Source organism: Nonomuraea sp. NPDC049309, from assembly GCF_043196965.1.
In the GTDB taxonomy this organism is placed as follows: Bacteria; Actinomycetota; Actinomycetes; order Streptosporangiales; family Streptosporangiaceae; genus Nonomuraea; species Nonomuraea fastidiosa.
In genome coordinates this window covers 228,374-285,448 of sequence record NZ_JBICSH010000007.1, presented here as the reverse complement: position 1 = coordinate 285,448, position 57,075 = coordinate 228,374, and the positions used below count along the sequence as shown (strand labels likewise).

Sequence of the window (57,075 nt, the reverse complement as noted above, 5' to 3'; positions counted from 1 at the left end):
GTGCCGGCTGGATTCCGGCGCTCGGGCACGGTCCTGCGGCAGGTTCCGGGCATGCGGGGCGGCGGAGCGGGCGGTGGTGGTTGCGGGACACCGAGCCAGAGCGCAGACCTCCGATGTACGGTTCCTTGGCGCCCGGTCGCGGCTCCGCTCGCGCCGAGGCTGCACCGAGCGTGATCGGAGGCCCGGTTCTACATCACTCGCCGGGACGTAACCCCGCAGCGGCCTGAGCCGCCGTAGCTCGCTGGCTCCGGGGGTAGTGCTGCTGCGGGACTGTTGCAGTGGTGGCGGTGGTGGAGCGGGGCTGGCTCAGCTGTGGCCCTGTCGGCTCCGGGGGTAGTCCCGCTGCGGGGCTGCTGCAGTGGTGGTGGTGGAGCGGGGCGGGGGCTCAGCCGTAGCTCTGCCGGCTCCGGGAGCAGCGTCGCTACCTGGCCCTGCAACGATGGCGTCGGCGGGAGCGGGGCGGGGGCTCAGCCGTAGCTCTGCCGGCTCCGGGAGCAGTGCGCTGTGGGGCCGTTGCAACGGCGGTGTCGGTGGGAGCGGGGCAAGACAGCCGTAGCCCTGTCGGCTCTGGCATCAGCGTCACTGCCTGGTCGGCGCACGATGGTGTCGGCCGGGACGGGGCAGGTTTGACCGGCTACGAGGTCATCGCCGCTGCCCGAGCGTCATGACGGCGGTGTGCGCCAGGCGGTGGCGAGCTCAGCCGGTGCATGCCTGCACCAGGTCGCCCACCAGGGGAGACAGCAGTTTCTGGTCTTCCTCGCGGGACGGCTCGTACTCCGTGAGTCCGAGCCCGACCACCTTGAACCGCTCACCCACGGCGCGCACCAGCGACAGCAGGTCTTCGGGGCGCAGTCCGTCGGGCGCGGGCGATCCCACGCTGGCGAAGATCTGCGGGTCCAGCACGTCGAAGTCGATGTGTATGTAGACGACGGTGTCGTCGTCCGGTGCCGCCGCTGCCTCCCGGGGAGGGCTTGTTGCGGTGCCCGCGTCCGTTCCCGAGGATGACACGCCCTCTTCGCGGCGGGACTCGATCGCCTTGATCAGAGCCTCCGGGGCCGCGCCCGGTGCAAGGAGCGGCACCTCCGCGCTGTCGATGAACTCCTTCTCCCCGGCGTCCAGGTCGCGTACGCCGGCCAGGACGATCTGCCGCGACGTCAGCGGCTCTCCGGCCACCAGGCCCGTGGGGCCGTCCCCGGTGAGGGCGCGCAGGACCATGCCGTGGTAGCACCCGAGGGCGAGGTGGCGGGTGTGTTCAAGTCGCCGTGGGCGTCGAATCAGATGACGACCAGCCGGTCCCCGTACCGCCTCCGCGCCGCCGCGATCGGCTGCAGCTCGACACCGCAGTCCCCGCCCGCGGTGACCACGAAGCCGTCGGACGTTTGCTCAATCGCGGCCCGCACCCGCGACGCCGTGGTCACGAGATCGTCCTCGACGGCGACCCGTACCCGGCTCTCGGCGACCACCATGTCGGCCAGCAGCCGCGCTCCTTCCTTCAGGCGTTCGGCGGTACGCGAGCCCGATCCTCGCCACTGCGGCACCTCGACCACTGTCACCATGTCGTTCACCCCTTTTCATCAGGAAGGACATCATCGAGCAGGAAGGGGGCGTCATCGACATCCCCTTGGTAACAGCCCTTGCCCCTGCTCCTGTCCGTGTCCGGGTCCGGGTTTCGTCCCTGTCCAACCTCCACCGCGACGACGTGGTCGGTGTCGGTGTCCGTGTCGGTGGCGTTCGCGATGGTGGTGGCGGTGGTGGGGTGGCTCGGAGTGCGGCGTGGGCGGGTGGGTGCGGCTTCGTGATCTGGTGGTGCGGTGTGCTGGCGTGGGGCGGTCGGGGTGCTGGGCTTCGTGACCTGGGTGGCGCTGGTGGTGGGGCGGCTGGGGTGGGTGCGTGCTGCTCCGCGCCTGATGACGCGGTGCGGGTGGGAGGGCACCTGGCTTGTAGGCCCCGTCGGGGCGGGTGTAGGTGTCCGGCGCGGGTGAGTGGTGCGGGTCCGGCGTGCGTGAGTTGGCGTGTGGATCTGGCGTGCGTGGGGTGGCGTGTGGGTCTGTCGTGCGTGCGGGTCCGGCGTGTGTGAGTGGTGCGTGGGTGGCTGAGGCTTGCTAGCGGGCCTGTAGGAGGCGCTGTGGGCTGGGCGAGGATGCCGGGGCGGGCAAGGACGCACGCTTGGGCGGCTGTGCTTGGCAGCCCGTGCGGGGAGTCGCGGCAAGTTTGTGTTCGGTCTGCGCGGGGTGCCGTGGCGAGTGTGTGTTCGGCCTGGAGGAGGTGCTGCGGCGGGGGTGCGTGTTCGGCCCGTGTGAGGTGTCGCGGCGGTTGTGTGTGTTCGGCCTGCGCGAAGTGCCGTGGCGGGTGTCTGTGTTCGCCTGAGTGAGGTGTCGGGGCGGTGTGTGCCTGTGGGGCGGGGCTTATGCGTTCGGGGCTTCGTGTGGGTGTGCGGATAGCGCGGCAAATCGCGCGGAGTTCTCGTTTCTGCGCATAAGTCGTCGGAGGGGTTCACGCGCTGTCATCACGGAGGTTCGGGGTAATTGGTGACCAACTTGACTCTCCGTGGTGAGGAGTCGAGAGACCTCGGCGTCATATTTCGAGAACCGCATGTCAGGGCTCCGCGCCCCGATAACATCGAGTGTCCTTGACCCCGGCAAGTAGTGAGAGTGGCAGAAGATCGATGAGTTCGGTGACCGTACGTGTGCCCGCGAAGGTCAACGTGCAGCTTTCTGTCGGCCCGCTCAGGGAAGATGGCTACCACGACCTGGTCAACGTCTTCCACGCCGTGTCGATCTTCGATGAGGTGGTGGCGAAGGAGTCCGAGGGGATCACCGTTCAGGTGAACGGGAAGTGGTCCGACCAGGTGCCGATCGACGACAGCAACCTCGCCATCCGGGCCGCTCGCGCTCTCGCCAAGCACGCCGGGCGGAGCTACGGCGCCGAGCTGATCATCCACAAGAGCATCCCGGTCGCGGGCGGCATGGCGGGCGGCAGCGCCGACGCGGCCGGCGCGCTCGTGGCCTGCAACGAGCTGTGGGGTCTCGGGCTGCCCATGGACGATCTCATGGAGATCGCCGGCGACCTGGGCAGCGACGTTCCGTTCTCGCTCATCGGTGGTACGGCGGTCGGCACCGGGCGCGGCGAGCAACTGACCGAGCTGCCCACCGGGGGCACGTTCCACTGGGTGTTCGCCCTGGCCGACGGCGGGCTTTCGACGGCCACGGTGTACGCCGAGTGCGACCGTCTCCGGGCGGAGTCCAACGCCGAGGTGCCGTGGCCGACGCTCAACGACTCCCTGATGGAGGCGCTCGGCACCGGCGACGCGTACGCGCTCGGCGCCCACCTCAGCAACGACCTTCAGCCCGCCGCGCTCAACCTCCGCCCCGAGCTTGGCCCGACCCTCGAACTCGGCCGCCAGCACGGCGCGCTCGGCGCGATCGTCTCCGGGTCGGGGCCGACCTGCGCGTTCCTCGCCATCGACGCCACCCACGCCCGCGACCTGGCCGAAAGCCTCACCGCCACGGGCGCCGCCCACACGGCCGTCGCCGCCCACGGCCCGGTCCAGGGCGCCACCGTGATCTGAGCCTCGTCACCTTCGGCTTCCAAGAATTCGGGCTGTCGAGAAGTCGTCTTCGACTTTTGAGAAGTCGGGCGAGACTCCCCAGGTTCCGGGGTTGGCGGGCGGGCGTGCCCAGGCTCCGGGGTTGGCGGGTGCGGCGTGTTCAGGTTCCGGGGTCGGTCGGCGGGACGCGCTCAGGTTCCGGGGTTGGTGGGTGGGGCGTGCTCAGGCTCCGGGGGTGGCGGGCGGGGCGTGTTCAGGTTCCGGGGTTGGTCGGCGGGACGCGCTCAGGCTTCGGGGTTGGTGGGTGGGGCGTGCTCAGGGTCCGAGGTGGGTGAGGCGCGTTCAGGTTTCGGGGTGCGTGGTCGAGAGGGTTTCCGAGAGTGGTCGTCAAGTGGGTTCTCGCGGGCTCCCAGGTGCGCCATCGGCGGTGCCGACGCGGGCGGGCGGTACGTGGGGAGCCGATACCCTGGGAAGGCCATGAATCTGGTCAATCTCGAGTCGGTCTCCCACGCCTACGGCCCCAAGCCGCTCCTCACCGACGTCTCCCTCGGCGTCGAGGAAGGCGACCGCATCGGTGTCGTCGGGCGTAACGGAGGCGGCAAGACGACGCTGCTGTCCGTGCTCGCGGGCACGCTACGTCCCGACAGCGGCCGCGTCACCCACAGCCGTGGCCTGCGGGTGGGGTTCCTGACGCAGCAGGACACCCTCGACCACACGCTCACCGTGCGCGAGACGGTGCTCGGCGGGCTGGCGGAGCACGAGTGGGCGGGCGACCAGCGCGTACGCGACATCCTCGCCAACCTGATCGGCGACCTCGACCTCGACGGCAAGGCGGGCGACCTGTCGGGCGGTGAGCGCCGGCGTACGGCGCTGGCCAAGCTGCTCATCGACGACCACGACCTGATCATGCTGGACGAGCCCACCAACCACCTCGATATCGAGGCCATCGCGTGGCTGGCCGGGCACCTCGCGGGCCGCAAGAGCGCGCTGGTGGTCGTCACGCACGACCGGTGGTTCCTCGACGCGGTCTCGACCCGTACGTGGGAGGTCGTGGACGGCCGGGTGGAGCGCTACGAGGGCGGCTACGCGGCGTACGTCCTGGCGAAGGCCGAGCGGGCCCGCATCGCCCAGGCCGCCGAGGAGCGCCGCCAGAACCTCATGCGCAAAGAGATCGCCTGGCTGCGGCGCGGCCCGCCCGCCCGTACGTCCAAGCCGAAGTTCCGCGTCGAGGCCGCTCAGGCGCTGATCGCGAACGAGCCGCCGCCCCGCGAGACCGTCGAGCTGATGCGCTTCGCCGCGGCCCGGCTCGGCAAGACGGTGTACGACCTCGAAGACGTCACGCTCCACGCCGGTGGCCCCGGCACCGGTCCGCTGGTGCTCGACCGCCTCACGTACCAGTTCGGCCCCGGTGACCGCATCGGTCTGATCGGGGTGAACGGGTCGGGCAAGTCGTCGGTGCTGCGCCTGCTCGCCGGCACGATCGAGCCCGACTCGGGGCGGGTGATCAGGGGTAAGACCGTACGTCTTGCCCACCTGTCGCAGGAGCTGGGCGAGCTCGACCCGACGCGGCGGGTGCTGGAGTCGGTGGAGGAGGTCCGCAAGTACCTCAAGGTCGGCAAGCGCGAGTGGACCGCCTCCCAGCTGCTCGAACGCCTCGGCTTCCGTGGCGAGGCGCAGTGGAAGGTGGTCGGCGATCTGTCCGGCGGTGAGCGGCGGCGGCTGCAGTTGCTGCGGCTGCTCATGGACGACCCCAACGTGCTGCTGCTCGACGAGCCCACCAACGACCTCGACATCGAGACGCTCAACGAGCTCGAAGACCTGCTGGACGGGTGGCCGGGCACGCTGGTCCTGGTGAGCCACGACCGCTACTTCCTGGAGCGGGTCACCGACAAGTGCGTGGCGCTGCTGGGTGACGGCAAGCTGTCGCTGCTGCCGGGCGGGGTGGACGAGTATCTCGAACGCCGCGCCGCCGGTACGGCCGTGACCGCCCGCCTCGGGGTGGGGGCCGCGCCCGCCGCGTCCGAGCCTGCCGCCGCGCAGCCGAGCCCGTCCAGCGCGCCGAGCGGGCTCTCGGCCAAGGAGGAGCGCGAGCTTCGCAAGGAGCTCAACCGCCTGGAACGCCAGCTCGACAAGTTGAGCGACCAGGAGGCCAAGCTGCATGCGGCCATGGCGGAGGCGGCCAGCGACTACGCCAAGCTGGGCGAACTCGACGCGCAGCTCCGCGAGATCACGGCCCAGAAGGACGCGATCGAGGCCGAGTGGCTCGAAGTCGCCGACCGCCTGGGCGAGTGACCGCCTCTCCGGACAGGCCCGCCGGCGCCGTCTGAGAGCGCCTCGGCGGGTGCCGGCGGCGCTCACGCATGCCGGGTGACACGAATGCCGGGCGATCAGCGCGATGGCCCCGATCCCACGCCGGATCGGGGCCATCGTCGTTTCCGGCGGGGAGGCGGTGTCTGCGGGAGGCGGTGTCTGCGGGAGGCGGTGTCGGATGGGCGGGGCGGTGTCGGGATAGGGCGGTGTCGGATGGGAGGGGCGGTGTCGGCGGGCTCGTCGGGTGCGCTCGCCGAGCCGGCGGGCGATCGGAGCCCGCCGGTTCTGTGCGGGGCGGGTCGCAAGCGGGAGCTTCGCCCGGAGTGCGGGGTCAGAGGCGGAGTGCGGGGCGGGTGGAGTGCGGGGTCAGAGAGGGGAGTCGAAGGGGGTGAGGAGGGTGCGGAGGAGGCCGGCGAGGGTGCGCTGGTCGTCGGGTCCGAGGCCGGACAGCAGCTCCCGCTCCCTCCGCAGGAGGTCGGCGAAGGCCGCGTCCACCCGCTGCAGTCCCGTCTCGGTGAGGGAGACGAGCACGCCACGCCGGTCTTCGGGGTCGGGCCGCCGGCGGACGAGCCCGGCCTGGGCGAGGCGGTCGATGCGGTTGGTCATGGTGCCGGAGGTCACCAGCGTGGCCCTGAGCAGGGCGCCGGGGCTGAGCTCGTAGGGCTTGCCGGCCCGGCGCAGCGCCGTCAGCACGTCGAACTCCCACGGCTCCAGATCGTGCTCGGCGAACGCCGCGCGCCGTGCACGGTCGAGATGCTTGGCCAGTCGTGACACCCTAGAGAGCACCTGGAGCGGCTCGACGTCGAGATCGGGGCGCTCCGTCCGCCAAGCCGCGACGAGGCGATCGACCTCGTCCCTAGCATCTTCCGTCATGACACACAAGTGTACTGTCTTGACATCGAGATATCTCTCTCGATATCCATTATCTTCATGTCGAGAGATATTTGGGACCCGGTCACGTACGCCATCTACGCGGACGAGCGGTCGCGGCCGTTCATCGAGCTCATCTCGAGAGTGGGGGCGGTAGAGCCCGACTATGTCGTGGACATGGGCTGCGGCAGCGGTGACCTCACCGTCGAGCTGGCCAATCGCTGGCCCAACGCGACGATCGAGGGCTTCGACTCCTCCCCGGCGATGATCGGCAAGGCCAGGAGGCTGCAGTCGCAGGTCAGGTTCCAGGTCGCCGACGCCGCCACCTGGCGTCCTGACCGGCCCGTCGACGTGCTCATCTCGAACGCGTTGCTGCAGTGGGTGCCCGACCACCACTCCGTGCTGGAGCACTGGATGGAGGAGCTGGCCCCGGGCGGCTGGCTGGCCTTCCAGGTGCCGGGCAACTTCGACGCGCCCAGCCACGTGGCCATCCGCGAGCTGTGCAACTCCCGCGCCTGGTCCGACAAGCTCGGCGGCTACACGCGGGGCAAGCCGGTGAGCGAGCCCCTGGAGTACGTCGACCTGCTCAACCAGGGCGGCTCGCAGGTCGACGCCTGGGAGACCACGTACATCCACATCCTTCAGGGCGAGAACCCGGTGCTCGAATGGGTCTCCGGCACGGCGCTGCGCCCGATCTTCGACCGGCTCGACGAGGACGACCAGCGGCGGTTCAAGCACGATCTGGGCAAGCTGCTCGCCGAGGCGTATCCGGCGAGGAGCTACGGGACGCCCTTCCCGTTCCGGAGGATCTTCGTGGTCGTTCAGAAGTAGGAGCGCCTTCCCGGTCGTCGAGAAGGTCGTCCAGAAACAGGCGCGTGTTCGTGGCCGTCCGGGAACGGCCCGCCTTCTGACGCGCCCGTCCGGGTGGCATCATGGTCCGGACCAGGACTTTTGCGAGGCGCGGTGGGCATCGAGATCGAGGACAAGTACGACGTCCAGGCGGACTTCGAGCTCCCGGACCTCAGTGGCCTGGCCGAGGTGACCGGGCCGAAGAGCCACCGGCTCGTGGCCCTGTACTACGACACCCCCGATCTGCGCCTGGCCGCGCGCGGTGTGACGCTCAGGAGGCGGCGCGGCGGCGACGACCCCGGCTGGCACCTCAAACTGCCCAGGGCCAAGGGCGTACGCCAGGAGATCACCCACCCGCTCACCCGCAGCACCAAGAGCGTTCCCGCCGAGCTGGCCGAGCTGGTCCGCGCCTACACCCGCGGCGCCGAGCTGGTGGCCGTGGCCGAGCTGGAGACCCGCAGGAGCGTCACCGTGCTGAGCGCCGACGGCACGGGGCTGGCGGAGATCGCCGACGACCGGGTCAAAGGCACCGTGCTCGGCGGCGAGCCGAGGGTGGTGCGCTGGCGCGAGGTGGAGGCCGAGCTGCTCGAAGGCGGCACCAGGAAGCTGCTGACGAGGGTCGGCAAGCGGCTGCGCGCGGCCGGAGCCGTGCCGTCGCAGGCGGGCAACAAGCTCGCCAAGCTCCTCGAACCCGCGCCGCCGCCCGTGGCCGCCACGAAGCCGGGCAGCGCGGGCGATGTCGTGATGGCGTACCTGGCCGAGCAGGTGCAGGCCCTGCTGGCGCAGGACCCGAGGGTGCGGCGCGCCGAGGAGGACGCCGTGCACCAGATGCGGGTGGCCGCCCGCAGGCTGCGCAGCGCGCTCAAGGCGTTCAAGACCGTCGTGACCGGCACGCGCGGGCTGCAGGACGAGCTGCGCCGGCTCGGCAACGTGCTCGGCGAGGCCCGCGACCTCGAGGTGATCAGGGTCAGGTTCGCCAGGGCGCTGGAGGGGCTGGAGCCCGAGCTGGTCGTCGGCGACGTCGCGACCCGGCTGGGCGCCGGCCTGCTGGAACGCGAGCGGCACGCGTACGAGCGGATCAAGGAGGAGCTGAGCGGCGAGCGCTACTACCGCCTCCTCGACGCTCTGGACACCCTGATCGCCGCCCCCGAGCTGGGCAAGGCGGCGGCCAAGCCCGCGCAGGAGACGCTGCGCGACCTCGCCAGGGCCGGCTGGGAGCGGGTGATCGCCGCCTACGAGCGCGCGCAGGCCATCGACGACCCGGAGCGCCGCGGGATCGCCTTGCACGACGTGCGCAAGGCGGCCAAGCGCGCCCGCTACACCGCCGAAGCGCTCCGGCCGAGCCTCGGCGACGACATGGGCGCGCTGGCCGGGGCGGCGGAGGACATCCAGGAGGCGCTGGGCGCGTACCAGGACGGCGTGGTCGCGCAGGAGCTGCTGGCCAGGGAGGCGGCGAGCGCCCGCGAGGCGGGTGCGGACACCTTCACCTACGGCCTGCTCATCGGCCTCGAACGCGCCGCCGCGGAACGCGCGCACGCCGGCTTCCCCAAGGTGTGGAAGAAGACCCGCAAGGCGGTCGAGGCCGTGCTGTGACCGGAGGCAGGTCCGGCTCCTCACCCGAGGGCGCACCACCACGGCCCGGCCCGTCGCCGGGCGCCCGCCGTCAGGTCGCGTGCTGCTCCACGGCGACGACCCGCCCGTCCGCCCGGTGCAGCACGGCGAAGCCGCCCTTGCGCAGCCGGACGTCCTCCCCGGCCAGCGCCTGGATGAGGCCGGGCAGCACCTTGCGGTGGCTGCACACGGCGGCGGGCCCGGACAGCGAGGACACCAGGGCGGGGGTCTTGCGCGGGTCCTGGCCCTCCTCGCTGAGCAGCGGATCGACCCCGATCTCGAGCCCGGAGATCCGCGCGTACGGCTCCAGCGTCTGCACGCAGCGGACGCTCGGCGACGACAGCAGCCGGCCGGGCCGCCAGGCGGGCAGGACGGCGGAGAGCACCCCCGCCTGGGCGAGGCCGTGCCGGTCGAGCGGCCGGGCGTCGTCGTCGCCCTCCCACTCGTCCCTGGAGCCCGCGGAGGCGTGCCGTACGAGGACGAGCGGCGTGGTGTCGAGCGGCGCGTCGGCGAGGGCCGGCAGCAGCGGCGTGTCCCAGCTGTACGACAGCAGCCGCTCCGCCTCGCCGATCGGCACCCAGCGCAGCTCGCCCACCTCGTCGCCCGGCGTGAACCCGGCGTCGGCGGCCACCCGGGCCACCCAGTAGTCGACCCGCTTGAGCCGCCCTCCGGGGCGGTAGAAGACGGTCGGCAGCGGCCGGCCGAGCGTGACGGTGAGGCCGGTCTCCTCGCGCACCTCGCGTACGGCGGCGGCGACGACGTGCTCGCCAGGCTCCAGCTTGCCTTTGGGGAACGTCCAGTCGTCGTAGCGGGGACGGTAGATGACGGCAACCTCGGCGTCGTCGCCCGAGCCGCGCACGATCACGGCGCCGGCGGCCCTGATGGGCTCGTCAGTTGTCAACGGTCCTCCAGCGGCGGGTGCTGATCAGGTGGCTTTGCAGGTCCTCGCCGGGGTGGCGGGTCCAGGTGCCGTCGGAGTTGAGCCACCAGGTGCCGGTGGCGTCGTCCATGGCCCGGTTCATCAGCTCGATGAGGTACGCCTTGTGCTTCTGCGAGGTCACCTTGACCAGGGCCTCGACGCGGCGGTCCAGGTTGCGGCGCATGAGGTCGGCGCTGCCGATCCACACCTCGGGGCGGCGGCCGAGCCCGAACTCGTAGACGCGCGAGTGCTCAAGGAAGCGCCCCAGGATGGAGCGGACCCGGATGTTCTCCGACAGGTCGGGGATGCCGGGGCGCAGGGTGCAGACGCCGCGTACCCAGAGGTCCACCGGCACGCCGGCCCTGGAGGCCCGGTAGAGGGCGTCGATGATCGGCTCGTCCACCAGCGCGTTGGTCTTGATCCTGATCCGCGCGGGGCGGCCGGCCCGCTGGTGGGCGATCTCCCGCTCGATGCGCGCCACCAGGCCGCTGCGCAGGGAGTGGGGCGCGACGAGCAGCCGCCGGTAGGCCGAGTGGTGGGAGTAGCCGGTCAGGTGGATGAACAGGTCCGTGACGTCCTCGCCGACCAGCGGGTCCGCGGTGAGCAGGCCGAAGTCCTCGTACTGGCGGGCGGTCTTGGGGTTGTAGTTGCCGGTGCCGATGTGGCAGTAGCGGCGCAGCTCGCCGGACGGCTCCTGACGTACGACGAGGGCCAGCTTGCAGTGGGTCTTCAGGCCGACCACGCCGTAGACGACGTGGCAGCCGGCGCGTTCGAGCTTGCGCGCCCAGGAGATGTTGGCGTGCTCGTCGAACCGGGCCTTGATCTCGACGACCACCACGACCTGCTTGCCCGCCTCGGCGGCGTCGATGAGGGCGTTGACGATGGGGGAGTCGCCGCTGGTGCGGTAGAGGGTCTGCTTGATCGCGAGCACTCTCGGGTCGGCGGCGGCGTCCTCGATGAAGCGCTGCACGCTGGTGCTGAAGGAGTCGTACGGGTGGTGCAGCAGCACGTCGCGCTCGCGCAGCACCGAGAAGATGTCGTCCTCGGCGTTGATCACCTCGGCGGGCACGAACGGGCGGTAGCTCAGCTCGCCGCGGTCGAGATCGGCGATCGCGTGGAGGCCCGACAGGTCGAGCGGGCCGGGCAGGCGGTAGATCTCGTACGGGTCGAGTTCGAGCTCCTCCACGAGCGGGGCCAGCACCTCCGGCGTGATGCTCTCCTCGACCTCCAGCCGCACGGGCGGCCCGAACCGCCGCTTGAGCAGCTCCTTCTCCAGGGCCTGCATGAGGTTCTCCGTGACGTCCTCGTCGACGTCGAGGTCCTCGTTCCTGGTGACGCGGAAGGCGTGGTGCTGCAGGATCTCCATGCCGCGGAAGAGCTGCCCGAGGTGGGCGGCGATGACGTCTTCGAGTGGCACGAAACGGTCTTTGGACGCCTGGACGAACCTCGGCAGCTGCGAGGGCACCTTGACGCGGGCGAACACGGTGTGGCCCGTCGCGGGGTTGCGCACCAGGACGGCGAGGTTGAGGCTCAGCCCGGAGATGTAGGGGAACGGGTGCGCGGGGTCCACGGCCAGCGGCGTGAGCACGGGCCTGATGCGCTCTTTGAACAGCCTGCGCAGCTCGGTGCGCTCTTCGCGGCTCAGGTCGTCCCAGCGCACGATCTCGATGCCCGCATCGGCGAGCTGGGGGCTGATCCGCTCGTGGAAGGCGGCGGCGTGCCGCCTGGCCAGCTCGTCGGCCACGGCGGCGATCCTGACCAGCTCTTCCTGCGGTTTGAGCCCGCTCTTGGTGCGCAGCAGCAGTCCGGTCGCCATCCGCCGCTTCAGCCCGGCCACCCGGACGCGGAAGAACTCATCGAGGTTGCTGGCGAAGATCGCCAGGAAGCGTACGCGTTCGAGCAGGGGCAGGGAGGGGTCCTCGGCCAGTTCCAGCACCCGCTCGTTGAACTGGAGCCAGCTTTCCTCGCGGTTGAGGAACCGCTCCTGCGGAAGGGGCAGGTCGGAGGCGGACGGGAACGGTTCCGCAGACATATGGCGTATGGTGCCCCGTTCGGTTGAACAGCACGTTAACGTCGCCGCAACGGCTCACCATGGAAGGTCAGCCCTGCTCAACCTCATCGTCACTCCGCGGGACCGCGCCGTTCAAGGGTCACTCGGGATGATCTACCTGCTCGAGGCGGGCGGCGCGCTCGGCCAGGCGAGCCTCGCGCTGGCGGAGCTTCTCCTCCCGTTCACGGGCCTTCTCCGCCTCCTTCAGCAGGCGTTCGCGCTCTTTCAGCTCGCGTATACGGGCTTTTTCCGCCTCCTTGAGCTCGCGCTGGCGGGCCTTCTCCGCCTCCTTGAGCTCCTTCTCACGTGCCTTCTCCAGCTCGCGCAGTTCCTTCTCGCTGACCGCGCGCGGCTTGGCCGGGGCGACGCGGTCGCGCAGCGAGACCGTCAGCGACGGGTTGGGGTCGAGCGCGGTCAGGCCGTTCCAGGCCAGGTTGACCAGGTGGGCCGCGACCTCCTCGCGGCTCGGCTTGCGCACGTCGAGCCACCACTGCCCGGTCAGCGCCACCATGCCGACCAGCATCTGGGCGTACATGGGGGCGAGCTTGGGGTCGTAGCCCCTGGCCGCGAACTCGTCGGCGAGCACGTCCTCGACCTGGCTCGCGATCTCGCTGATCAGGCTGGCGAACGTGCCGGTGCCCGACGCGGCGTGGGAGTCGCGGACCAGGATGCGGAAGCCCTCGCTGCTCTCCTCGATGTAGCGGAGCAGGGCCAGCGCGGCCCGCTCCAGCTTCACCAGGGAGTGCGCGGCCGACAGCGCCTCGGTGATCATGCCGAGCAGCTTCTGCATCTCGCGGTCGACGACGACCGCGTACAGCCCTTCCTTGCCGCCGAAATGCTCGTACACCACCGGCTTCGACACCTGTGCGGTAGCTGCGATCTCTTCGATAGAGGTCCCGTCGAACCCCTTTTCCGCGAAGAGCGTGCGGCTGATGCGGATCAGCTGCTCTCTGCGCTCGGCACCGGACATACGCCTGCGGGATCGGGGTTCGGTCACGGTTTCCATAATGACGGCCGTTGCGGGGCCGCCGCTCACCGGCTGATCGTCAGGCAATGCGCTTCGCCGCCAGACGCTCGGGCGTCGGCCAGCGGACGTCGTACACCCACCCGAGCTTCTCGAAGATCCGGATGAGGCCGGCGCTCAGGTCGATCTGGCCCTTGAGCGCGCCGTGACGGGCGCAGGTGGGGTCGCTGTGGTGCAGGTTGTGCCAGGACTCGCCGAAGGACGGGATGGCGAGCCACCAGACGTTGCGCGACTTGTCGCGGACCTGGAAGGCCTCCTCGCCGAAGACGTGGCAGATCGAGTTGATGGACCAGGTGACGTGGTGCAGCAGCCCGATGCGGACGAGCGAGCCCCAGAACAGCGCGGTCAGCGCGCCCTGCCAGGACCAGGTAAGCAGCAGGCCGAGCACGCCGGGCAGCAGGATCGAGGTGAGCGCGAGCGCGGGGAACCACTTGTGCAGCTTCTGCACGTCCTCGTCCTTGCACAGGTCGGGGGCGTACTTCTCCCTGTTGGTGCGCTCGCTTTCGAACAGCCAGCCCATGTGGGCGTAGAGCAGGCCCTTGGTCATGTTCTTGAAGCCGGGGCCGAAGCGCCACGGCGAGTGCGGGTCGCCCTCCTTGTCGGAGAACTTGTGGTGCTTGCGGTGGGTGGCCACCCAGTCGAGCACCGACATCTCCAGGGAGAGGCTGCCGGCGATGCCGAGGGCGATCTTCAGCGGCCGCTTGGCCTTGAACGAGCCGTGCGTGAAGTAGCGGTGCAGGCCGACGGTGACGCCGAGCCCGGAGACCACATAGAAGACGAAGGCGATGGCGATGTCCGTCCAGCCGAGTCCCCATCCCCATGCGAACGGTACGGCCGCGGCGATCGCCACGAGAGGCAGGGTGACCACGAGCCCGAAGGTGATGAGCTCGGATCGGGACTTCGGTTCCGGTTCGAAGTCCGGCTTGGGGGCAGGGGTGGAACGCTCGGCGACAACGGTCATTGGCAGTCCTCCGCGAGGTATGTAGGTGAATGTCCTGGCTACGCAACCGTAACCTACGCCAGCGTAGGTAAGGAAGGGCCGAGCCCGGAATGTCGAGAACGTGACGGCGGGACCACCGATCGGCGTGGGAATCGTGGCTTGCGCGGTTTGCGAAGGTCTGTTATAGGCCCGCGCGGGCGCGGGCGGGGATGAGCGGCAATAGGGGCGCGCGGCGGCGTGCGAGGTCGGTATCGTAGGGAGTGCCGGACATCACGTGTCCGATCTGTCCCGGATCGTCTAATCGGCAGGACAAGTGGTTTTGGTCCACTTTGTAGGGGTTCGAGTCCTCTTCCGGGAGCCTTAACGGGCTCCCCCCGGCGGAAAGTTCGGGGGGAGTCCAGGTATCCTCACGGTGTCGGGAGGGTAGCTGCACAATGTGCAGCGGTGCGGATGTCGTACCGAATGCCCTGATCTGTCCAGTCACAGGGAGCCTCAGTCCGTGAGTGTGCCGCGCCCGGCAGCCGTCATCGTCCTCGCCGCCGGCGAGGGCACCCGGATGAAGAGCCAGACCCCGAAAGTCCTGCACGAGCTGTGCGGCCGTGCGCTGGTCGACCACATGCTCGCCGCCGCCCGCGACCTTGAGCCCGAGCAGCTCATCGTGGTGATCGGCCACGCGCTCGAGCGGGTCGGCGGCCACCTGGCCGCCACCAGCCCCGACGCGCGCACCGTCGTCCAGCGCGAGCAGCGCGGCACCGGCCACGCCGTGCGCACGGTGCTCGAAGAGATCGGCACGATCTCCGGCACCGTCCTCGTCACCTACGGCGACGTGCCGCTGCTGCGCACCCAGACCCTCGCCGGGCTGCTCGACCGGCACGCCGCCGAGAACAACGCGGTCACCGTGCTGACCGCCGAAGTGCCCGACCCGACCGGATACGGCCGGATCATCCGCGACGAGAGCGGCGCCGTCCTGGAGATCGTCGAAGAGAAGGACGCGACTCCGGAGCAGCGCGCGATCAAGGAGATGAACTCCGGCATCTACGCCTTCGACGGCCTGCTGCTCGCCGACGCCGTCAAGCGCGTCTCCACCGACAACGCCCAGGGCGAGGAGTACCTCACCGACGTCCTCGCCATCCTGCGCCGCGACGGCCACCGGGTGGGCGCGTGCGTCGCCGCCGACCATGTCGAGGTCGAAGGCGTCAACGACCGCGTGCAGCTCGCCGCCGCCCGCAAGATCCTTAACCGGCGCCTGCTGGAGCAGCACATGCGCGCCGGCGTCACGATCATCGACCCCGACAGCACCTGGATCGACGTCGGCGTCCGCATCGAGCCCGACGCGGTCGTGCACCCCGGCACCCAGCTTCACGGCGAGACCGTCATCAAGACCGGCGCCGAGGTCGGGCCGGGCACCACGCTCACCTCGACCGTCGTCGGCGAGGGCGCGGTGGTGCGCAACGCGGTCTGCGACCACGCCGAGATCGGCCCGGAGGCCAGCGTCGGCCCCTACGCCTACCTGCGCCCCGGCACCGTGCTCGGGCGCAAGTCCAAGGCGGGCACCTTCGTCGAGATGAAGAACACCAAGGTCGGCGAACGCTCCAAGGTGCCGCACCTGTCCTACGCGGGGGACGCCACCATCGGCAACGACGCCAACATCGGCGCCTCCACGGTCTTCGTCAACTACGACGGCGTCGAAAAGCACCGCACCACGGTGGGCGACGGCGCCTTCGTCGGTTGCGACACCATGCTCGTCGCCCCGGTGACAGTCCACGACGGCGCCTACACGGCGGCCGGCTCGACCATCGTCGACGACGTACCCCCCGGCGCCATCGGCGTGGCGCGTGCGCGGCAGCGCAACATCGAGAAATGGGTCTTGCGCAGGCGCGCGGGCACGAAGTCGGCGGCGGCCGCCCAGCGGGCGCTGGCCGAGCGAGAGCAGCAGGAGAGCACGAAGTGACCAGCATGAAGCAGCCCGGGGAGAAGAACCTCATGCTCTTCTCCGGGCGAGCACACCCCGAGCTGGCAGAGGAGGTCGCCAAGCACGTCGGCGTCTCCCTCACCCCCACCAAACTCATCGACTTCGCCAACGGCGAGATCTACGCCCGCTACCTGGAGTCCGTGCGCGGCTGTGACGCCTTCGTCATCCAGAGCCACACCACGCCCATCAACAAGTGGATCATGGAACAGCTGATCATGGTCGACGCGCTCAAGCGGGCATCCGCCAAGCGCATCACCGTGGTCATGCCGTTCTTCGGCTACTCCAGGCAGGACAAGAAGGGCCGCGGCCGCGAGCCCATCACCGCCCGGCTCATCGCCGACCTGTTCAAGACCGCGGGCGCCGACCGGCTCATGTCGATCGACCTGCACACCTCGCAGATCCAGGGCTTCTTCGACGGCCCGGTCGACCACCTGTTCGCCATGCCGGTCCTGGAGAGCTACCTCAAGAACAAGCTCGACCTCGCCAACACCACCGTCGTCTCGCCCGACACCGGCCGCGTGCGCCTGTCGGAGCGCTGGGCCGACACGCTCGGCACGCCGCTCGCGTTCATCCACAAGCGGCGCGACCTCGACGTCGCCAACTCGGTGAAGGTCAACGAGGTCGTCGGCAAGGTGCGCGGGCGCACCTGCGTGCTCATCGACGACATGATCGACACCGCCGGCACCATCTGCAAGGCGGCCGACGCCCTCTACGAGCAGGGCGCCACCAACGTCATCGTGGCGGCCACCCACGCGGTCTTCTCCGACCCGGCCGTCGACCGGCTGAAGAACTCCCGCATCTCCGAGGTCATCGTCACCAACACGCTGCCGCTGACGCAGGAGAGCCGCTTCGACAAGCTCACCGTGCTGTCGATCGCGCCGCTGATCGCGCGGGCGATCACCGAGATCTTCCAGGACGGCTCGGTCACGAGCCTGTTCGAGGGAGACACCTGAGCCCCTTAGACTGAACAGGTTGCGCTCGTAACGCCTTCCGCTAGGGCGGGTGAGGGGGAGCGCGATGAACCGTCCACATCTACATCCCTAGGAGATGTCGTGTCTGAAGTACGTATCGCCGCCGAACAGCGCACCACGTTCGGCAAGGGCGCCGCTCGCAAGATCCGCCGCGCCGACAAGGTGCCCGCCGTTCTCTACGGGCACGGCATCGAGCCCAAGCACCTCACGCTCCCCGGCCACGAGGTCCTGCTCGCCCTGCGCACGCCCAACGTGCTGATCCACCTCAAGGGCGACGGCGTCGACGAGCTGGCGCTGCCCAAGGGCGTCCAGCGCGACCCGATCAAGGGCTTCGTCGAGCACGTCGACCTGCTGCTGGTCCGCCGCGGCGAGAAGGTCACCGTCGAGATCCCGGTCACCCCGGTCGGCGACGTCCACTCCGACGGCCTGCTGGAGCAGCAGGTGACCACCATCGCCGTCGAGACCGAGGCCACCCACATCCCGACCGGCGTCGAGGTCGACGTCGAGGGCCTGGAGGTCGGCACCTCCATCACCGCCGGCCAGCTCAAGCTGCCGCAGGGCACCTCGCTGGCCGCCGACGCCGAGACCATCGTGCTGCAGGTCATCGCCAAGCCGGTCGAGGCGCCCGCCGAGGGCGAGGAGGCCGCCGAGGGCGAGGGCGAGGCCGCGGAGGCTCCCGCCGCCGAGTGAGCGACGGGTTCATTCGTGAACGGGGCGGCCGGACTCGAGCCGTCCCGTTCCGCTATGAGGGGACTTCATGGATCGCTGGCTGATCGCCGGGTTGGGCAACCCGGGGCCCGAATACGCGGGCAACCGGCACAACGCGGGCTTCATGGTGCTCGATGAGCTGGCCGCCAGGGCGGGCGGGCGGTTCAAGGCGCACAAGAGCAGGGCCGCGGTGTGCGAGACGCGGGCCGCCGTGCTCGCCAAGCCCCTGACGTACATGAACCTGTCCGGCGGGCCCGTCAAGGCGCTCTGCGACTTCTACAAGATCGGCCCCGAGCGGCTCATCGTCGTGCACGACGAGCTCGACGTCCCCTACGGCGCGCTGCGCGCCAAGCTGGGCGGCGGCGACAACGGCCACAACGGGCTCAAGTCCATCTCCAAGGCCCTCGGCACCCGCGACTACCTGCGGGTCCGCTTCGGCATCGGGCGGCCGCCCGGCCGCATGGATCCCGCCTCCTACGTGCTCAGAGACTTCGCCACCGCCGAGCGCAAGGACCTGCCGTTCCTCATCGACAGGGCCGCCGACGTGGTCGAGTCGCTGATGACCCGCGGCCTTGAGGCGACCCAGAACGACTTCCACCGGGCTGATCTCCACATATCCGGCCCTCCTCGCTGATCCCCGCATAGCTTCGTTCCGCCGAATACCGGGACGCGGCGCGGCTACGATCGGTCACTGTCCGTTCAGGAGTGGTCACCTGGAGGCACGCGTGCGCGGTGAGGGGCTCATGGTCGTGAGGACCGGCCATGGGGGCTGCTGGGGGAAGGCAGCACCGCGCACGCGCTCCTGGATGCGCACATATCGGCTGCAGGCCGTGCTGGGCGATCTGTGCGGGGCCGGCGCGGGCGCCTGCGCCGCGTTCGCCGTCAGGTTCGGCTGGCCCACCCCCTACGTCCTTCCGTACCTGCTGGTCAGCCTCGTGCTGCCGGTCGTGTGGTGCGGGGCGGTGGCGCTCAACCGCGCGTACGAGCCGCGCATGCTCGGCGACGGCCCCGAGGAGTTCCGCCGCGTGGCCCAGGCCGGCCTGGCGCTCACCGCGGCCACCGCCATCTGCTCCTACCTCACCAAGACCGACGTCGCCCGCGGCTACGTCGTGCTCGCGCTGCCCCTGGTCACCCTCCTCACCCTCGCCTTCCGCTACGCGCTGCGCCGCAACCTGCACCGGCGCAGGGCCGCGGGCCAGTGCATGCGGAGAGTGATCGCCGTCGGCCACGCCGCCTCCGTCGCCGAGCTGGTCGGCCTCTTCCGCAGGGAACGCCACCACGGCATGGAGGTCGTCGCCGCCTGCCTGCCGGGCGGGCACGAAGGGCAGAGCCTCGCGGGCGTGACCGTGGCAGGAGACCTCGGCGACGTGCCGCTGGCCGTCGAGCGGCACGACGCGGACACCGTGGCCGTGCTCGCCTGCCCCGAGATGGACGGCCAGGCGCTGCGCCGGCTGGCCTGGCGGCTGGAGCGCACGCTCACCGAGCTGGTGGTCGCCCCCGCGCTGATGGACGTCGCGGGCCCGCGCACCATGATCAGACCGGTCGCCGGCATGCCGCTGCTGCACGTCGAGCACCCCGAGCTGGCCGGCGCGCGGCAGCTCGTCAAGAACGTCTTCGACCGCGTGGTGGCCGCCGCGCTGCTGGTGCTGCTCGCGCCGCTCATGATCGGCCTCGCGGTGGCCGTGCGCGCGACGAGCCCGGGACCCGCGCTGTTCCGCCAGACCCGGGTGGGCAGGGACGGCAGGCTCTTCACGATCCTGAAGTTCCGCACCATGCGGCGCGGCTCGGAGCAGCAGAAGGTCACGCTCGTCAGTGACCGCGACGGCGTGCTCTTCAAGATCAGGAACGACCCGCGGGTCACACCGCTCGGCGCGTTCATGCGCCGCCATTCGCTCGATGAGCTGCCGCAGCTCATCAACGTCGTGCTCGGACACATGTCGCTCGTCGGGCCGCGCCCGCCGCTGCCGGAAGAGGTGGCGCGTTACGGTGACGATGTGCGCAGACGGCTCCTCGTCCGCCCGGGGCTGACCGGGCTATGGCAGGTCAGTGGCAGATCTGACCTATCGTGGGAGGAATCCGTCCGTCTCGACCTACGTTACGTGGAGAACTGGTCCCTCACTTTGGACCTCCAGATCCTGTGGAAGACTTGGTCGGCCGTCGCCCGCGGGCAAGGAGCTTATTGATGACGATTCGCGACGACCACGCCCTCGCCGCAGACCTGGCGACCGAGGCGGGACAGCGGCTGCTGAGGGTTCGTGAGCGGCTGGGATACGACGACCCGGCCGCGCTGCGCGCCGAGGGCGACCGATCCTCCCACCTGTTCCTCATGGAGAGCCTGTCGCGGCTGCGCCCGAGCGACAGCGTGCTGTCGGAGGAGGCCACCCGCGAGGAGCGGCTCGACCCGCGCAGGCTGAGCGCCGAGCGGGTGTGGATCATCGACCCGCTCGACGGCACTCGGGAGTTCTCCGAGCAGACCCCCGAGGGGCAGGGGCGCAGCGACTGGGCGGTGCACGTGGCGCTGTGGGAGCGCGGGCGGCTCACCGCCGGGGCGGTGGCGCTGCCGGCCCAGGGCCGTACGCTGACGACCGCCGACCCGCCCAAGCCGCCCGCCTACGACGGCAAGGGGCGCTTTCGCATCGCGGTGAGCCGCAGCAGGCCGCCGGAGTTCGTACAGAAGCTGGCCTACCTCGTGGGCGCCGACCTGGTGCCGATCGGCTCGGCCGGGGCCAAGATCTCGGCGGTGCTCACCGGCGAGGCCGAGGCGTACGTTCACGCGGGCGGCCAGTACGAGTGGGACTCAGCGGCGCCGGTCGCCGTCGCGCTCGCCGCCGGAGTTCACGCCAGCCGCATCGACGGCTCGGAGCTGACCTATAACCAAGCCGATCCGTCCCTACCGGATATCCTGGTTTCCCTACCGGAGCTGGCGACATCCCTGCTCGCCGGCATCCGTGACCTGCACCGCTGACCCGCCGGAGGAAGCTTCCATGCTCCAGCGCGACTACACGACGTCGCAGCTCGACGTGCTCGAGGCCGAGGCCATCCACATTATGCGCGAGGTGGCCGCCGAGTTCGAGCGGCCGTGTCTGCTCTTCTCCGGCGGCAAAGACTCGATCGTCATGCTCCGCATCGCCGAGAAGGCGTTCTGGCCCGCGCCGATCCCGTTCCCGCTGATGCACGTCGACACGGGACACAACTTCAAAGAGGTCATCGAGTTCCGTGACCGGCGCGCCGCCGAGCTGGGGGCCCGGCTGATCGTCGCCAGCGTCCAGGACTCCATCGACGCGGGCCGCGTCGTCGAGGACACCGGCAAGCGCGCCTCACGCAACCGGCTGCAGACCACGACGCTGCTCGACGCGATCGAGGAGCACGAGTTCGACGCGGTCTTCGGCGGCGCCAGGCGCGACGAGGAGAAGGCGCGCGCCAAGGAGCGGGTGTTCTCCTTCCGCGACGACTTCGGGCAGTGGGACCCGAAGAACCAGCGCCCCGAGCTGTGGAACCTCTACAACGCCCGCATCCGCAAGGGCGAGCACATCCGGGTCTTCCCGCTGTCCAACTGGACCGAGCTCGACGTCTGGGACTACATCAGGCGCGAGGGCATCGAGATCCCGTCCATCTACTTCGCCCACACCCGCAAGGTCTTCGAGCGCGACGGCATGCTGCTGCCCGACTCCGAGGTGGTGCCGCGCGACGACGACGAGCCGCTGTTCGAAGCGGTGGTGCGCTACCGCACGGTGGGCGACATGACCTGCACCGGCGCCGTGCAGTCCACGGCCAGCACGGTCGAGGAGATCATCCAGGAGATCGCGGCCACCCGTATCACCGAGCGGGGGGCCACGCGGGCCGACGACCGCTCGTCCGAGGCCGCCATGGAGGACCGCAAGCGAGAGGGCTACTTCTGATGGACATTCTGCGCTTTGCCACCGCAGGAAGCGTCGATGACGGCAAGTCCACCCTCATCGGGCGGTTGTTGTACGACTCCAAGGCGATCTTCGAGGACCAGCTCGAGGCGGTCGAGCGGACCTCCCGCGACCGGGGCACCGAGTACACCGACCTGTCGCTGCTGACCGACGGCCTGCGGGCCGAGCGGGAGCAGGGCATCACGATCGACGTGGCGTACCGGTACTTCGCGACCCCGCGCAGGAAGTTCATCATCGCCGACACGCCGGGGCACATCCAGTACACCCGCAACATGGTGACCGGCGCCTCCACGGCCGACCTCGCCATCATCCTCATCGACGCCCGCAAGGGCGTGCTCGAGCAATCGCGGCGCCATGCGTTCCTGACCTCGCTGCTGCGCGTGCCGCACCTGGTCCTCGCGGTCAACAAGATGGACCTGGTCGGCTACTCCCAGGAGCGCTTCGAGGAGATCCGCGAGGAGTTCACCGCGTTCGCCTCCAAGCTCAACGTCTCCGACCTGACGTTCATCCCGATCTCGGCGCTCAACGGCGACAACGTCGTGTCGCGGTCGGAGAACATGCCGTGGTACGCGGGCACGTCGCTGCTGCACCACCTGGAGAACGTCCACATCGCCTCCGACCGCAACCTGACCGACGTGCGCTTCCCCGTGCAGTACGTCATCAGGCCGCAGCGCGCCACCGACCCGGCCTTCCACGACTACCGCGGCTACGCGGGCCAGGTGGCGGGCGGCGTGCTCAAGCCGGGCGACGAGGTGGTGCACCTGCCGTCGGGCCTGACCACCCGCATCGCCTCGATCGACACCTACGACGGGCCGGTCGAGGAGGCGTTCCCGCCCATGTCGGTGACGCTGCGCTTCGAGGACGACCTCGACATCTCGCGCGGCGACATGATCGCCAGGCCCAACAACCAGCCGAGGGTGGCCCAGGAGCTGGAGGCGATGGTCTGCTGGATGGCCGACGGCGTCAAGCTCACGCCGCGCTCCAAGCTGGCCATCAAGCACACCACCAGGACCGCCCGCGCGCTGGTGCGCGACCTGCACTACCGGCTCGACATCAACACGCTGCACCGCGACGAGGAGGCGACCGCGCTCGGCCTCAACGAGATCGGCCGCGTCTCGCTGCGGATCACCCAGCCGCTGTTCGTGGACGACTACGCGCGCAACCGGCTGACCGGCGGATTCATCCTGATCGACGAGGCCACCAACGGCACCGTCGGCGCCGGGATGATCATCGACTCGTCCAGGTAGATCTTTAGGCGTTCCGTGACCTGACGATTACTGTCCGCGCTAGGGTCATCGCGTTCGGTGTTCGACGACGCGAAAGCCCCCTCGTTCCGTGACAGATCGCGCTAGTCCCCGGGTCGTCTACCTGGGCGGTCTCGGCCGCAGCGGCACCACTCTGCTGGAAAGGCTCCTCGGAGAGCTTCCCGGAGTGGTGGCGCTGGGCGAGGTGGTGCACCTGTGGGAGCGAGGGGTGCTCGCGGGGGAGCCGTGCGGGTGCGGCACGGCCTTCCCCGCATGTCCCTTCTGGCGGCAGGTGGGGGAGCGCGCCTTCGGCGGCTGGTCCCGCCTGCTGGCCGAGCGCGTGCTCGCCCTGCGCGGACGCATCGACCGCACGCGCAGGATTCCCCGCATCGGCCACCCCGACCTGGCCGAGTACACCCGCGCCTATCTGCGGCTCTACGCCGCCGCCGGCGCGCCGGTCGTGATCGACTCCAGCAAGCACGCCTCGCTGGCCTGCTGCCTCGTCGAGAGCGGGGCCGACGTCCACGTCGTGCACGTGGTCCGCGACCCGCGCGCCGTCGCGCACTCCTGGAGCAGGACCGTCCACCGGCCGGAGAACGGCCGGCCGATGACCCGGTGGAGCCCCGCCCGCACGGCCGTCCACTGGTCCGCGCAGAACGCCGCGATCGAGCTGCTCGCCGCACGCGGTGCCCGCGTCACCAGGATCCGGTACGAAGACCTGCTCGCCGCCCCCGGCCCCGCTCTGGCCGCGCTGGCCCGTGGCCTCGGCCTGCCCGAGCCCGGCTTCCTCGACGGCCGCACGGCGTGGCTGAGCGCGTCGCACACGGTGTCGGGCAACCCCATGCGCTTCCGGGTCGGGCCGGTGGAGCTGCGGCGCGACGACTCCTGGCGGTCGGCGCTGCCCGGCGCCGACCGGCGGCTGGTCGCCGCGCTCACCTGGCCCCTTCGCGCCCGTTACGGCTACCGGGGCGTGGCCGCGTGAGCGGGCCGGGGTTTCCGGGGTCCGGCCGGGTGAGCGGGCCGGGGTTTCCGGGGTCCGGCCGGGTGAGCGGGCCGGGGCGGCCGGGGCGCGGCCGCGTGAGCGCGCCGCCGTCGGTCGGGGTGGTCATCCCGACCCGTGGCGACCGTCCAGGGCAGCTGCGCGAGGCCGTGGAGGCCGTGCTCGCCCAGCGGTACGCCGGGCCGCTGGAGGTGGTCGTGGTCGCCGACGGCGGCCCCGCACTCGCCGCTGAGGCGGCGCGGTCGCTCGACGGCCTGCCGTTACGGGTGCTGCCCAACACCCGCACCCCCGGGCTGCCCGGCGCGCGCAACACCGGCATCGACGCCTGCGCGACCGAGCTCATCGCGTTCTGCGACGACGACGACGTGTGGCTGCCCGGCAAGCTCGCCGCGCAGGCCGAGGCGCTGGAGCGGGCCGGAGGCGAGTTCGCGAGCTGCGCGATCGAGGTCGAGCACGCCGGCCGCCGCGTCGCCCGGCTGGCCGGCACCGGCACGGTGACGGCCGCCGACCTGACCCGCTCGCGCATGATGATGGTGCACTCATCGACGTTCCTGTTCCGGCGCGGCGCGCTCCGCCCCGACGAGAGCGCCCCCGCGGGACAGAACGAAGACTGGGACCTGGCCCTGCGCGCCGCCAAGCGGCGGCCTCTCGTCCACATCGACCGCCCGCTCGTGCTGGTGCGCTGGGCCAGGTCCCACTACGCGGCCCGGTGGGCCGACCGCATTGCCGGGCTCGAGTGGATGCTCGCCCGGCATCCCGAACTGGCCGTGGATCCGTGCGGCGCGGCGCGGGTCTACGGCCAGCTCGCCTTCAGCCACGCGGCGCTGGGGCAGCGGCGGGCGGCCCTGCGGTGGGCCGCCCGCACCGTCACCACCCGGCTCCTGGAGCCGCGCGGCGCGATCGCCGCCGCCGTGGCGGCCGGTCTGGTCCCGGCCTCCGCCGTGCTGTCGGCGCTGCAGCGGCGGGGACACGGCATATGACCGCGCCCACCCCCGCGCCCACCGCCGCGCCCACTCCCGCGCCCACCGCCGCGCTCACTCCCGCGCCCACCGCCGCGCTCACTTCCGCTCCGCCCCTCTCGCCTCCGGCGCCGGGCAGGGTGCGCGTCGGCGGCGTCGAGGTGGACGCCGTACGCGAGGAGGACGTGCTGCGGCGGGTGGCGGCGGCCATGGACGCCGGGCGGGGCGGCCACATCGTCACCCCGAACGTCGACATCTGCCGGGCCGCCTCCGCCGACCCCGCGCTGCGCAGGCTCATCGGGTCGGCCGATCTGGTCGTCGCCGACGGCATGCCGCTGGTGTGGGCGGCCAGGCTGCTCGGCACGCCCGTGCCCGAGCGGGTCACCGGAGCCGATCTCATCTGGTCGCTCAGCGGGCTCGCCGCCGCCCGGGGCTGGCCGGTGTACCTGCTCGGCGGCGGCCCGCCCGAGGTGGCCGAGCGGGCGGCCGGCCGGCTCGCCGCCGCCTGCCCCGGGCTGCGGGTGTGCGGGGCGTACGCGCCGCCGTACGGATTCGACCGCACGCCCGAGGGCGTGGCCGAGGTGCGCGCGAAGGTGGTGGCGGCGGCGCCCCGGCTGGTGTTCGCCGGGCTCGGCTTCCCCCGGCAGGACCTCCTCATCGCCGGGTTACGGCGGGAGCTGCCCGGGGCGTGGTTCCTGGGGTGCGGCGCGGCCATCGCGTTCGCCGCCGGGACCGTGGCCAGGGCGCCGCTGTGGGTCCGGCGGGCCGGGCTCGAATGGGCGTTCCGGCTCGCCGGCGAGCCGGGACGGCTGGCGCGGCGGTACCTGGTGGACGACCTGCCGTTCGCGGCCCGCCTGCTGGGCGGCTGCCTGGCCGCCCGCCTGCGCCGCCGCTGACCCGGCCGCCCGCCCGCCTGGCCGTCCGCCTGGCCGCCCACCCGGGCCCCGTCGCCGACCTCGCTACCGGCCCGCCCGCGCCGTCGTCGGCCCGGGGGTCCAGGCCGTGGCGGTCAGGGTGCGGACGCGTTCGGCGTCCTCGCCGGTGAGCCCTCTCGCGGGGTCGGCCAGGGCGAGCTTGGGGTCCATGCGCCGGTAGGCCGTACGCGACAGGCCCGACCAGGCGAACGCCGCCGCCCGACCGCCGCCGGTGCAGGCCCGCGCGATGCGCCGCTCGGCGGCCGGGGTCCAGCGCAGCCCCGCGTAGCCGTACAGGTCGCGGAAGCCGGGGACGGGGTCGGCGGCCAGCGACTCGTACGAGACGAGCCTGATCCCCGGGGTACGGCGCAGGACGCCCGTCGTGACCCGCCACAGCGCCGCCGCCTTGGCCACCCGGTCCTGCGAGCCGACCAGCTCCCGCAGCTCGAGCAGCTCGGGATGGTCGCGGACGAGCAGCGGCTGGTCGAGCAGCTCGTGGAAGTGGACGGTCCAGCCGAGCCGCTGCCAGCTCGCCACGAACGACACCGGGTCACGGACCAGGGCGATGACCCGGCAGCCCAGCCGCCGCGCGAACCACCCGGCGCTCAGCACCGCGAACGGGTCGTCGAGCAGCGCCCGCCGCCCGGTGAGCCTGCCGTACGCGAACGCCGTGCCGTAGCGCAGCATCCGCGCCAGGTCGTACGGTGAGCGGTTCGCGCGCAGCTCGGCGAGCCACCGGTAGCGCAGGGCCGCCGTGTCGCGGAAGGCGGGCAGCCAGACGTCCGCGTTGTCGTCGCAGATGTACTGGAAGCGGTGCGTCACCTGGGCGGCGAGCACGCCGGGGCAGCGGCCCGGCGGGTGCTGGGGGTTGAGCGGCTCGTTGACGTAGATCAGCTCGCGGCCAGCGGTCAGCATGCGGCCCGTCCAGCTCGTGCCGCTGCGCGGCAGCCCGGTGACCAGCACCGTCATGCGGGCCTCCGCGGCAGCGGGCCGCGCAGCGCGGTCAGCGTGTGGCGGCCGAACGGGTGGAGCCGGTAGCGGCGGTGGAGCTGCCACAGCGGCAGCAGGTTCTTCACCAGCATGCCGCCCGACCAGCCGGCGACCGCGCCGAGCGCCCCGTGGGCGGGGATCAGCGCGAGGTCGAGCAGCACCGTGCAGCCGATGGCGGCCAGCAGGTTGAGCAGGCTGACGCCGGTGTGGCCGGCGGCGGTCAGGACGACGTCCACCATGCCGCAGGCGGTCGCCACCATCATCGTGCCGGCCAGGACCAGCGCGATGGGGGCGGCGGCGCCGTACGAGGGGCCGAACACGCGCAGCAGCCACGGCGCGAGCCCCGCGTACGCGAGCCAGAGCGGCCAGGTGAGCACCACGAGCCACGCCGTGGCGGCCTGGTACAGCTCCCTGGCCCGCTCCCGTTCGCCGTCGGCCAGCGCCCTGACCAGCCCCGCCTGCACGGCCTGCGCGAGCCCCTGGTTGGCGAGCTGCCCGACGACCTTGACCCGGGTGGCGGCGGTGTAGACGGCGGCGGCGGCCGGCCCGGCGAGCAGCGCCACGATCACGATGTCCACCCGCTGGAAGACGGCCTGGATGGCGCCGGCGAGCGAGCGCGGCGCGGTGTGCCGCCACAGGTCGAGCGCGGTCCCCGGCAGATAGGGCGTCCACGTGACGCGCCTGCGCAGCCAGAAGGCGGCGAGCACCAGCACCGGCACGTACGGCGCGGCCCACGCGGGCAGCAGCCACCAGCCGCCCAACCCGGCCAGCGCGGCGGCGGAGACCAGCAGGAGCTGGCCGCCGGGCACGAGCAGCCCGTCGAGCAGCACGGTCGGGCGCAGCGCCCCGAACCCGCGCCCGGCCGCGAGCAGCACGTCGGCGGCCACCATGACGGGCAGCAGCCCGGCGGCGGGCCCGAGCCGCGGGAACAGCACGGCCGCCGCCGCCACGGCCACGACCAGGCAGGGCAGCACGGCGGCCCTGATGTAGCCGGAGACGCCGCGGTAGCCGTACGACCTGGCGCGGGCGATGAAGTAGACGAGCCCGTTGCCGGCGTCGAGCTTGGCGATCCCGGCCGCCATCAGCGCCAGCGCGGTCGCGGTGAAGAACGCCCCGGCCTCGGCTGCCGGGTACGTTCTGGTCACCACCACGACGAGCACGACCTGCGCCACCGCGCCGAACGCGGCCCCCGACAGCCCGGCGAGCCCCCTGCGGGCGGTCAGCGCCGCCACGAGGGCTCACCGTCCAGCCAGCGCACCAGCCGCGCGTCCCAGGGCTCGAAGTGGTCGCGCAGCCGCCCGGCCAGCGCCCGCGGCACGGGACGCGGCAGCGAACGCCGGTTGTAGCGCTCGAAGACGGGATAGCCGAGGTGCGGCATGCCGAGGAACTCCAGCACCCGGTCGTAGGCGGTCTCCGGCTCGGCGAAGAAGCGGTGGCTGTCGAGCACCAGAATGCGGTCGCGGCCGAACAGCGGCTCCAGCCGGTCGAGCTGGTCGGCGTAGCGGCCCCTCGCGAGGTAGGCGTGGTGGCGGTGCGAGTGGTGCAGCGCGTGCGGCGAGGTGCGCAGCAGCTCCTCGGCCCCGGCCAGCCGCTCCTCCTCCAGCTCCAGCGCCCGCTCGAAGTGCGACTCGGTCTCGTAGCCCCTGGCCAGCTCGTGGGCGTGGGCGGAGCAGGCCCGCTCGACGGGGTCGCGGACGAGCACGATCAGCTTCACGCCGGGCAGGTCGGCGGCGATGCGCTGCCCGGCCAGCGGATGGAACAGGTAGTACGGGGACGACTCGTACGCCTGGGGGCGGTGGCCGTACCGGTGGGTGAGCAGCGCGGCGCCCACCCGCAGCGGGAAGTGCCCCTGATACCAGGACATGCCGCGCCAGTAGTCCACGTCGAAGTAGTGCACGCCCTTGTGCAGCACGGGCTTGAGCAGCAGCGGGTGCTGGGCGAGCGCGCGGTAGAGCGAGGTGGTGCCGCAGCGCTGCGCGCCCGCGATCAGGAACGACGGCAGCACGCGGGCGGCCGAGGTGAACCGTCCCGTGGTCCGCGACAGCGACAGGACCGAGCGCTTCGTGCTCCTCATATCAGCAGCTCCTCGTGATCGACGGCCGGGTTGAGCCACGACCGCGGCGGGCCGAACGGCGCGTGACCGTCGGCGGCGTGCCGGTCGGCCAGCGCGATGAGGTAGCGCAGCGCGGTCCGCCTGGCCGTGGCCGACGACAGGCCCAGCGGGGCCAGCAGGCATACGGACTGGGCGAGGCAGGCCTTGGCCGCGACCGGCGGGCGCATCCTGCGCAGGGCCCGGTGGAAGAAGTGGTGCAGCACGTCGAAGCCGAGGGGGACGCCCACCTCGTAGCGCTCCCAATCCCACACCAGCAGCCGCCCGCCGGGGCCGCGGCTGAGGTTCCACGGCGTGAAGTCGCCGTGCCAGGCGGGCCGGGCGCCGCCGGTGGCGGCGATCTCCCTGGCCGCCTCCAGCAGCAGCGGCGCGGGCACCCGGCCCCTGCGCACCGGTAGCGGGGAGAGCGCGAGCACCGACATGCCGCGCCAGTCGCCGTGGTGCAGCACGGCCGGGACGGTGACGGTGCGCAGGGGGAGCGCGGCCAGCCTGCGCAGGGTCGCCGCCTCGGCGTCGACGAGCCCGCGCGCCCGCTCGGTGTCGCCGATCTTCACGAACGCCAGCAGCCGGCCGTCCGCGCGGGCCTCCAGGATGGGCTTGCGGTTGGCCCGCCGCGCCGGGCGTACGTGCAGGACGGTCTCGACCGGGCGCTGGAAGACCTCGCCCAGGTGGTCGGCGATCGACCCCTCGACCGGCACCACCACCCGCGACCCGAGGTGCCACCAGCGGCGCGGCGCCAGCCTGCGGGGCAGGGCGGGGTGCGGCAGCACCGTGTACGGGCGGGGCGCGCCGGCCCCCGGATACAGCAGGCGTACGGTGTCGGCGAGGTAGCCGAGCCGCACGGCGGCGTCGTTCATGACGGTCCCCCGGCCGTGTGCGCGTTCCTCCACAGGAGGGCGAACGAGATGAGGTAGAGGCTGAGCGGCGTGACGAGCCCGTCGTAGATGAACATGTAGAGCAGCACGAAGCCCATCACGAGCACCCCGCCCAGCCCGATCGGGCTGCGGTCGCGCCAGTGGCGGCGGATCGCCCCCACGAAGAACGCCACGTACAGCGCGGCCCCTGTGAACCCCTGGGTGATGATCAGCAGCCAGAGCTGGCCGTCGCTGCCGAGCGGCGGATGCCCGCAGCCGGGGCACCAGCCGGTCTTGCCGGTGGTGATCGAGCGGTGGTTGCCGGTGGCGTTGCGGGTGTTGCCGTAACCGATCACAGGGGAGTGGGCGGCGGCGGCGAGGGTGGCGCTCACCGTGAAGGCGCGGATGTCGTTGGAGTGCGGCCGGTCGAGCCGCTGCGCGAACAGCGGTGCGAGCGGGCTCAGCAGGAACGCGAGCACGGCGGCCGCGACCGTCGCGCACAGCGCCACCCTGGTCCTGCCGCCCACCCGGACGATCAGGTAGAGCACGGCGAGCCCCAGGCCGATCCACAGCCCGCGGTTGAGCGAGTAGACGATCGGCACCGCGGCCAGGGCGACCACCACGGCCACGAAGATCTTCTGCCGCGCCCGGCCGTACACCCACCATCCGACGACGAACCAGACCAGCAGCACCGACGCGTTGCTGCCCCAGGCGTTGGCCCACTCGTACGGCGCCTCCGGCCTGGGCAGCGAGAACCCGAGCACCTTCTGGGTCTGCGCGGCCGTCGGATGGATGAGGTTCTGCACGAACGGGTTCCCGGCGATCCACTCGGGCAGCAGCCGCTCGACCGGCGAGGTGAACTCGAATCCGGGGGCCAGCACGCCGAGCAGCCCCCCGGCCACGGTGATGACGAACAAGACGCCCAGCATCCGCACCAGCCGCAGCTGCGGCAGCTCGCGCTCGGTGAGGTTGCCGAGGTAGAGCACCATGATCAGGACCGCGCAGTAGAGCGCGAAGCGCATGCCGTAGCCGATCAGCCGGCCCGCGCCGAACTCGCCGTACGTGCCCGGCGGCGACTCGCCCAGCATCAGGCCGCTCACCAGGTAGCCGGCGAGCAGCAGCAGCCACAGGCCGAAGCCGCGCGGCACCTTGACCGGCCGCCGCCGCCACAGCAGCACGGCCATGGGCACGGCGAGCACCACCACCGACAGTCCGCCGAACCCCAGCGCCCACCACAGCGGGTAGCCGACCAGCAGCGCCGCGATGGGCCACGCGGGCCCGATCACGTCGATCGGCCATGACGGCGGCGCAGCGTCTGCAGCGGGCCGGTCTCGTCCTGCGCTCCTGGCCGGGCGGCGCGCAGCTCGCCGGTGGCGACGAGCTTGCCGAGCGAGGCGGGCGGGTGCGGCTCGAGCAGCGGCACGAACGACGGGACGGCGTCGGTGGCGGTCACCGCGCCGACGAGCGGCACGCTGTGCCTGGCCAGGCGGCGCGCGGCGGCGGCCACCTCGCGCGAGGTGACCCGGCCCAGGCCGATGAGCAGCACGGCGGCGTCGGCTCTGGACAGGTCGCGCACGTCGGTGCCGTCGAGCACGACCAGCGGCGCGCTCACCGCGAGCGGCTCGGACAGCGACGCGGAGTACAGGTCGGCGGGCAGCGCGACGACCAGCAGCCGCTTGCCGGGGCAGGCGGCGACGAGCGAGCTCGCCAGGTCATGCAGCACGCCGGGCCGGCGCGGGCCCGACAGGTCGCCGAGCACGGGCAGGCCGGTGAGCCGCTCGACGTCGGCGGGCGTGCGCAGGCGGGTGTCGAGGCGGTCGCGCACGTACGCGGCGGCCACGCCGGCCAGCAGGCCGAGCATGAGGCCGGTCCCGAGGTAGAGGGGCAGGCTGGGGGAGCTGGGCGCGGCGGGCGGCACGGGCCTGCTGATGATCGTGCCCGGGGTGACGGCGACGGTGCGCAGGGCGTCGTACTTGACGGCGAGGCCGGCCGCCTGCCGGTTGAGCACGCCGTGGCGCTGCACGGCGATCGCGCGCTCCGGGCCCTTGGGCAGGGTGGCGAGCTGCCTGATCACCCGGTCGATGGCGGCGTTGACCTGCTTGAGCTTGGTCAGCACCGCCTCCTGCTGGCGGGCCATGGCGGTCAGCGCGCTCTCGCGGCGGTGTGCGAGGTAGGCCTCGGCGTACGCGGTGGCGCGCGCCGCCGCGGCTTCGGGGTCGGCGGCGGTCACCGACAGCAGCAGCACCGAGGAGTTGGGCGGCACGGCCGCCTCGACCGGCTCGACGGCGTCGACGCCCAGCGTGCGGGCGGCGCGCGCGGCGACCACGGCCGACCGGGCGATCTGTGCCTCGGTGTCGAGGTTGAGCGCCTCGCGGTGCCGGGCGGTCACCTGGTTGACCTGCTCGCCCGCGCCGATCGGCAGCACGAGCACCTGCGCGGTCGCGGTGTAGGCGGGCGGGACGATCCGCAGCAGCGCGAGCGCTGCCGTGCCGCCCACGACGACGCAGCCCACCAGGACCAGCCATCGCCTGCGCAGCAGCGAGAGGTGTGCGTCCAGGTCGGTACCGGAGCTCATGGGGGATGGTCTCCTGAGTGTGTACGTTGCGTGGCCGCCTGGCGCCATCGCGTCACCGCCGAAGTGGTGCGCCCACTATAGGGCGGCGTCTGATCACCCCGGTTCAATACTTCAAGATTTTTCCCGGATAAGCCGCCCGGGAAATGCTCATATTTCGGTTTCTAGGGTTATTTCCCGGGCCGCCTTTTACCCGCCACGAGCAGGGCTAACTCTCACACTGGCTGAAGTTCCTGGAATGACATGGCAAGGTTCAGGTGTGACAGCCGGGGTCGTTCGACGAAGGGGTTGGAAGACTTTGCTGCTACGGGGAATTTCGCGGAAAGCGACGTCCGGTGTTCTCGCGCCGCCGCCGGCCTCTGCGCGGGGGGCCATGGCCGGCGTGCTCGTCACAGCGCTCGTCACAGTGCTCGTCACTGCGCTGGCCGCCGGGCTGGCCGCCTGCTCCACCGCCGCGGGCTCACCCGTCCCCGCGCCGGTCCAGGCTCCCGCGGCCAAGCAGGCGGCGGGGTCGCCCGCCTGCACGGCCACCTCCAAGCTGATCCCGTCCTGCGGCGCCTGGTGGGGCCTCGCGCCCGAGGTGTTCACCGGCGTGCCGATCGAGCAGGCCCTGCACGGCGCGGAGATGCGCATGGGCGCTGCGGCCGACGTGGTGCACGTCTATCACCGGGGCCGCGAGCTGTTCCCCACGCCCGCCGAGGTCAGGCTGGCCCGCGACCCCGAAAGGCCGCGGCTGCTGATGATCAACTGGAAGCCGTCGTTCCAGCACACCTGGGCGCAGATCGCCGCGGGCAAGCTCGACCGCAGGATCGACCGGCTCGCCGCGCACATCAGGCGCACGTTCCCCGAGCGGTTCTTCCTCACCCTGCACCACGAGCCGGAGGACGACGTCGACGCCTCCGCCCGCTCCGGCATGCAGGCCACCGACTACGCCGCCATGTTCCGCCACGTCGTGCTGCGGCTGCGGGCGCAGGGCGTGCGCAATGCGGTCATCGTCATGACGTACATGGGGGCGCCCAACTGGGCGGCCAAGCCGTGGTTCGAGGACCTCTACCCGGGTGACGACGTGGTCGACTGGGTGGCGATGGACCCGTACGCCGACGACCGGGTCCAGGACTTCGACGGGCTGGTCAACAAGACACGCAAGGAGTACCCGGACTGGCCGGGCTTCTACCGGTGGATGCAGGCGCGCTTCCCCGGCAAGCCGGTCATGGTGGCCGAGTGGGGCGTGTTCGAGCGCTCGTACGACCGCGGGTTCAAGCGCACGTTCTTCGAGTCCGTGCTGCGCCAGATCAAGCGATACCCGCAGATCAAGGCGCTGATCTACTTCGACTCGCCGCAGGCGCCGCGCGGCGACACCAGCTTCGACTCCGACGGCGGCGCCGACCGCGCCTTCACCCGGCTGGCCCGCGACCCCTACTTCCGCTCCACGCCCGTCCCCAGGCCCTGACGCGGGCACGGCGAGGCGCCGCGCCGGGGCGCAGTGGCCGGGTGCCGTGATGGGATGCCGCGCTGGGGCGCTCAGCGCACCCAGCCGCCGGCCTTGATCGTGTCGAGCACGCGGGAGACGGCCGCCTCGATCGACAGGTGCGTGGTGTCGATCACCAGGTCGGCGTCGTCGGGCTCCTCGTAGGGGTCGGAGATGCCGGTGAACTCGGGGATCAGGCCGGCGCGGGCCTTGGCGTACAGGCCCTTGCGGTCGCGCCGCTCGCACTCCTCGAGCGGGGTCGCGACGTGGATCAGCAGGAAGTCGGCGCCCACCGACTCGACCATCTCGCGCACCTCCGCGCGGGTGGCCGCATACGGCGCGATGGGGGCGCAGATGGCCAGGCCGCCATGGCGGGCCGCCTCGGCGGCGACGAAGCCGATGCGGCGGATGTTGAGGTCGCGATCGGCCTTGGAGAACGTCAGGCCCTTCGACAGCAGCTTGCGCACCACGTCGCCGTCGAGGTAGGTGATCGTGCGGCTGCCGGACTCCAGCAGCGCGTCGCGCAGGCCGCGCGCGATCGTCGACTTGCCCGAGCCCGACAGGCCGGTGAAGAAGACCACCAGGCCGCGGCGGTGCGGCGGGCCGGGGATGTGCACCGGGTCGGGGCCCGCCATGTGCTCGGCGGCGCCGTACGCGGCGGCGACGTGTTCGCGCAGCTCCAGGTCGATCTCCGGCTCATCGCGCGGCGCGAGCGGCACCGGGACCACCAGCGTGCCCTCGGGCAGCCGCTCCTTGGCGCGCAGCGCGGCGCGCACGACGGCCGGGCCCGCCTCGCCGTACGCGAGCGGCAGCAGCAGGACGACCGCGTCGAGCTCCTTGGCGGTGGCCGTCACCTCGTCCAGGTCGTCGAGCGGCCCGCGCATGGTGACGGCGAGCGCGGGACGCCCGCCGAGCTCCTCCTTGACCTGGGCGGGAGTGCGCCGCAGCCGGGCGAACGGGCCGTGCTCGGGCGTGCCGAGCGCCTTGACCGGGCCCGAGGTCAGCCCGTCGGGCTCGTGGCCGGTCACGGTGAGCGCCGCGAGCGGCAGCCCCTCGGGATCGAGCAGCGTGACCTCGTCGCCGGGGGACAGGTCGGCGCCGATGTGGAGGGTGACGGGCGCGGGCCATGGAGTGCCGTCGGCCAGCGTGCCGCGCTCGTACACGGAGTGCAGGTCGTCATGGCCCAGGAACCCCGTCAGCGGTTCGAACGCGCCCGACAGCAGGAGTTCGAGGTCGGCCAGCTCGCGCGGGTCGGGGGTCCACTCCACGTTCTGCATCCCAACTCTTCAGAGTGTGCTCGGTCCGTACCAGACCAGTGTGCCGCTCCCCGGCCCCTGACTCGACCGCTAGATGAGGCGGGCGAAGTGGTGCTGAGGCTTCCTGATCACCATCGTGATCTCGTCGTGGGAGGCGGGGAAGCGGCCGCTGGTCAGCTTGGACACCAGGGACACGAGAGCGGCGACGGGGCGGCGGGCGCGGGCGGGGCCGCTGACGGCGCGCTCGTCGTCGGTGATCATCAGGCCCCGGCTCAGGCAGAACGCGTGGAGGCCGTCGCTGGACGCCAGCGGCTCGTACACGGCGGGCAGCGGGCCCGGCGTGCCCGGACCGACCAGCGCCCGCCACAGCGGCTTGCGCAGCCAGCCCGGCGTGAGGCGGTCGAGCAGGCCGTAGGCGGAGCGGCGGTCGCGCACCCGCAGCAGCACCAGCCCGCCCGGCCGCAGCGCCTGCAGCAGCCGGTCGAACACCAGCTCCGCGTGGCGCACCCGCTCCAGCAGGAACGACAGCTGGATCACGTCGAAGCCGCGCGGCGGCAGCGGCACCGAGCGCAGGTCGCCGAGCGAGTAGGAGACGAGGTCGGCCCGCTCCTCCACGACCTTCCTGACCGCGGGCAGGTCCTCGTCGGCTCCGGTGGCCCTGGTCTCGATGTGGTCGAGCACCAGCGGCTCGCCGTGCGCGCACCCGGCGACCAGCACGTCGAGCCGCCGGATCGGCTGGCCGGCGCAGTGCTCGCGGAGCCGCTGCTCGAAGAGGTCGCCGCTGCAGGCGACCGATCGCACCTCAGACATGTCACCTACAGTAATCAACCAAGTGGAATCGGTAAGGCATTTCCCTGCTAGCGTCCTGCCCCGTGAGCGATCAGGCGGACGACCAGGTCTACGACGGCGTCTACGTGGGCAACGCCAACGTCGACGCCCCCCTCGACAGGGGGTGGCTGCTCGGTCACTTCAAACCCCCGGGCGACCCGAGACACAGCGAAGACGTCGAGATCAAGTGGGGCGTGCACCCCGCGGGCGACGAGCGGGCCGCGTGGGTGGAGAACGAAGTGCGCACCGCGCTGCTCATCCTGATCAGCGGGCGCTTCCGCGTCGAGCTGCCGGGCCGCAGCGTGCTGCTGGAGAAGCCGGGCGACTACGTGGTGTGGGGCAAGGGCATCGGCCACTCCTGGCGGGCCGAGGAGCCGTCCACGGTCCTCACCGTGCGCTGGCCCTCCGTGCCTGGTTACCGCGTCGGCTGAGGTTTCACGGCGAGTAGTCTGGTACGGAACCCCCGCGACATTCCCCGTCCGGGGGTAGTCGTGTTGCCGTCGTGGGGCTGTGGGCGTATCTGATGAGTCTTTCCGGGCTACTTGACCTTGTTCGCGCCGACCCGAAGCTGACCGCCGCTCTCGAAGAGGGAGGCGACGTCGCGCTGGTCGCGCCCTCCTCGCTGCGTCCGTTCGGTGTGGCCGCCCTCGCCGCGCACGACCAGCGCACGGTGCTCGCCGTGACCTCCACAGAGCGCGAGGCCGAGGACCTGGCCGCGGCACTCACCAGCTTGATCGAGCCGTCGTCGGTCGCGGTGTTCCCCGCGTGGGAGACGCTGCCGCACGAGCGGCTGTCGCCGCGCAGCGACACCGTGGGCCAGCGGCTGGCGGTGCTGCGCAGGCTGGCCCACCCGGTCAAGGGCGACGCCGCCGCCGGGCCGCTCAGCGTGATCGTCGCGCCGGTGCGCGCCCTGCTGCAGCCCATCGTGAAGGGACTCGGCGACCTCGAGCCCATCAGGCTGCGCGCCGGCGACGACGCCGACCTCGACGAGGTGGTGCGCGCCCTGGTCGACAACGGCTACCACCGGGTCGACATGGTGGAGCGGCGCGGCGAGGTGGCGGTGCGCGGCGGCCTGCTCGACGTGTTCCCGCCCACCGAGGAGCACCCGCTGCGCCTTGAGTTCTGGGGCGACACGGTCGAGGAGATCCGCTGGTTCAAGGTGGCAGACCAGCGCTCGCTCGAAGCGGCCGACGAGGGGCTGTTCGCGCCGCCGTGCCGCGAGCTGCTGCTGACCGACGAGGTGCGGGCCAGGGCGCGCGAGCTGGCCGCCGAGTACCCGGCGCTCGCCGAGGTGCTCGACCAGCTCGCCGGCGGCACCCCCGTCGAGGGCATGGAGGCGTTCGCGCCCGCGCTGGCCGGCGAGATGGACCTGCTGCTCGACCACCTGCCCGCGCACTCGGCGGTGTTCGTGTGCGACCCCGAGCGGATCAGGGGGCGGGCGGAAGAGCTGGTACGCACCTCGCAGGAGTTCCTCGAAGCCTCGTGGATCAACGCGGCGGCCGGCGGCGAGGCCCCCATCGACCTCGGCGCCGCCGCGTTCCGGACGCTGGAGGAGATCCGCGACCACGCCTCCGCGCTCGGCCGGCCGTGGTGGACGATGGCGCCGTTCGGCGGCGGCATCGAGCTCGACGCGCAGGACTCCGAGGCCTACCGCGGCGACACCTCCAAGGCCCTCGCCGACATCAAGGGCTGGCTGGCCGAGGACAAGGCCGTCGTGCTGCTCAGCGAGGGCCACGGCCCCGCCGAGCGCATGGTCGAGCTGCTCAAGGGCGTCGACGTGCCGGCCAGGCTGCACGCCTCCCTCGACAAGGCGCCGGAGCCGAAGGTCGTCCACGTCACGACCGGCCGCATCGAGCACGGCTTCATCACCCCCGGCCTGGCCGTGCTCACCCACCTCGACCTGGTCGGCCAGAAGGCGTCCACCAAGGACATGCGGCGCCTGCCCTCGCGCCGCCGCAACATGGTCGATCCGCTCCAGCTCAAGGTCGGCGACTACGTCGTCCACGAGCAGCACGGCGTCGGCCGCTACGTCGAGATGGTGCAGCGCACCGTGCAGGGTGCCACCCGCGAATACCTGGTCATCGAGTACGCCAAGGGCGACCGCCTCTACGTGCCCACCGACCAGCTCGACGAGGTCACCCGCTACGTCGGCGGCGAGTCGCCCACGCTCAACCGCATGGGCGGCGCCGACTGGGCCAAGGCCAAGTCGCGGGCGAAGAAGGCGGTCAAGGAGATCGCCGGCGAGCTGATCAGGCTCTACTCCGCGCGCATGGCGTCGCCGGGCCACGCCTTCAGCCCCGACACGCCGTGGCAGCGCGAAATGGAGGACGCCTTCCCGTACGCCGAGACCGCCGACCAGCTCGAAGCCATCGACGAGGTCAAGCGCGACATGGAGCGCGGCGTCCCGATGGACCGGCTGATCTGCGGCGACGTCGGCTACGGCAAGACCGAAATCGCGGTGCGCGCGGCGTTCAAGGCGGTGCAGGACGGCAAGCAGGTCGCGGTGCTGGTGCCCACGACGCTGCTGGTGCAGCAGCACATGTCCACGTTCACCGAACGGTTCTCCAGCTTCCCCGTCACGGTCAAGCCGGTCTCCCGCTTCCAGACCGACGCCGAGATCAAGGGCACGCTCGACGGCCTGCGCACGGGCGCGGTCGACGTCGTCATCGGCACCCACCGGCTGCTCAGCCCCGAGGTGCGCTTCAAGGACCTCGGGCTCATCATCATCGACGAGGAGCAGCGCTTCGGCGTCGAGCACAAGGAGGCCATGAAGCACCTGCGCACGCAGGTCGACGTGCTGGCGATGTCCGCCACGCCGATCCCGCGCACGCTGGAGATGGGCCTGACCGGCATCCGCGAGATGTCCACCATCCTCACCCCGCCGGAGGAGCGGCATCCGATCCTCACGTTCGTGGGGCCGTACGACGAGAAGCAGATCGCCGCCGCGATCCGGCGCGAGCTGATGCGCGACGGCCAGATCTTCTTCGTGCACAACCGCGTGGCCTCGATCAACCGGGTCGCCGCGCGGCTGCGCGAGCTGGTGCCCGAGGCCCGTATCGCGGTCGCGCACGGGCAGATGAACGAGCACCAGCTCGAAAAGATCATGGTGGGCTTCTGGGAGCGCGAGTACGACCTGCTCGTCTCCACCACGATCGTCGAGTCGGGCCTCGACGTGCCCAACGCCAACACGCTGATCGTCGACAGGGCCGACAACTACGGCCTGTCGCAGCTCCACCAGCTGCGCGGGCGCGTCGGCCGGGGCAGGGAGCGCGGCTACGCCTACTTCCTCTACCCGCCGGAGAAGCCGCTGACCGAGACCGCGCACGAGCGGCTCGCCACGATCTCCCAGCACACCGAGATGGGCGCCGGCATGTACGTCGCCATGAAGGACCTGGAGATCCGCGGCGCGGGCAACGTGCTGGGCGCCGAGCAGTCGGGCCACATCGCGGGCGTCGGCTTCGACCTGTACGTCCGCCTCATGGCCGAGGCCGTGCAGGAGCAGAAGGCCAAGCTGTCCGGCGGCGAGGTGCAGGAGGAGCAGCAGGACGTCAAGGTCGAGCTGCCGATCAACGCCCACATCCCGCACGACTACGTCACCTCCGAGCGGCTGCGGCTGGAGGCGTACAAGCGGATCGCGGCCATCGCCACCCCGGTCCACATCGACGAGGTGCGCGCCGAGCTGACCGACCGCTACGGCAAGCCGCCGGTGGAGGTGGAGAACCTCCTGGAGGTCGCGCGGTTCCGCATCAAGGCGCGGGCGGCCGGGCTCACCGACGTCACCCTGCAGGGGCAGAACATCAAGTTCGGTCCGGTACGGCTCAAGGAGTCGCAGCAGGTGCGGCTCGACCGGCTGTACAAGAAGGCGATATACAAGCAGGCCGCGGAGACGCTGCTGGTGCCGGTGCCCAAGACCAAGCCGCTGGGCGGGCAGCCGCTGCGCGACCTCGACTTGCTCACATGGTGTGGTGACCTGGTCGAGGCGATGTTCCTCGAACCCGCCCGGGTAAGCTAGCGGCGGTTTCCGGTCGGAAGGGACGTACGTGAAGTCGATACGAGTGGCTGTGGCCGCCGCGGCGGCCGCCGTGGCGCTGTCCGCCTGCTCCTCGCCCATGCAGGCCGGAGCCGCGGCCGTTGTGGGCAGCGAGCGCATCTCCATGAGCAAGCTCCACGATGACACCCAGGAGTACATCGCCGCGCTCAAGCGGGCGAACCTGGACGAGTCAGCGCTGAGCGTGCCGGTCTCCCAGGCGGTGCTGCGCCGGCTGGTCGACGTGGCCGCCTCCAAGCAGCTCATGGCCCGCTACAACGTGCAGGTGACCGAGAGCGAGGTGGACGCCACGCTCAAGGACCCCGGGCAGTACGAGTCCGCCGAGATCAACCTCCTGGCCAACGCCGTCTCCCCGGCGGACGCCCGCGACTACGGCCGGGCGATGACCGGCCTGCGGAAGCTGCAGGAGCAGTTCGGCCAGTCCGGGCAGCAGCGGCTGCTCGATGAGTTCAACTCGGTCAAGCGGGTCATCAACCCGCGCTTCGGCAAGCTCAACACCGACCAGAGCCAGCCGGGGCTGTTCGTCGACGCCGGCAGGTTCGGCAAGGCGGGCGAGCAGGCGGCGCAGGGCTGATCCGTGCCGCTGATCGTCGTCACCACCTCGCCCCGGGTCGCGCCGGGCCTGCTGAGCCATCAGGCGTGGCAGGCGCTGCGGTCCGGCCCGGTGCTGACGGGCTCGGCCGAGCACCCGCAGCTGCCCTACCTCGCCGACGCCGGCATCGCCGCCGAGGTCGTCGAGCCCGACCCGGCGGCGCTGGCCCGCCGGGCGGTGGCCGAGACCGTGGTGTGGCTGGCCGAGCACGACGGCGAGGACTTCATGCGGGCGGTCGGGCAGGCGGCGATCTCGCTCGACGAGCCGCCGGTCATCGAGGTCGTCCCCGGCTCCTATGACCTGCCGGGGGCGCGGCTGCTCGACCTGGTGGCGGTGATGGACCGGCTGCGCACCGAGTGCCCGTGGGACCGCAAGCAGACCCACGAGTCGCTGGTGCCGTACCTGCTCGAAGAGGCGTACGAGGTGCTGGAGACCATCGAGCAGGGCGACTACCCGGCGCTGCGCGAGGAGCTGGGCGACCTGCTGCTCCAGGTGGTCTTCCACGCCCGCGTGGCCGAGGACTTCGACATCGACGACGTGGCGGCCGGCATCGTGGAGAAGCTGGTCAGGCGGCATCCCCACGTGTTCGGGTCCGTGCGCGCGGAGAGCGCCGACGAGGTCAACGCCAACTGGGAGGCGATCAAGGCGGCGGAGCGCGCGGCCAAGGGCACCGAGTCGGTGCTCGACGGCGTGCCGATGGGACAGCCCGCGCTGTCGCTGGTGGCGCAGCTGCTGCGCAGGGCCGAGCGTGCGGGCGCGCCGCAGTCGCTGTCGGCGGCGGTCGGCCAGGGGGTGGCCAGGGAGCTGTTCGACCTCGTACGCAGGGCCGCCGACGCGGGGATCGACGCCGAGAAGGAGCTGCGCGGCGCGGCCCGCGCCTACCGCGAGCGCGTGCGGGCCTGGGAGTCCTCGAGCCCCCAGTAGAACGACGCGGAAGGTCGCCGCGCGAGTGCGCCGCGGTGACCTGGAAGCCTGCGCGGGGTGGCCGTACCGATAGGCTCTGATGGCATATCAGCTTTCGATTGAGGAGCGCATCCCGTGGCTACCATCGAGGTCGTATACGCGCGCGAGATCCTCGACTCCCGGGGCAACCCGACGGTCGAGGTCGAGGTCATTCTCGACGACGGCAGCAGGGGCCGGGCGGCCGTGCCGAGCGGGGCGTCCACCGGCCAGTTCGAGGCGGTCGAGCTGCGCGACGGCGGCAAGCGTTACGGCGGCAAGGGCGTGGAGAAGGCCGTGCTCGCCGTGACCGACGAGATCCAGGAGGAGATCAACGGGATCGAGGCCGAGGACCAGCGGATCATCGACCAGATCATGATCGATCTGGACCGCACGCCCAACAAGGCCAAGCTCGGCGCCAACGCCATCCTGGGCGTCTCGCTCGCCGTGGCCAAGGCCGCGGCCGACAGCGCCGAGCTGCCGCTCTTCCGCTACCTCGGCGGCCCCAACGCCCACCTGCTGCCGGTGCCGATGATGAACATCCTCAACGGCGGCGCCCACGCCGACACCAACGTCGACATCCAGGAGTTCATGATCGCGCCGATCGGCGCGGAGTCCTTCCGCGAGGCCGTGCGCATGGGCACCGAGGTCTACCACGCGCTCAAGGGCGTGCTGAAGGAGAAGGGCTACGCCACGGGCCTGGGCGACGAGGGCGGCTTCGCGCCCAACCTGCCCTCCAACCGCGACGCGCTCGACCTCATCCTGACCGCCATCGAGCGGGCCGGCTACGTGCCGGGCGACGACGTCGCGCTGGCGCTCGACGTGGCGGCGTCGGAGTTCCACAAGGACGGCGTCTACACGATCGACGGCAAGGGCCTGTCGTCGCAGGAGCTGATCGCCTTCTACGAGGACCTGGTCGCGAACTACCCGCTCGTCTCCATCGAGGACCCGCTCGACGAGGAGGACTGGGAGGGCTGGAAGGCCATCACCGCCAAGCTGGGCGACAAGGTGCAGCTCGTCGGCGACGACCTCTTCGTCACCAACCCCGAGCGGCTCGAGCGCGGCATCAAGGAGGGCGCGGCCAACGCCCTGCTGGTCAAGGTCAACCAGATCGGCACGCTGTCGGAGACCCTCGACGCGGTCGACCTGGCCCACCGCAACGGCTACCGCTGCATGATGAGCCACCGCTCCGGCGAGACCGAGGACACGACGATCGCCGACCTGGCCGTCGCGGTCAACTGCGGCCAGATCAAGACGGGTGCTCCGGCCCGCTCCGACCGGGTGGCCAAGTACAACCAGCTGCTGCGCATCGAGGAGCTGCTCGACGACGCCGCCCGCTACGCGGGTCGCGCGGCGTTCCCGCGTTTCCGGCGCTAGGTTCGAGTACGGCTCGCGGCACCCCGATTCTCCGGCCGCGAGCCGCACTTGAGGGGGTGTGCAGCAAGTGGCGAAGAGACCGCAGCTCACCGGGCGGGCGGCCATCCTGGCCGTCGTGGTGTGCGCGATCGCGATGAGCCTGGCCTACCCTGTGCGCGAGTACATCAGCCTGCGCCGCAGCATCGCGGAGCTGCGTGCCGAGAAGGCCAGGGTCGAGGCCGAGAAGCAGGCGCTGCTGGCTCGCGACAGGCAGAGCGACGACCCCAACTGGATCAAGAAGACGGCGAAGGAGCGGCTGCATTACTGCGGTCCCGGCGAGAAGTGCTACGTGGTGATGGAGCCCGAGCAGGGCAAGGCGCAGGCGGCGGTGAAGCAGCCCGCGCAGGTGCCGCCGTGGTACGAGACGCTGTGGGAGTCGGTGCAGGCCGCCGACAAGGGCACCGGCCGCAGGGCGGTGACCGGGCGGCAGGGCGCCGCTCCTTCCGGGAAGCCGGGTGCGGAGCCGAGCGGGAAGCCCGCCAAGGGGTCCAGCGGGAAGCCCTCCGCGGAGCCGAGCGGGAAGCCCGAGCAGAAGCCGACCGGTGAGCCTTCCGGGCAGGCCACGAAAGAGCCCGCGCAGCCGGCGAAGGAGCCCACGCAGAAGCCGGCGGAGCAGCCGGGCGGTAAGCCCGCGCAGGCGACGGCGGAGCCGGCCGGGGAGCCCACGGGGCAGCCGGCCGGAGGGCAGGCGACAGGAAGGGAACGCCTTGGACAGTAAGGACGTCGAGATCGTCGAGCGGCAGCTCGGACGGCCGCCGAGAGGCCTGCGCGCGGTCGCGCACCGGTGCCCGTGCGGCAACCCCGACGTGGTGGAGACCGCGCCGCGGCTGCCCGACGGCTCGCCCTTCCCGACTCTTTACTACCTGACCTGTCCCAAGGCCGCCTCGGCCATCGGCACCCTCGAGGGTTCCGGCCTGATGCGGGAGATGCAGGCCAGGCTGGCGACCGAGCCGGAGCTGGCGGAGGCCTACCGCGCGGCGCACGAGGACTATCTGGCGCGGCGCGACCAGGCGGCCCGTGAGCAGGGCATCGAGCCGCTGCCGCCCGGCATGCAGAGCACGGGCGGCATGCCGGAGCGGGTCAAGTGCCTGCACGCGCTCGTGGCCCACGAGCTGGCGGTGCCCGGGATCAACCCGTTCGGCAGGGAGGCGCTGGACGCACTCCCCGAGTGGTGGAGTGACGGACCATGCGTGTAGCGGCCATCGATTGCGGCACCAACTCCGTGCGCCTGCTCATCGCCGACGTCGGCGATGACGCGATCACCGACGTCGAGCGGCGGATGGAGATCGTCCGGCTCGGCCAGGGCGTCGATCGCACGGGCATGATCGCGCCCGAGGCCCTGGAGCGCACGTTCGCCGCGATGCGCGGCTACCAGGAGCTGATCGAGCGCCACGGCGTCACCGCGACGCGCGTGGTGGCGACGAGCGCGACGCGCGATGCGGCCAACCGGCAGGACTTCGTGACCGGCGTACGGAAGATCTTCGGGGTGGAGCCCGAGGTGATCACGGGCGCCGAGGAGGCCGAGCTGTCGTTCACGGGCGCCACCAGGGGCCTGACGCGCCTGTCGCCCGAGACCGAGGTGGCGCGTGGCCCGCTCGCGCCCTACCTGGTGGTGGACATCGGCGGCGGCTCCACGGAGTTCGTGGTCGGTTCCGTGCACGCCGAGGGCGCGCTGTCGGTCGACATCGGCTGCGTGCGGCTGACCGAGCGGCACCTGCGCGACGCCGGAGACCCGCCCAAGGCGGAGGCGCTCGAGGCGGTCGTCGCCGACATCGAGGCCGCGCTCGACCGGGTCGAGGCCGAGGTGCCGGTGCGCAAGGCGAAGACGCTGGTCGGGCTGGCGGGCTCGGTGACGACGGTGTCGGGCATCGCGCAGGACCTGCCGTACTACGACCCGGAGCGCATCCACCACTCCCGGCTGTCGGCCGAGCAGGTGCACGAGGTGACGCGGCGGCTGCTCGCGATGACCCACGAGGAGCGGGCGCGGATCCCGGTGATGCATCCGGGGCGGGTGGACGTGATCGGCGCCGGCGCGCTGATTCTCGACCGTATCGTGCGCCGTTTCGCGTTTTCGCAGGTCGTCGTCAGTGAGCACGACATCCTCGATGGAATGGCGTGGTCGCTCGTCCGAAGCTGAAGAAATCCGGACATTTCCGGATTCGTGATCATATTGAGCCCGCGATCAGTATTGTGTTTCAGTAGAGAGGCAAAACGGGGGCTTTGCCATGTGTCATGCGCGAAAGGCGCAGGCTTGGCGACCGTTCCCGGGCGCGTCTCTTCCCTCAAGGAATGGAGCACTCTCACATGATGTCTGTTGGGTTAGCGCGTAAGGCTGTGGCGTTCAGCGCCTCGTCCGCGGCCCTGGCGGCGCTCGCCGCGGGCCTGGTCGCCGGTCCCGCCCAGGCCGCCACCGCGTCGAAGCCCAAGGTCACGGCCTCCGCGCCGAAGGCCTCCCCGCGGGCCCACGAAGGGTCCTGTCCGGTCAAGGTCGACTTCTCGGCCAAGATCAAGGTGCCGGTCAACGGCAAGACCAAGCTGGCCTACCGCTGGCTGCACGGCGACGGCTCCAAGAGCAAGGTCAAGACGCTCACCGTCAAGGGCAAGGGCACCAAGACGGTCACGATCAAGCAGTCCATCACCTTCAAGGACGACGTCAAGGGCTGGGAGGCCGTCCAGGTCCTCGGGCCGAAGAAGGTCACCTCGAAGAAGGGCTACTTCTCCGTCTCCTGCGTCTCGCTCAAGGAGGTCGTGCGCAACCACGGCCCCAAGATCGACGCCCGCGCCTGGACGAGCTACAGCAAGTACGGCCGCAGCTGTGCCCCCGGTGGCAGGGTCGACTTCAGCGGCGTGATCAGCTCCTCGCGTCCGGCCTGGGTGCGTTACCGCTGGGTCCTCGACGGCCGCACCGCCGACTACGGCAAGATCAAGGTGCGTGACTCGCGCAAGGTCGGTTTCAGCATCTCCCCGCGTCACAGCCAGAGCGGCTGGGCGCAGCTGCAGGTGCTGAGCCCGAAGCGCGAGTACTCCAACAAGACGTACTACAAGGTGTCGTGCAAGGACGGGCACGAGACCTCCAAGCCGCACGGCAAGGTCTCCGCGTCCGCCGACGCCACGGTCGCCCGCGACTGCACGGTGAAGGCCACCGGCTCCATCACCTCCACCGGTGCCGGCAGCGTCTCCTACCGCTGGTCGCTCAACGGCCGCACGGTGAGCAACGGCCAGACCTACTTCGGCCGTGACGGCGGCAAGATCATCATCCCGTCCTTCTCCACCAAGCTGAGCGGCGCGGACGCCAACGGCGGCGTGGTGACGCTGACCGTCACCGGCCCCAACAACAGCGACTCCTCCAGCGACCGCTACCCGGCCTGCCGTAAGGCGCCGGCTGACAAGCCGGAGCCCAAGCCGTCGGCCACCACCCTGCCCGCGCCTGAGGCCACGACGCTGCCCGCGCCCGAGGCCACGACGCTGCCCGCGCCCAAGGACAGCAAGGCCTGACAGGCATCGACCGAGCGGAACGGCACGGACGCCGCCGGGTAGAGCCTGCGGCGGCGTCCTGGGCCCGTCAGGACGGCACCGGTCGGTGCCGCCGGGCGACGTCCGGGCGGGCCGCGCCGTGACGCGCGACCGAACGGTTCAACCGGGCGGCTCCTTCGGGAGCCGCCCGGTTTTCCTTTGTGCGCTCCTGCTCCAACGCGCGCTGCGAGCGCGCCGCCCGTACGTGTGCGGTGAGCCGGCGTTGCCCGTACGTGCTGCGAGCGCGCATTGCTCGCGCGTGCGCTGTCAGGGCGCATGCCCCGCAGCGTGCTGCGGGTGCGCGGGGGCTCCGGGAGGGGCACCGGGTTCTGCGCGGGGATCGGGTCAGGGTGAGGGTGCCGCGTCGGGGTGCGGGTGCGCGGGGGCTCCGGGAGGGGCACCGGGTCTGCGCGAGGATCGCGTCAGGGTGCGGGTGCCGCGTCGGGGTGCGGGTGCGCGGGGGCTCCGGGAGGGGCACCGGGTCTGCGCGAGGATCGCGTCAGGGTGCGGGCGCCATGTTGGGGTCTGGGTGTTGCGTTGGGGTGTGGGCGCTCGGGGTGGTCCGGGAGGGTTGCCGCGTCTTGCCCGAGGATCGGGTCAGGGCGCGGATGCCGCGTTGGGGTCTGGGTGCTGCGTCGGGGTGTAGGCGCCAGTCGGGTTCTGGGTGCTGTGTCGGGGTGTGGGTGCCGCGGTGGGTTCGGGTGGGTGGGGTGATCGGGCACCATCGGTGTCATGAGTTTCGTCCCTCCCGGCACCGGCTGGCCTGAAGACCCCGCGACCGCCGACACGCCGGTGGCGCGCGACCCCGCCGACGTGCGCCGTCTCGCCGCCGCCAGCGGCACGCTCGCGGAGCTCACCGCCGTGCAGTCCGTCTGCCGCGCCTGCCCGCGCCTGGTGGAGTGGCGCGAGGAGGTCGCGCGGGTGAAGCGGCGCGCGTTCGCGGACGAGACGTACTGGGGCCGCCCCGTGCCGGGGTGGGGCGACGAGCGGCCCCGCATCCTGCTGGTGGGCCTGGCGCCGGCGGCTCACGGGGGCAACAGGACCGGGCGCATCTTCACCGGCGACCGCAGCGGCGACTGGCTGTTCGCCTCGCTCTACCGGTGCGGCCTGGCCGCCCAGGAGACCAGCACGCACGCGGGCGACGGCCAGCGGCTGATCGGCGCCCGCGTGGTGGCGTCGGTGCGCTGCGCGCCGCCGGACAACAAGCCGACGCCGCAGGAGAAGGCCACCTGCTTTCCTTGGATGGCCAGGGAGATCGCGCTGGTCGCCCCCACCGTACGGGTGATCGTGGCGCTCGGCGGCTACGCCTGGCAGGCGGTGTGGCCGGCGCTCAAGGAGGCGGGCTACGAGCTGCCGCGCCCCCGCCCGCCGTTCGGCCACGGGGCAGAGGTGCCGATCAGGCGCGGCGACGCCCGGGTGACGCTCATGGGCTGCTATCACCCGAGCCAGCAGAACACGTTCACCGGCCGGGTCACCGCCCAGATGCTGGACGACGTCTTCTCAAAGGCCAGGTCACTGGCGGTGTGACGCGTTACACCACTTATCGGCTGGCTTCCGCGGAACCCGCTGACGTAGGCTTGTGAATGCTTTCACAAGCGACCACGAGGGATGTGGCCTCAGGATGAACAAGCACATTCTGATCGTCGGCGGTGGATACGTCGGCCTCTACACCGCGCTACGGCTCCAGCGCAGGCTCCGTCGCGAACTCCGCGACGGCGAAGCCCGCGTCACGATCATCGACCCCCAGTCCTACATGACCTACCAGCCGTTCCTGCCGGAGGCCGCCGCGGGCAACCTCTCGCCCCGCCACATGGTGGCCCCGCTGCGGCGGGTGCTGCCCAAGGTGCACATCCTGAACGGCACCGTCACCAAGGTCGACCACGCCGGCCGCGTCGTCACCTTCCAGCCGGCCGAGGGCGAGCCGCGCCAGATCGCGTACGACGTGATCGTGATGGCCGCCGGGTCGATCTCCCGCACCCTGCCCATCCCCGGGCTCACCGACATCGGCATCGGCTTCAAGACGGTCGGTGAGGCGATCGCGCTGCGCAACCGCGTGCTGCACCTGCTCGACGTGGCCGAGTCGACCGACGACCCGGAGGTGCGGCGGAGGGCGCTGACGTTCGTGGTGGTCGGGGCCGGGTTCGCCGGTGTGGAGGCGCTGGCCGAGCTGGAGGACATGGCCAAGCACTCCACCCGCTACTACCGCAACATCAAGCCGTCGGACATCCGCTGGGTGCTCGTCGAGGCGACGAACCGGGTGCTGCCCGAGGTCGGGCCCGAGATGGGCAAGTGGACCTTGGAGCAGCTGCGCGAGCGCGGCATCGACGTACGGCTGGAGACCCGCCTGGAGAGCTGCGTGGGCGGCCACGTGGTGCTCTCGGACGGCACCGAGTTCGAGGCGGAGACGCTCGTCTGGACGGCCGGCGTCAAGCCCAGCCCGGTGGTCAACGACAGCGACCTGCCGCTCGACGAGCGCGGCCGGATCAAGACCACGCCGATGCTGACCGTGGCGGGCACGCCGGGCGCGTTCGCCGCCGGCGACGCCGCCGGGGTGCCCGACGTGACCAACCCGGGCAAGTACTGCGCGCCCAACGCCCAGCACGCCGTCCGGCAGGCGAAGGTGCTGGCGGACAACATCGTCCGCTACCTCCGCGGGGAGGAACTCATTCAATACCGCCACAAGTACGTCGGATCGGTCGCCGGACTCGGCCTGCACCGGGGCGTCGCCAATGTCTATGGCGTCAAGCTGCGCGGTTTCCCTGCGTGGTTCATGCACCGCACCTACCATCTGTCGCGGGTGCCGACGCTGAACCGCAAGGTCCGTGTCGTCGTCGACTGGACGCTGGCTCTGTTCTTCAAGCGGGAGACGATCTCGCTGGGAGAGATGGAGCACCCCCGCGACGGCTTCAGGGCCGCGGTGGCGACGACTCGCCGCTAGCTCGGGTACGGCAGCGCCCCGGTGAACCACGCCGCCGGGGCGTTCACGGCACCCATGTCGCAAGCGGAAGGGGTGCCACGAGTGGGTCTGTCAGCGGTGACCGTGCTGGGCGTCGACCGGCCAGGCGTGATCGCCGCGGTAACCGGGTCGCTCGCCGACTGCGGCGTGAACATCCAGGACTCGACCATGACGCTGCTGGGCGGGCACGTCGCGATGATGCTGCTGGTCTCCGGCGACCTGGATCCCGCCGAGCTGACCAAACGGGTGGGCGCCCCCGACCTCGTGGTCACCGCCTCCGCGATCGCCGCCAGGCGCCACTTCTGCGCCGGCGGCGGCCAGGGCGGCGGGCTGGAGTACGTGCTGACCGTGCACGGCCCGGACCGTCCCGGCATCGTCTCGGCCGTGAGCGCCGTGCTGGCCGAGGACGGCGGCAACATCACCGGCATGAGCACGCGGCTCACCGGCCGCCTGTACGTGCTCATCGCGGATGTCGAGCTGCCCAAGGACGTCGACGTGGCGGCGCTCATGCGCAGGCTGGCCGCCGTCGGCGCGAGCCTCGACTCCGAGATCACGTTCCGTCCCGTCGAACCGGATCTGCTGTGAACCCGCGGGGCCCGAGACCGACCGGCACCGTGCGGGACGTGCTCGGCGCCCCGCACCCCCTCCTGTCCGCCGTGGCGGCGCCCGTGGACCCGGGCGCGCCGGAGGTCGTGGCCGCCGCGGCGGATCTGCTGGCGACACTGCGCGACACGCCTGCCGCGACGGGGCTGGCGGCCCCTCAGATCGGGCTGAGCTGGCGCCTGATCGCCTTTGACGCCCGCCGGCATCCCAGGAGTCGTTCCTGGGCCGGAGAGACCGTCCTCGTCAATCCCAGGCTCGCGGGGGCGGCCGATTGGGAGGAGGGCCGGGAGGGGTGTACGTCGATCCCCGGACTGACCGCCGATGTCCGCAGAGCCACGCGTATCACCGTACATGGGCATTTGCCAGGAACCGGGGAGAGCGTCACCATCGAAGCGGATGCCGTGGAAGCTCGCTGCATTCAGCACCAACTGGACCATCTCGACGGTCTACTCTTCTTGGACAGAGTCCCTGGGGCGCTATCACTTCACCGCAAGCTTCACACTTGTGACGCTTGATGCGAAGTTGTGCTCCTCGGAAGCATGGTCTGTTTCGTATGATTGCGGCGCCCCCGTAGCCCAATGGCAGAGGCAAACCCCTTAAAAGGGTTGACGTGCGGGTTCGAATCCCGCCGGGGGCACTTGCCTTCTCCATTGACTTCAGGTCTCTGACCTGGAGCTTTACCGCGATCGGCGGGACGGGCGCGGCCGAGCCGTTACCTGGCGATATCGAGTTGTTATCGATTTTGCCCTGTCACCGTGCGATCACTGCTTGTTAGAGCCGGTGTCGTACGGTCCGGGCCGCCCGCCCCGGGGGCCTCCGGGCGCCTGCTCCCACCGGCCGGGCGACGCCCGCTGTTTGGCCGGCCGAAAAGTTTCCGTCGGCCGTCCGATATTGACAAGCCCGAGGTTTTCTGCTTTCTCCCGGCATTGCGGACGCCCTTTCTGTGAATGCCCGGCCGGCTCTGACTGCCATCCTTTCCTGCTCCCGAATGCGGCCATACTCGCCGCCGGGCGTATCGGCGCACGTCGGCGCGCCACCGGGCACCGGGAGAGGCGGAATTCCGGCCGCACGGCGCCCCCGGGAACTCCGCGCGGGCCCGGATCGTTGTGAACGCAGCCGAAGTCCCGTATGAACATCGTTATGAGCGTCAGTTGACCAAGGTGGCGGCGCGCACCGTAGGCTCGTCGTCACAGGAGGCAGCGATGGAGAGCAAGAACCCCGTTTTCAGCAGGTCGCGGCAGCAGGCCGCGACGGGCTGGGCCGGTCCCACCCCGTCACCCGACCAGCTGCAGCACATGTACGACGCGCCGTCGTACGCACCACCGTCCCGGCCGGCGTACCGGACCATGACGCTCGACGACGTCGTGGTCCGAGGATTCCTGACCCTCGGCGTGCTGGTCGTGGCGGCCGCCGCGGCCTGGATGCTCAACGTCCCCCCGATGGTCGCCATCGGCGCCGCGGTCGTGGCGCTGGTCCTCGGCTTGATCGCCTCGTTCACGATGAGCACCAACCCGGCGCTCATCCTGGCGTACGCGGCGTTCGAGGGCGTTTTCCTCGGCAAGATCAGCTCGGTCTTCGAGGGGTTGATCAGCGGCATCGTGCTGCAGGCGGTGCTCGGCACGGCGTTCGCGTTCGGCGCGGTGCTGACCGTCTACGCGCTGCGCATCGTGCGCGTCACGCCCAAGCTGGTGAAGTTCACCATCGCGGCCGGCCTCGCCGCGCTCGGCCTCGTCGTCGTCAACCTCATCGTGGGCATCTTCCACGACGGCGGCCTCGGCCTGCGCACCGACAGCCCGCTCGGCTGGATCTTCAGCGTCGTGATGATCCTGCTCGGCTGCTTCTTCCTGCTGCTCGACTTCGACTCGATCGAGCAGGGCGTCAAGCAGGGCGCTCCGGACAAGTACGCCTGGCAGTGCGCCTTCGGCCTCACCCTGAGCCTGGTGTGGATCTACCTCGAGGTGCTGCGCTTCATCAGCTACTTCACCAATAGCGACTGACGTGACCAGGCAGTCATGCGAAAGGGCCCCGCCGCACCGGCGGGGCCCTTTCGCTCTGCGATGGAAAATCTACCTGCCGTCACGAAATGCTGCCGGGCCGAGGGGTTGCCAACCTCACTTCCGTGTTGCAGTGTCAAGCAAAGGAGCTAATCCGCGGAGGTGCCCATGTCCTTGAACCACTCACCGGAGACGCAGACGAAGCTGATCGCAAGGGTCCCGGCCATCACGGGGCGCGAACTCCCAGAGTGGTTCCAAGCAATCGACAACGGCCCGGCCTTCCTGAGGTGCGACGAGCGTGCCAACTGGCTCGCAGACGAGCACGGGCTGTCCCACGGCTATGCCGCCGCGATCGTCCACGAGCACGAGCGGCACCGTCGTAACCGCATGGGCTTCATCTGAGCCCGACCCGTCCCAGCCGCGCCCGTGCCGCAAGCGCGGGCGCGTCATCATGAGGGTATGGATCTCAATAAGGCCCTCGGCTTCCTCCGTGATCATCACCACGCCGTCCTGCTGACCCGGCACCGCGATGGGCGCCCGCAGATGTCGCCGGTCCTCGCAGGCGTGCAAGGCGACCACGTGGTGATCAGCAGCCGCGAGACCGCGGCCAAGGTGCGCAACGCCATCCGGGACCCCCAGGTCTCGTTGTGCGCGTTCACCGACCGCTTCTACGGCGACTGGATCCAGATCGACGGCACGGCCGAGATCGTCCACCTGCCCGAGGCCATGGAGCTCCTGGTCGCCTACTACCGCGACATCTCGGGCGAGCACCCCAATTGGGACGACTATCGGGCCGCGATGGAGCGTGAGCGGCGCGTCCTGATGCGCATCACCCCGCTCAAGGCCGGCCCCGACCGCCACGGCTGACGGCTGTGACCGCACTGCTGAGGCCGCGCGCCCCGACCAGGGCGCGCGGCCTCGCCGCTTCGAGCAGCCCGTGCCAGAGCCGCCGCAGGACCGTACGGAACCGCTCAGGACGGTCTGAACCGCTCAGGGCGGTCTGGACCGCTCAGGACGAGCTCGGCACAGGCGCTTGGGACCGCCTCTCAGCTCAGGCGCTCGAGGACCATGGCCATGCCCTGGCCACCGCCCACGCACATCGTCTCCAGGCCGATGCTCTTGTCGTGGTGCTGGAGGCTGTTGATCAGCGTCGAGGTGATGCGCGCGCCGGTCATGCCGAACGGGTGGCCCACCGCGATGGCGCCGCCGTTGACGTTCAGCCGGTCGATGTCGATGCCGAGCTCCCGGTACGACGGGATGACCTGCGCGGCGAACGCCTCGTTGATCTCCACCAGGTCGATGTCGCCGATCGCCATGCCGGCCCTGGCCAGCGCCTGCTTCGACGCCTCGACCGGACCGAGCCCCATGATCTCGGGCGACAGCGCGGAGACGCCGGTCGAGACGATCCTGGCCAGCGGCGTGATGCCCAGCTCCGCGGCCTTGGTGTCGCTCATGATGACGACCGCGGCGGCGCCGTCGTTCAGCGGGCAGCAGTTGGCGGCCGTGACCGTGCCGTCGGGGCGGAAGGCCGGCTGGAGCGTGGAGACCTTCTCGTACGTGGTGCCGGGCCGCGGCCCGTCGTCCTTGCTGACCACCGTGCCGTCGGGCAGGGTCACCGGCGTGATGTCCTTCTGCCAGAACCCGTCGGCGATCGCCTTCTCGGCGAGGTTCTGCGAGCGCACGCCGAACTCGTCCTGCTCCTTGCGCGAGATGCCCTTGAGCTGGGCGACGTTCTCGGCGGTCTGGCCCATGGCGATGTAGATGTCGGGCACCCTGTCGTCCTCGCGCGGGTCGTGCCAGACCTGCCCGCCCTCGGCGAACTGCTTCGTGCGCTCCCGGGCCTCGGCGAAGATCGGGTTGTGCGTGTCGGGCAGCGAGTCGGAGTTGCCCTTGGTGAAGCGGGAGACGGTCTCGACGCCGGCGGAGATGAACACGTCGCCCTCGCCCGCCTTGATGGCGTGGAAGGCCATCCGGGTGGTCTGCAACGACGAGGAGCAGTAGCGGGTCACGGTGGTGCCGGGCACGTTGTCCAGGCCCAGCAGGATCGCCACGACCCTGGCCATGTTGAAGCCCTGCTCGCCGCCGGGCAGGCCGCACCCGAGCATGATGTCATCGATCGAGGCGGGGTCGAGCTGGGGCACCTTGGCCAGCGCCGCCTTGATCATCTGGACGGTCAGGTCATCGGGCCGGATGTCCTTGAGCGACCCCTTGAAGGCCCGTCCGATCGGGGAACGCGCGGTTGCGACGATGACTGCCTCGGGCATGGCCCCTCCTTTGTCGGCGCTAATAGTAGAACTATATTCCAGTTCTTAGCGCAAGAGCCGACAGCCCCGCACACTCCAATCCGTAGCCGCCCGGTGGGCCGCTGGTGGGGGAGGGGAGGGGTGCCCGCGCTGGTAGGCCCGCACGTTTCGGTCCGTGGTGCTCGGCGGGCTGCTGGTGAGGGGTGCACGCGCGGGTAGGCCCGCGAGTTTCGGTCCATAGGTGTCCGGGGTGGCTGCTGGTGGGGGAGGGGTGAACGCGCCGGTAGGGGCCGCATGTTTCGGTCCGTGGGTGTCCGGCGGGTCGCTGATGGGAGGGGGAGGGGTGCACGGGATTGGCGGCTTTGGCCCGTGGGCGTTCGGTGGGCTGTTGTGGGGGCGCATGGGGCGCCACCGGCCGCGCGCTCCCGCTCGATCGGGATCGTGTTTCTGGGCGAACTCCCAGAGAGGGCGTAGGCGTGCGGTGGGTCGGCTTCGGCCCGCCCGTACAGCTGGGCGGGCCGAGAGCGCGGAGAACCGTAAGAGCAGGCAGGGCGCGCGTTGGTGCGGGACGGGTCTGAGGAGGGGGTGCGGTGTGAGGGCGCTGCGGGGTCGCTCATCCGTAACCGGGGCTGTTCGCCGGTGGCGCCCGCGTCGGCGGGTCAGCCGTACATGCCGGGGGCGTCGGCTGTCTGGTCGTTGACCGCGTGCAGGCCGCCGCGCTCGTCGCGCCAGAGGCGCCAGCCGTCCTGGCTGCCGGTGTACCAGGAGGGCGGGGTGGAGGCGGGGGCGACCCGCTTGCCGGTGCCGAGGTCGTACTCGCAGAGCGCGGCCGTGGAGTAGAAGCCGGGCGGCTGGCCGCGCAGCGGCAGCGGCTTGGGGTCGGTGACGCAGAACGACCATGCGCGCACGTTCTCCGGCGGCACGGGACGCCCGGCCGCCAGGTCGAAGGCCGAGCCCTTGGCGCGGTGCTGCAGGAAGCCGAGCTTGTCCATGCGGTCGGGGAAGGCCAGCCACCAGCCCGATCCCGGTACGTCGGAGGCGGTGATCTGGCCGACGACCCGCCCGGTGACCGGGTCGAGCCTGGCGAAGCCGCCGTAGGAGCCGTGGCGGTCGACGGGCCGTACGACGGGGGCGAGGCCGGGGTTGCCACTCGGATAGACGCGTACGACCGACGGACGCATCCAGTTGATGGTCCCGTCCGCGATCTTGATGGAGAACAGCCCGAACGCGGAGACCTTCTTCGTGCGCGGGTTGGTGTAGGGCGCGACGTAGCCCACCAGGTCGTCGCCGGCCGCGCCGAACGCCCAGCCGCCCGACAGGTCGATGCCGGGCCCGAGCGCCTGCTCGATCGGCTGCTGCCACTGGAGCCTGCCGGTCTTCAGCTCGTACGACTCCACCATGGGGTTGCCGGCGAGCCGCAGCAGCAGCGCGCGGTTGTCGTCCGACCACTCGACCTCGGAGATGCCGGGCAGCTTCCACAGCACCTTGCCGGTCGCCGGGTCGAGCACCACCATGCGCGCCTTGGCCAGCGCGGTGTGCTCGGACAGGCACACGTACGGGCCGCAGCGCTGCGGCCCGAACGTCGAGTGCACCGGCCTGCTCCACTTGGCGGCGCCGGTGCGGGCGTCGTGGGCGATGAGCGTGGCGTTCCAGCGGCCCTTCTTGCCCGGGTCGAGCGCGACGACGATGGTCTGGTCGCCGCTGCGCACGAGCGCGGGGGTGGAGACGCCCATGCCGGGCAGGCGGCCCGCCATGGTGGCCGGGTGCGCCCACAGCCGCCGCCCGTCGCGCAGGCTGAGCGCGACGGTCTCCAGCGTGCCTTCGGGCTTCATGGAGGTGACGGCGACCACGTCGCCGCCCACGGCCATCCTGCTGACGACGTTGACCTGGCTGTTGTGCCAGGAGGGGAAGGCGGAGGTGGCGGCGTCGCTGCCGGAGCAGGCACTGGCGGCGAGGCAGGCGGTGAGGCTTCCTGCGAGGGCGAGTGACGGTTTCCACGAGGGCCGGCGCACGGGCAATCCACTCCAATGAGGACGGGGAGTGGCGGCTCGGACGCGGAAGGTGACCGGCTGAGGGTGTGCGGGTGTCAGGGCTCGTTGACCGCCTCGCCGAGCCGCCGGCGGAACAGCGTGGCCCACTTGCCGTGCAGGCCCGTCGCCCGCCCGTCGACCCGGGTCGCGGAGACCTCGGTGCCGGGCTCCTCCGCGGCCGTCGCCGCCGCGAGGTAGATCGGTTGCAGTGCTTCGCCGCGCGCGGGACGCGGCTCAGGCCACAGCCCCAACGCAGCGCACACCGACGGTAGCACCGCGTTAGCGGCCTGCGCGTAACCTCGGTCAGATGGATGGAAACGATCCGGTCCGAACATTTCTGTCGGATTTGTCGCGAACTCGGGGCCGAGAACGTCGGCGAACGCCACCGTACGGCCGCCCGCGTCCACCACCGCCACCGTCTGCGCCGCGGCGAGCTGCCGGCTCCAGCGCCGCGTCACCCAGCGCAGCGGCTGCGCGATCGGGCGTACGGTGCCGAGGTCGGGACACGTGCCCACGACCACCTCCGCCCCCGCGTCCCGCAGCCGCCGCACGGCCTTGGTCAGGTGGCGTACGGCGATCGCGGGCGGCGTCTGCGTGATGATGTCGTTGGCCCCCACGAAGATCACCGCCAGGTCGGGCTTCATGGGCAGCACCGCGTCGACCTGCTCGGCCAGCTCGGCCGACGGCGCGCCCGACTTGCCCACGACCTTCAGCTCGACCGGCCGCTCGGCCACCACGGCCAGGCCGTTGGCCAGCATGACCGCGGGCGTCTTGGCCGGGTCGGTCATGCCGAGGCCCACCGAGGTGGAGTCGCCCAGCATCGCCATCTTGATCGGCTCGCCGGGGAAGTCGGTGCCG

Annotated in this window: 50 protein-coding genes and 2 tRNA genes (1 of these 52 running past the window's edge); 34 read left to right on the top strand and 18 right to left on the bottom strand. The window is 71.3% G+C overall.

Annotated features, from left to right (window positions below; translation table 11 throughout):
- Positions 1-696: 696 nt before the first annotated feature.
- Both ACGFIM_RS35665 and ACGFIM_RS35660 read right to left on the bottom strand, forming a co-directional pair.
- Entirely contained in the window at positions 697-1,215 is a 519-nt protein-coding gene (locus tag ACGFIM_RS35665) for an arginase family protein (protein WP_393209994.1), read from the bottom strand.
- A gap of 59 nt (positions 1,216-1,274) precedes the next feature.
- Positions 1,275-1,556 (bottom strand): hypothetical protein, encoded by a 282-nt coding sequence (locus ACGFIM_RS35660; RefSeq protein ID WP_393209991.1) that lies wholly within the window; start codon positions 1,554-1,556, stop codon positions 1,275-1,277.
- Between the two features lie 1,109 nt (positions 1,557-2,665).
- On the opposite strand from ACGFIM_RS35660, the gene ACGFIM_RS35655 reads away from it, so the two are divergent.
- Together ACGFIM_RS35655 and ACGFIM_RS35650 are read left to right on the top strand one after the other, a co-directional pair.
- The gene (locus ACGFIM_RS35655; RefSeq protein WP_393209988.1) at positions 2,666-3,568 is read left to right on the top strand and encodes a 4-(cytidine 5'-diphospho)-2-C-methyl-D-erythritol kinase; all 903 of its coding nucleotides are present in this window, start codon (positions 2,666-2,668) and stop codon (positions 3,566-3,568) included.
- A gap of 456 nt (positions 3,569-4,024) precedes the next feature.
- Positions 4,025-5,839, top strand: a complete 1,815-nt coding sequence (locus tag ACGFIM_RS35650) for an ABC-F family ATP-binding cassette domain-containing protein (protein WP_393209985.1) — start codon at positions 4,025-4,027, stop codon at positions 5,837-5,839.
- Positions 5,840-6,223: 384 nt separating this feature from the next.
- On the opposite strand, the gene ACGFIM_RS35645 is transcribed toward ACGFIM_RS35650, so the two are convergent.
- Positions 6,224-6,730: a MarR family winged helix-turn-helix transcriptional regulator gene (locus ACGFIM_RS35645; protein WP_393209983.1), complete on the bottom strand. Its 507-nt coding sequence runs from the start codon at positions 6,728-6,730 to the stop codon at positions 6,224-6,226.
- Positions 6,731-6,787: 57 nt separating this feature from the next.
- Between ACGFIM_RS35645 and ACGFIM_RS35640 the strand changes: the two genes are divergently transcribed.
- The gene (locus ACGFIM_RS35640) at positions 6,788-7,558 is read left to right on the top strand and encodes a trans-aconitate 2-methyltransferase (protein WP_393209981.1); all 771 of its coding nucleotides are present in this window, start codon (positions 6,788-6,790) and stop codon (positions 7,556-7,558) included.
- A gap of 132 nt (positions 7,559-7,690) precedes the next feature.
- Positions 7,691-9,169, top strand: a complete 1,479-nt coding sequence (locus ACGFIM_RS35635) for a CHAD domain-containing protein (RefSeq protein WP_393209979.1) — start codon at positions 7,691-7,693, stop codon at positions 9,167-9,169.
- A 70-nt stretch (positions 9,170-9,239) separates the two neighbouring features.
- Here ACGFIM_RS35635 and ACGFIM_RS35630 read toward each other — a convergent pair whose 3' ends face one another.
- From ACGFIM_RS35630 to ACGFIM_RS35615, 4 genes are all read right to left on the bottom strand, one after another.
- On the bottom strand, positions 9,240-10,088 hold the full coding sequence (locus ACGFIM_RS35630; protein ID WP_393209976.1) for an NUDIX domain-containing protein: 849 nt from the start codon (positions 10,086-10,088) through the stop codon (positions 9,240-9,242).
- Entirely contained in the window at positions 10,078-12,138 is a 2,061-nt protein-coding gene (locus ACGFIM_RS35625; protein ID WP_393209973.1) for an RNA degradosome polyphosphate kinase, read from the bottom strand. Before ACGFIM_RS35625 ends, ACGFIM_RS35630 begins: the two co-directional genes overlap by 11 nt.
- A gap of 118 nt (positions 12,139-12,256) precedes the next feature.
- Entirely contained in the window at positions 12,257-13,162 is a 906-nt protein-coding gene (locus ACGFIM_RS35620; RefSeq protein WP_393209970.1) for a TetR family transcriptional regulator, read from the bottom strand.
- Between the two features lie 40 nt (positions 13,163-13,202).
- Positions 13,203-14,141 (bottom strand): acyl-CoA desaturase, encoded by a 939-nt coding sequence (locus tag ACGFIM_RS35615; protein WP_393209967.1) that lies wholly within the window; start codon positions 14,139-14,141, stop codon positions 13,203-13,205.
- Between the two features lie 265 nt (positions 14,142-14,406).
- On the opposite strand from ACGFIM_RS35615, the gene ACGFIM_RS35610 reads away from it, so the two are divergent.
- The 12 genes from ACGFIM_RS35610 (at position 14,407) to ACGFIM_RS35555 (ending at position 25,787) form a co-directional block, all read left to right on the top strand.
- Positions 14,407-14,478: transfer RNA gene (locus ACGFIM_RS35610), tRNA-Gln, on the top strand.
- A gap of 141 nt (positions 14,479-14,619) precedes the next feature.
- Positions 14,620-16,071 carry a bifunctional UDP-N-acetylglucosamine diphosphorylase/glucosamine-1-phosphate N-acetyltransferase GlmU gene (gene glmU / locus ACGFIM_RS35605; RefSeq protein ID WP_364069603.1) on the top strand — a complete coding sequence of 484 codons (1,452 nt, stop codon included), beginning with the start codon at positions 14,620-14,622 and terminating at the stop codon, positions 16,069-16,071.
- Positions 16,072-16,076: 5 nt separating this feature from the next.
- Positions 16,077-17,045 carry a ribose-phosphate diphosphokinase gene (locus tag ACGFIM_RS35600; RefSeq protein WP_378790147.1) on the top strand — a complete coding sequence of 323 codons (969 nt, stop codon included), beginning with the start codon at positions 16,077-16,079 and terminating at the stop codon, positions 17,043-17,045.
- A gap of 99 nt (positions 17,046-17,144) precedes the next feature.
- Positions 17,145-17,753, top strand: coding sequence for a 50S ribosomal protein L25/general stress protein Ctc (locus ACGFIM_RS35595; RefSeq protein ID WP_364069607.1), 609 nt, complete (start codon positions 17,145-17,147; stop codon positions 17,751-17,753).
- A gap of 67 nt (positions 17,754-17,820) precedes the next feature.
- Complete coding sequence (pth, locus tag ACGFIM_RS35590) at positions 17,821-18,405, top strand: aminoacyl-tRNA hydrolase (protein ID WP_393209963.1); 585 nt, start codon at positions 17,821-17,823, stop codon at positions 18,403-18,405.
- A gap of 109 nt (positions 18,406-18,514) precedes the next feature.
- Positions 18,515-19,954 carry a sugar transferase gene (locus tag ACGFIM_RS35585; RefSeq protein ID WP_393209960.1) on the top strand — a complete coding sequence of 480 codons (1,440 nt, stop codon included), beginning with the start codon at positions 18,515-18,517 and terminating at the stop codon, positions 19,952-19,954.
- The gene (locus ACGFIM_RS35580; RefSeq protein WP_393209957.1) at positions 19,954-20,736 is read left to right on the top strand and encodes a 3'(2'),5'-bisphosphate nucleotidase CysQ; all 783 of its coding nucleotides are present in this window, start codon (positions 19,954-19,956) and stop codon (positions 20,734-20,736) included. The genes ACGFIM_RS35585 and ACGFIM_RS35580 overlap by 1 nt, the downstream gene beginning before the upstream one ends.
- A 19-nt stretch (positions 20,737-20,755) precedes the next feature.
- Positions 20,756-21,670, top strand: a complete 915-nt coding sequence (gene cysD, locus ACGFIM_RS35575) for a sulfate adenylyltransferase subunit CysD (RefSeq protein ID WP_393209954.1) — start codon at positions 20,756-20,758, stop codon at positions 21,668-21,670.
- On the top strand, positions 21,670-22,935 hold the full coding sequence (gene cysN / locus ACGFIM_RS35570) for a sulfate adenylyltransferase subunit CysN (RefSeq protein WP_393209951.1): 1,266 nt from the start codon (positions 21,670-21,672) through the stop codon (positions 22,933-22,935). The genes cysD and cysN overlap by 1 nt, the downstream gene beginning before the upstream one ends.
- An 88-nt stretch (positions 22,936-23,023) precedes the next feature.
- Positions 23,024-23,914, top strand: a complete 891-nt coding sequence (locus ACGFIM_RS35565) for a sulfotransferase (protein WP_393209948.1) — start codon at positions 23,024-23,026, stop codon at positions 23,912-23,914.
- Positions 23,915-24,009: 95 nt separating this feature from the next.
- Entirely contained in the window at positions 24,010-24,912 is a 903-nt protein-coding gene (locus ACGFIM_RS35560; RefSeq protein WP_393209945.1) for a glycosyltransferase family 2 protein, read from the top strand.
- Entirely contained in the window at positions 24,909-25,787 is an 879-nt protein-coding gene (locus ACGFIM_RS35555; RefSeq protein WP_393209943.1) for a WecB/TagA/CpsF family glycosyltransferase, read from the top strand. The genes ACGFIM_RS35560 and ACGFIM_RS35555 overlap by 4 nt, the downstream gene beginning before the upstream one ends.
- Positions 25,788-25,850: 63 nt before the next feature.
- On the opposite strand, the gene ACGFIM_RS35550 is transcribed toward ACGFIM_RS35555, so the two are convergent.
- From ACGFIM_RS35550 to ACGFIM_RS35525, 6 genes are read right to left on the bottom strand one after another with little or no spacing between them, the layout of a single operon-like run.
- Positions 25,851-26,774, bottom strand: a complete 924-nt coding sequence (locus tag ACGFIM_RS35550; protein ID WP_393209940.1) for a sulfotransferase — start codon at positions 26,772-26,774, stop codon at positions 25,851-25,853.
- Positions 26,771-28,027 carry a lipopolysaccharide biosynthesis protein gene (locus tag ACGFIM_RS35545; protein WP_393209937.1) on the bottom strand — a complete coding sequence of 419 codons (1,257 nt, stop codon included), beginning with the start codon at positions 28,025-28,027 and terminating at the stop codon, positions 26,771-26,773. Before ACGFIM_RS35545 ends, ACGFIM_RS35550 begins: the two co-directional genes overlap by 4 nt.
- Positions 28,015-28,869 carry a sulfotransferase domain-containing protein gene (locus ACGFIM_RS35540; RefSeq protein WP_393209934.1) on the bottom strand — a complete coding sequence of 285 codons (855 nt, stop codon included), beginning with the start codon at positions 28,867-28,869 and terminating at the stop codon, positions 28,015-28,017. Before ACGFIM_RS35540 ends, ACGFIM_RS35545 begins: the two co-directional genes overlap by 13 nt.
- Positions 28,866-29,762 carry a hypothetical protein gene (locus tag ACGFIM_RS35535; protein ID WP_393209931.1) on the bottom strand — a complete coding sequence of 299 codons (897 nt, stop codon included), beginning with the start codon at positions 29,760-29,762 and terminating at the stop codon, positions 28,866-28,868. Before ACGFIM_RS35535 ends, ACGFIM_RS35540 begins: the two co-directional genes overlap by 4 nt.
- Complete coding sequence (locus tag ACGFIM_RS35530) at positions 29,759-31,045, bottom strand: hypothetical protein (protein ID WP_393209928.1); 1,287 nt, start codon at positions 31,043-31,045, stop codon at positions 29,759-29,761. Before ACGFIM_RS35530 ends, ACGFIM_RS35535 begins: the two co-directional genes overlap by 4 nt.
- Positions 31,042-32,334: a Wzz/FepE/Etk N-terminal domain-containing protein gene (locus tag ACGFIM_RS35525; RefSeq protein ID WP_393209925.1), complete on the bottom strand. Its 1,293-nt coding sequence runs from the start codon at positions 32,332-32,334 to the stop codon at positions 31,042-31,044. The genes ACGFIM_RS35530 and ACGFIM_RS35525 overlap by 4 nt, the downstream gene beginning before the upstream one ends.
- A gap of 379 nt (positions 32,335-32,713) precedes the next feature.
- Between ACGFIM_RS35525 and ACGFIM_RS35520 the strand changes: the two genes are divergently transcribed.
- Positions 32,714-33,781 carry a glycoside hydrolase family 26 protein gene (locus tag ACGFIM_RS35520; protein ID WP_393209922.1) on the top strand — a complete coding sequence of 356 codons (1,068 nt, stop codon included), beginning with the start codon at positions 32,714-32,716 and terminating at the stop codon, positions 33,779-33,781.
- A 71-nt stretch (positions 33,782-33,852) separates the two neighbouring features.
- Here ACGFIM_RS35520 and cysC read toward each other — a convergent pair whose 3' ends face one another.
- Together cysC and ACGFIM_RS35510 are read right to left on the bottom strand one after the other, a co-directional pair.
- The gene (gene cysC, locus ACGFIM_RS35515; RefSeq protein ID WP_393209919.1) at positions 33,853-35,076 is read right to left on the bottom strand and encodes an adenylyl-sulfate kinase; all 1,224 of its coding nucleotides are present in this window, start codon (positions 35,074-35,076) and stop codon (positions 33,853-33,855) included.
- A gap of 69 nt (positions 35,077-35,145) precedes the next feature.
- A complete protein-coding gene (locus ACGFIM_RS35510; RefSeq protein ID WP_393209916.1) occupies positions 35,146-35,865 on the bottom strand; it encodes a class I SAM-dependent methyltransferase in 720 nt (239 codons plus the stop codon).
- 62 nt (positions 35,866-35,927) lie between these two features.
- Between ACGFIM_RS35510 and ACGFIM_RS35505 the strand changes: the two genes are divergently transcribed.
- The 17 genes from ACGFIM_RS35505 (at position 35,928) to ACGFIM_RS35425 (ending at position 52,811) form a co-directional block, all read left to right on the top strand.
- Positions 35,928-36,314, top strand: coding sequence for a signal peptidase I (locus ACGFIM_RS35505; RefSeq protein ID WP_393209913.1), 387 nt, complete (start codon positions 35,928-35,930; stop codon positions 36,312-36,314).
- A 92-nt stretch (positions 36,315-36,406) separates the two neighbouring features.
- Positions 36,407-39,895, top strand: coding sequence for a transcription-repair coupling factor (gene mfd, locus ACGFIM_RS35500; RefSeq protein ID WP_393209910.1), 3,489 nt, complete (start codon positions 36,407-36,409; stop codon positions 39,893-39,895).
- A gap of 28 nt (positions 39,896-39,923) precedes the next feature.
- On the top strand, positions 39,924-40,505 hold the full coding sequence (locus ACGFIM_RS35495; protein ID WP_393209907.1) for a SurA N-terminal domain-containing protein: 582 nt from the start codon (positions 39,924-39,926) through the stop codon (positions 40,503-40,505).
- A gap of 3 nt (positions 40,506-40,508) precedes the next feature.
- Entirely contained in the window at positions 40,509-41,447 is a 939-nt protein-coding gene (locus tag ACGFIM_RS35490) for a MazG family protein (RefSeq protein ID WP_393209905.1), read from the top strand.
- Positions 41,448-41,561: 114 nt separating this feature from the next.
- Positions 41,562-42,839, top strand: coding sequence for a phosphopyruvate hydratase (gene eno / locus ACGFIM_RS35485; RefSeq protein ID WP_393209902.1), 1,278 nt, complete (start codon positions 41,562-41,564; stop codon positions 42,837-42,839).
- A 67-nt stretch (positions 42,840-42,906) separates the two neighbouring features.
- Entirely contained in the window at positions 42,907-43,596 is a 690-nt protein-coding gene (locus ACGFIM_RS35480) for a septum formation initiator family protein (protein ID WP_393209899.1), read from the top strand.
- Positions 43,586-44,074: a DUF501 domain-containing protein gene (locus ACGFIM_RS35475; protein WP_393209896.1), complete on the top strand. Its 489-nt coding sequence runs from the start codon at positions 43,586-43,588 to the stop codon at positions 44,072-44,074. The genes ACGFIM_RS35480 and ACGFIM_RS35475 overlap by 11 nt, the downstream gene beginning before the upstream one ends.
- Positions 44,065-45,015, top strand: coding sequence for an exopolyphosphatase (locus tag ACGFIM_RS35470; protein WP_393209893.1), 951 nt, complete (start codon positions 44,065-44,067; stop codon positions 45,013-45,015). The genes ACGFIM_RS35475 and ACGFIM_RS35470 overlap by 10 nt, the downstream gene beginning before the upstream one ends.
- Before the next feature lie 197 nt (positions 45,016-45,212).
- The gene (locus ACGFIM_RS35465; RefSeq protein WP_393209890.1) at positions 45,213-46,373 is read left to right on the top strand and encodes a hypothetical protein; all 1,161 of its coding nucleotides are present in this window, start codon (positions 45,213-45,215) and stop codon (positions 46,371-46,373) included.
- 750 nt (positions 46,374-47,123) lie between these two features.
- A complete protein-coding gene (locus tag ACGFIM_RS35460) occupies positions 47,124-47,918 on the top strand; it encodes a uracil-DNA glycosylase (protein WP_393209884.1) in 795 nt (264 codons plus the stop codon).
- A 94-nt stretch (positions 47,919-48,012) separates the two neighbouring features.
- Positions 48,013-49,329: an NAD(P)/FAD-dependent oxidoreductase gene (locus tag ACGFIM_RS35455; protein ID WP_393209881.1), complete on the top strand. Its 1,317-nt coding sequence runs from the start codon at positions 48,013-48,015 to the stop codon at positions 49,327-49,329.
- An 81-nt stretch (positions 49,330-49,410) separates the two neighbouring features.
- Positions 49,411-49,932 carry a glycine cleavage system protein R gene (locus tag ACGFIM_RS35450; RefSeq protein ID WP_393209878.1) on the top strand — a complete coding sequence of 174 codons (522 nt, stop codon included), beginning with the start codon at positions 49,411-49,413 and terminating at the stop codon, positions 49,930-49,932.
- Positions 49,929-50,465, top strand: coding sequence for a peptide deformylase (locus tag ACGFIM_RS35445; protein ID WP_393209874.1), 537 nt, complete (start codon positions 49,929-49,931; stop codon positions 50,463-50,465). Before ACGFIM_RS35450 ends, ACGFIM_RS35445 begins: the two co-directional genes overlap by 4 nt.
- Before the next feature lie 49 nt (positions 50,466-50,514).
- Positions 50,515-50,587 (top strand) — tRNA-Leu (locus ACGFIM_RS35440).
- A gap of 565 nt (positions 50,588-51,152) precedes the next feature.
- Complete coding sequence (locus ACGFIM_RS35435; protein ID WP_393209871.1) at positions 51,153-51,947, top strand: Bax inhibitor-1/YccA family protein; 795 nt, start codon at positions 51,153-51,155, stop codon at positions 51,945-51,947.
- 165 nt (positions 51,948-52,112) lie between these two features.
- The gene (locus ACGFIM_RS35430) at positions 52,113-52,346 is read left to right on the top strand and encodes a DUF4287 domain-containing protein (RefSeq protein ID WP_393209868.1); all 234 of its coding nucleotides are present in this window, start codon (positions 52,113-52,115) and stop codon (positions 52,344-52,346) included.
- 57 nt (positions 52,347-52,403) lie between these two features.
- The gene (locus tag ACGFIM_RS35425; RefSeq protein ID WP_393209865.1) at positions 52,404-52,811 is read left to right on the top strand and encodes a PPOX class F420-dependent oxidoreductase; all 408 of its coding nucleotides are present in this window, start codon (positions 52,404-52,406) and stop codon (positions 52,809-52,811) included.
- 179 nt (positions 52,812-52,990) lie between these two features.
- Here the strand turns inward: ACGFIM_RS35425 and ACGFIM_RS35420 are convergent, their stop codons facing one another.
- The 3 genes from ACGFIM_RS35420 to ACGFIM_RS35410 all read right to left on the bottom strand — a co-directional run.
- The gene (locus ACGFIM_RS35420) at positions 52,991-54,208 is read right to left on the bottom strand and encodes an acetyl-CoA C-acetyltransferase (RefSeq protein WP_393209862.1); all 1,218 of its coding nucleotides are present in this window, start codon (positions 54,206-54,208) and stop codon (positions 52,991-52,993) included.
- 638 nt (positions 54,209-54,846) lie between these two features.
- Complete coding sequence (locus tag ACGFIM_RS35415; RefSeq protein WP_393209859.1) at positions 54,847-56,199, bottom strand: PQQ-binding-like beta-propeller repeat protein; 1,353 nt, start codon at positions 56,197-56,199, stop codon at positions 54,847-54,849.
- A 74-nt stretch (positions 56,200-56,273) separates the two neighbouring features.
- A protein-coding gene (locus ACGFIM_RS35410) for an SGNH/GDSL hydrolase family protein (RefSeq protein WP_393209856.1) crosses the window boundary here: on the bottom strand, positions 56,274-57,075 show its 3' portion. The gene runs 167 nt beyond the window's last position; only the last 802 of its 969 coding nucleotides appear in the window; its start codon lies beyond the right edge, outside the window; its stop codon occupies positions 56,274-56,276.

Coding starts and splice junctions, on each gene's coding strand:
- ACGFIM_RS35665 (WP_393209994.1), bottom strand. CDS start 1,215: ATGGTCCTGCGCGCCCTCACCGGGGACGGCCCCACGGGCCTGGTGGCC.
- ACGFIM_RS35660 (WP_393209991.1), bottom strand. CDS start 1,556: ATGGTGACAGTGGTCGAGGTGCCGCAGTGGCGAGGATCGGGCTCGCGT.
- ACGFIM_RS35655 (WP_393209988.1), top strand. CDS start 2,666: ATGAGTTCGGTGACCGTACGTGTGCCCGCGAAGGTCAACGTGCAGCTT.
- ACGFIM_RS35650 (WP_393209985.1), top strand. CDS start 4,025: ATGAATCTGGTCAATCTCGAGTCGGTCTCCCACGCCTACGGCCCCAAG.
- ACGFIM_RS35645 (WP_393209983.1), bottom strand. CDS start 6,730: ATGACGGAAGATGCTAGGGACGAGGTCGATCGCCTCGTCGCGGCTTGG.
- ACGFIM_RS35640 (WP_393209981.1), top strand. CDS start 6,788: ATGTCGAGAGATATTTGGGACCCGGTCACGTACGCCATCTACGCGGAC.
- ACGFIM_RS35625 (WP_393209973.1), bottom strand. CDS start 12,138: ATGTCTGCGGAACCGTTCCCGTCCGCCTCCGACCTGCCCCTTCCGCAG.
- ACGFIM_RS35620 (WP_393209970.1), bottom strand. CDS start 13,162: ATGGAAACCGTGACCGAACCCCGATCCCGCAGGCGTATGTCCGGTGCC.
- ACGFIM_RS35615 (WP_393209967.1), bottom strand. CDS start 14,141: ATGACCGTTGTCGCCGAGCGTTCCACCCCTGCCCCCAAGCCGGACTTC.
- ACGFIM_RS35600 (WP_378790147.1), top strand. CDS start 16,077: ATGAAGCAGCCCGGGGAGAAGAACCTCATGCTCTTCTCCGGGCGAGCA.
- pth (WP_393209963.1), top strand. CDS start 17,821: ATGGATCGCTGGCTGATCGCCGGGTTGGGCAACCCGGGGCCCGAATAC.
- ACGFIM_RS35585 (WP_393209960.1), top strand. CDS start 18,515: ATGGTCGTGAGGACCGGCCATGGGGGCTGCTGGGGGAAGGCAGCACCG.
- ACGFIM_RS35580 (WP_393209957.1), top strand. CDS start 19,954: ATGACGATTCGCGACGACCACGCCCTCGCCGCAGACCTGGCGACCGAG.
- cysD (WP_393209954.1), top strand. CDS start 20,756: ATGCTCCAGCGCGACTACACGACGTCGCAGCTCGACGTGCTCGAGGCC.
- cysN (WP_393209951.1), top strand. CDS start 21,670: ATGGACATTCTGCGCTTTGCCACCGCAGGAAGCGTCGATGACGGCAAG.
- ACGFIM_RS35555 (WP_393209943.1), top strand. CDS start 24,909: ATGACCGCGCCCACCCCCGCGCCCACCGCCGCGCCCACTCCCGCGCCC.
- ACGFIM_RS35550 (WP_393209940.1), bottom strand. CDS start 26,774: ATGACGGTGCTGGTCACCGGGCTGCCGCGCAGCGGCACGAGCTGGACG.
- ACGFIM_RS35540 (WP_393209934.1), bottom strand. CDS start 28,869: ATGAGGAGCACGAAGCGCTCGGTCCTGTCGCTGTCGCGGACCACGGGA.
- ACGFIM_RS35535 (WP_393209931.1), bottom strand. CDS start 29,762: ATGAACGACGCCGCCGTGCGGCTCGGCTACCTCGCCGACACCGTACGC.
- ACGFIM_RS35525 (WP_393209925.1), bottom strand. CDS start 32,334: ATGAGCTCCGGTACCGACCTGGACGCACACCTCTCGCTGCTGCGCAGG.
- cysC (WP_393209919.1), bottom strand. CDS start 35,076: ATGCAGAACGTGGAGTGGACCCCCGACCCGCGCGAGCTGGCCGACCTC.
- ACGFIM_RS35510 (WP_393209916.1), bottom strand. CDS start 35,865: ATGTCTGAGGTGCGATCGGTCGCCTGCAGCGGCGACCTCTTCGAGCAG.
- mfd (WP_393209910.1), top strand. CDS start 36,407: ATGAGTCTTTCCGGGCTACTTGACCTTGTTCGCGCCGACCCGAAGCTG.
- ACGFIM_RS35470 (WP_393209893.1), top strand. CDS start 44,065: ATGCGTGTAGCGGCCATCGATTGCGGCACCAACTCCGTGCGCCTGCTC.
- ACGFIM_RS35460 (WP_393209884.1), top strand. CDS start 47,124: ATGAGTTTCGTCCCTCCCGGCACCGGCTGGCCTGAAGACCCCGCGACC.
- ACGFIM_RS35455 (WP_393209881.1), top strand. CDS start 48,013: ATGAACAAGCACATTCTGATCGTCGGCGGTGGATACGTCGGCCTCTAC.
- ACGFIM_RS35435 (WP_393209871.1), top strand. CDS start 51,153: ATGGAGAGCAAGAACCCCGTTTTCAGCAGGTCGCGGCAGCAGGCCGCG.
- ACGFIM_RS35430 (WP_393209868.1), top strand. CDS start 52,113: ATGTCCTTGAACCACTCACCGGAGACGCAGACGAAGCTGATCGCAAGG.
- ACGFIM_RS35425 (WP_393209865.1), top strand. CDS start 52,404: ATGGATCTCAATAAGGCCCTCGGCTTCCTCCGTGATCATCACCACGCC.
- ACGFIM_RS35420 (WP_393209862.1), bottom strand. CDS start 54,208: ATGCCCGAGGCAGTCATCGTCGCAACCGCGCGTTCCCCGATCGGACGG.